This is a genomic window from Pseudonocardia nantongensis (assembly GCF_046546495.1).
Taxonomy (GTDB): Bacteria; Actinomycetota; Actinomycetes; order Mycobacteriales; family Pseudonocardiaceae; genus Pseudonocardia; species Pseudonocardia nantongensis.
The window spans coordinates 56,875-112,960 of sequence record NZ_JBKGXT010000015.1 but is presented as its reverse complement, the minus strand read 5'-3'; the positions used below and the strand labels follow the sequence as shown (position 1 = coordinate 112,960).

The 56,086-nt window shown below is 74.2% G+C and carries 56 protein-coding genes and 1 pseudogene (2 of these 57 running past the window's edge); 33 read left to right on the top strand and 24 right to left on the bottom strand.

Features of this window, described 5'->3' with window-relative positions; genetic code table 11:
- The 12 genes and pseudogenes from ACLFMI_RS17455 to ACLFMI_RS17400 form a co-directional block, all read left to right on the top strand.
- Positions 1-29: the final stretch of an ABC-F family ATP-binding cassette domain-containing protein gene (locus ACLFMI_RS17455; RefSeq protein ID WP_410948938.1), read on the top strand. 1,612 nt of this gene lie to the left of the window's left edge; only the last 29 of its 1,641 coding nucleotides appear in the window; its start codon lies off the left edge, out of view; its stop codon occupies positions 27-29.
- Entirely contained in the window at positions 26-424 is a 399-nt protein-coding gene (locus ACLFMI_RS17450) for a YciI family protein (protein ID WP_410948937.1), read from the top strand. Before ACLFMI_RS17455 ends, ACLFMI_RS17450 begins: the two co-directional genes overlap by 4 nt.
- Positions 421-675, top strand: a complete 255-nt coding sequence (locus tag ACLFMI_RS17445) for a hypothetical protein (RefSeq protein WP_410948936.1) — start codon at positions 421-423, stop codon at positions 673-675. Before ACLFMI_RS17450 ends, ACLFMI_RS17445 begins: the two co-directional genes overlap by 4 nt.
- A pseudogene (locus tag ACLFMI_RS17440) lies at positions 624-1,115 on the top strand (DUF6596 domain-containing protein); the annotation flags it as partial. The gene ACLFMI_RS17445 and the pseudogene ACLFMI_RS17440, both read left to right, overlap by 52 nt.
- Positions 1,116-2,021: 906 nt before the next feature.
- On the top strand, positions 2,022-2,774 hold the full coding sequence (locus tag ACLFMI_RS17435; protein WP_410948979.1) for a sulfite exporter TauE/SafE family protein: 753 nt from the start codon (positions 2,022-2,024) through the stop codon (positions 2,772-2,774).
- Between the two features lie 8 nt (positions 2,775-2,782).
- Positions 2,783-3,091, top strand: a complete 309-nt coding sequence (locus ACLFMI_RS17430) for a hypothetical protein (protein ID WP_410948935.1) — start codon at positions 2,783-2,785, stop codon at positions 3,089-3,091.
- Between the two features lie 192 nt (positions 3,092-3,283).
- Complete coding sequence (locus tag ACLFMI_RS17425; protein WP_410948934.1) at positions 3,284-4,291, top strand: Lrp/AsnC family transcriptional regulator; 1,008 nt, start codon at positions 3,284-3,286, stop codon at positions 4,289-4,291.
- Complete coding sequence (locus tag ACLFMI_RS17420) at positions 4,288-5,187, top strand: polysaccharide deacetylase family protein (protein ID WP_410948933.1); 900 nt, start codon at positions 4,288-4,290, stop codon at positions 5,185-5,187. The genes ACLFMI_RS17425 and ACLFMI_RS17420 overlap by 4 nt, the downstream gene beginning before the upstream one ends.
- A complete protein-coding gene (locus ACLFMI_RS17415; RefSeq protein ID WP_410948932.1) occupies positions 5,184-6,473 on the top strand; it encodes an MFS transporter in 1,290 nt (429 codons plus the stop codon). Before ACLFMI_RS17420 ends, ACLFMI_RS17415 begins: the two co-directional genes overlap by 4 nt.
- On the top strand, positions 6,470-7,267 hold the full coding sequence (locus tag ACLFMI_RS17410) for an SDR family NAD(P)-dependent oxidoreductase (protein WP_410948931.1): 798 nt from the start codon (positions 6,470-6,472) through the stop codon (positions 7,265-7,267). The genes ACLFMI_RS17415 and ACLFMI_RS17410 overlap by 4 nt, the downstream gene beginning before the upstream one ends.
- Entirely contained in the window at positions 7,264-8,277 is a 1,014-nt protein-coding gene (locus ACLFMI_RS17405) for a ketopantoate reductase family protein (protein WP_410948930.1), read from the top strand. The genes ACLFMI_RS17410 and ACLFMI_RS17405 overlap by 4 nt, the downstream gene beginning before the upstream one ends.
- On the top strand, positions 8,274-9,422 hold the full coding sequence (locus tag ACLFMI_RS17400; RefSeq protein ID WP_410948929.1) for a M20 family metallopeptidase: 1,149 nt from the start codon (positions 8,274-8,276) through the stop codon (positions 9,420-9,422). The genes ACLFMI_RS17405 and ACLFMI_RS17400 overlap by 4 nt, the downstream gene beginning before the upstream one ends.
- 27 nt (positions 9,423-9,449) lie before the next feature.
- Here ACLFMI_RS17400 and ACLFMI_RS17395 read toward each other — a convergent pair whose 3' ends face one another.
- From ACLFMI_RS17395 to ACLFMI_RS17360, 8 genes are all read right to left on the bottom strand, one after another.
- Positions 9,450-10,694, bottom strand: a complete 1,245-nt coding sequence (locus ACLFMI_RS17395; RefSeq protein ID WP_410948928.1) for a four-carbon acid sugar kinase family protein — start codon at positions 10,692-10,694, stop codon at positions 9,450-9,452.
- Complete coding sequence (locus ACLFMI_RS17390; RefSeq protein ID WP_410948927.1) at positions 10,691-12,073, bottom strand: MFS transporter; 1,383 nt, start codon at positions 12,071-12,073, stop codon at positions 10,691-10,693. Before ACLFMI_RS17390 ends, ACLFMI_RS17395 begins: the two co-directional genes overlap by 4 nt.
- 104 nt (positions 12,074-12,177) lie before the next feature.
- Entirely contained in the window at positions 12,178-12,948 is a 771-nt protein-coding gene (locus tag ACLFMI_RS17385; protein ID WP_410948926.1) for an SDR family NAD(P)-dependent oxidoreductase, read from the bottom strand.
- Positions 12,945-13,931, bottom strand: a complete 987-nt coding sequence (locus tag ACLFMI_RS17380) for a 3-hydroxyacyl-CoA dehydrogenase family protein (RefSeq protein ID WP_410948925.1) — start codon at positions 13,929-13,931, stop codon at positions 12,945-12,947. The genes ACLFMI_RS17385 and ACLFMI_RS17380 overlap by 4 nt, the downstream gene beginning before the upstream one ends.
- 19 nt (positions 13,932-13,950) lie before the next feature.
- Entirely contained in the window at positions 13,951-14,886 is a 936-nt protein-coding gene (locus ACLFMI_RS17375) for a sugar phosphate isomerase/epimerase family protein (RefSeq protein WP_410948924.1), read from the bottom strand.
- 123 nt (positions 14,887-15,009) lie between these two features.
- Positions 15,010-15,720 carry a GntR family transcriptional regulator gene (locus tag ACLFMI_RS17370; protein WP_410948923.1) on the bottom strand — a complete coding sequence of 237 codons (711 nt, stop codon included), beginning with the start codon at positions 15,718-15,720 and terminating at the stop codon, positions 15,010-15,012.
- Positions 15,717-16,472, bottom strand: coding sequence for a triose-phosphate isomerase family protein (locus tag ACLFMI_RS17365; protein WP_410948922.1), 756 nt, complete (start codon positions 16,470-16,472; stop codon positions 15,717-15,719). The genes ACLFMI_RS17370 and ACLFMI_RS17365 overlap by 4 nt, the downstream gene beginning before the upstream one ends.
- Complete coding sequence (locus ACLFMI_RS17360) at positions 16,466-18,229, bottom strand: dihydroxyacetone kinase family protein (RefSeq protein ID WP_410948921.1); 1,764 nt, start codon at positions 18,227-18,229, stop codon at positions 16,466-16,468. The genes ACLFMI_RS17365 and ACLFMI_RS17360 overlap by 7 nt, the downstream gene beginning before the upstream one ends.
- 125 nt (positions 18,230-18,354) lie before the next feature.
- On the opposite strand from ACLFMI_RS17360, the gene ACLFMI_RS17355 reads away from it, so the two are divergent.
- From ACLFMI_RS17355 to ACLFMI_RS17330, 6 genes are all read left to right on the top strand, one after another.
- A complete protein-coding gene (locus ACLFMI_RS17355; protein WP_410948920.1) occupies positions 18,355-19,482 on the top strand; it encodes an AAA family ATPase in 1,128 nt (375 codons plus the stop codon).
- A gap of 68 nt (positions 19,483-19,550) precedes the next feature.
- Positions 19,551-20,450, top strand: a complete 900-nt coding sequence (locus ACLFMI_RS17350) for a DUF58 domain-containing protein (RefSeq protein WP_410948978.1) — start codon at positions 19,551-19,553, stop codon at positions 20,448-20,450.
- Entirely contained in the window at positions 20,447-21,436 is a 990-nt protein-coding gene (locus ACLFMI_RS17345) for a VWA domain-containing protein (RefSeq protein ID WP_410948919.1), read from the top strand. Before ACLFMI_RS17350 ends, ACLFMI_RS17345 begins: the two co-directional genes overlap by 4 nt.
- 25 nt (positions 21,437-21,461) lie before the next feature.
- Entirely contained in the window at positions 21,462-22,172 is a 711-nt protein-coding gene (gene fabG, locus ACLFMI_RS17340) for a 3-oxoacyl-ACP reductase FabG (protein ID WP_410948918.1), read from the top strand.
- 31 nt (positions 22,173-22,203) lie between these two features.
- Positions 22,204-22,980 (top strand): enoyl-ACP reductase FabI, encoded by a 777-nt coding sequence (gene fabI / locus ACLFMI_RS17335; RefSeq protein ID WP_410948917.1) that lies wholly within the window; start codon positions 22,204-22,206, stop codon positions 22,978-22,980.
- Positions 22,981-23,002: 22 nt separating this feature from the next.
- Positions 23,003-24,064: a ferrochelatase gene (locus tag ACLFMI_RS17330; protein WP_410948916.1), complete on the top strand. Its 1,062-nt coding sequence runs from the start codon at positions 23,003-23,005 to the stop codon at positions 24,062-24,064.
- 26 nt (positions 24,065-24,090) lie between these two features.
- Here the strand turns inward: ACLFMI_RS17330 and ACLFMI_RS17325 are convergent, their stop codons facing one another.
- Positions 24,091-24,729, bottom strand: a complete 639-nt coding sequence (locus tag ACLFMI_RS17325) for a class I SAM-dependent methyltransferase (RefSeq protein ID WP_410948915.1) — start codon at positions 24,727-24,729, stop codon at positions 24,091-24,093.
- 117 nt (positions 24,730-24,846) lie between these two features.
- Here ACLFMI_RS17325 and ACLFMI_RS17320 point away from each other — a divergent pair, with 117 nt between their 5' ends.
- Positions 24,847-26,469, top strand: coding sequence for an alanine/glycine:cation symporter family protein (locus ACLFMI_RS17320; RefSeq protein WP_410948914.1), 1,623 nt, complete (start codon positions 24,847-24,849; stop codon positions 26,467-26,469).
- Positions 26,470-26,496: 27 nt separating this feature from the next.
- Here the strand turns inward: ACLFMI_RS17320 and ACLFMI_RS17315 are convergent, their stop codons facing one another.
- Entirely contained in the window at positions 26,497-27,762 is a 1,266-nt protein-coding gene (locus ACLFMI_RS17315; RefSeq protein WP_410948913.1) for a tyrosine-type recombinase/integrase, read from the bottom strand.
- Positions 27,763-27,891: 129 nt separating this feature from the next.
- Between ACLFMI_RS17315 and ACLFMI_RS17310 the strand changes: the two genes are divergently transcribed.
- Complete coding sequence (locus ACLFMI_RS17310) at positions 27,892-28,935, top strand: ERCC4 domain-containing protein (protein WP_410948912.1); 1,044 nt, start codon at positions 27,892-27,894, stop codon at positions 28,933-28,935.
- A gap of 31 nt (positions 28,936-28,966) precedes the next feature.
- Here the strand turns inward: ACLFMI_RS17310 and ACLFMI_RS17305 are convergent, their stop codons facing one another.
- Positions 28,967-30,019, bottom strand: coding sequence for a zinc-binding dehydrogenase (locus ACLFMI_RS17305; RefSeq protein ID WP_410948911.1), 1,053 nt, complete (start codon positions 30,017-30,019; stop codon positions 28,967-28,969).
- A 90-nt stretch (positions 30,020-30,109) separates the two neighbouring features.
- Here ACLFMI_RS17305 and ACLFMI_RS17300 point away from each other — a divergent pair, with 90 nt between their 5' ends.
- A complete protein-coding gene (locus tag ACLFMI_RS17300; RefSeq protein ID WP_410948910.1) occupies positions 30,110-30,679 on the top strand; it encodes a TetR/AcrR family transcriptional regulator in 570 nt (189 codons plus the stop codon).
- A 16-nt stretch (positions 30,680-30,695) separates the two neighbouring features.
- Here the strand turns inward: ACLFMI_RS17300 and ACLFMI_RS17295 are convergent, their stop codons facing one another.
- The 4 genes from ACLFMI_RS17295 to ACLFMI_RS17280 form a co-directional block, all read right to left on the bottom strand.
- Entirely contained in the window at positions 30,696-31,640 is a 945-nt protein-coding gene (locus tag ACLFMI_RS17295) for an MBL fold metallo-hydrolase (RefSeq protein WP_410948909.1), read from the bottom strand.
- 178 nt (positions 31,641-31,818) lie between these two features.
- Positions 31,819-32,643, bottom strand: a complete 825-nt coding sequence (locus ACLFMI_RS17290; protein ID WP_410948908.1) for an enoyl-CoA hydratase/isomerase family protein — start codon at positions 32,641-32,643, stop codon at positions 31,819-31,821.
- Positions 32,644-33,102: 459 nt separating this feature from the next.
- Positions 33,103-33,993, bottom strand: a complete 891-nt coding sequence (locus tag ACLFMI_RS17285; protein ID WP_410948907.1) for an EamA family transporter — start codon at positions 33,991-33,993, stop codon at positions 33,103-33,105.
- Positions 33,986-34,537, bottom strand: coding sequence for a MarR family winged helix-turn-helix transcriptional regulator (locus ACLFMI_RS17280; RefSeq protein ID WP_410948906.1), 552 nt, complete (start codon positions 34,535-34,537; stop codon positions 33,986-33,988). Before ACLFMI_RS17280 ends, ACLFMI_RS17285 begins: the two co-directional genes overlap by 8 nt.
- Positions 34,538-34,741: 204 nt before the next feature.
- Here ACLFMI_RS17280 and ACLFMI_RS17275 point away from each other — a divergent pair, with 204 nt between their 5' ends.
- Complete coding sequence (locus tag ACLFMI_RS17275) at positions 34,742-34,954, top strand: hypothetical protein (RefSeq protein WP_410948905.1); 213 nt, start codon at positions 34,742-34,744, stop codon at positions 34,952-34,954.
- 496 nt (positions 34,955-35,450) lie between these two features.
- Positions 35,451-36,134: a hypothetical protein gene (locus ACLFMI_RS17270; RefSeq protein WP_410948904.1), complete on the top strand. Its 684-nt coding sequence runs from the start codon at positions 35,451-35,453 to the stop codon at positions 36,132-36,134.
- Between the two features lie 32 nt (positions 36,135-36,166).
- On the opposite strand, the gene ACLFMI_RS17265 is transcribed toward ACLFMI_RS17270, so the two are convergent.
- Together ACLFMI_RS17265 and ACLFMI_RS17260 are read right to left on the bottom strand one after the other, a co-directional pair.
- Positions 36,167-37,069, bottom strand: a complete 903-nt coding sequence (locus tag ACLFMI_RS17265; RefSeq protein ID WP_410948903.1) for a phosphatase PAP2 family protein — start codon at positions 37,067-37,069, stop codon at positions 36,167-36,169.
- A gap of 98 nt (positions 37,070-37,167) precedes the next feature.
- Positions 37,168-37,941 carry an SDR family NAD(P)-dependent oxidoreductase gene (locus tag ACLFMI_RS17260; protein ID WP_410948902.1) on the bottom strand — a complete coding sequence of 258 codons (774 nt, stop codon included), beginning with the start codon at positions 37,939-37,941 and terminating at the stop codon, positions 37,168-37,170.
- Positions 37,942-38,385: 444 nt separating this feature from the next.
- On the opposite strand from ACLFMI_RS17260, the gene ACLFMI_RS17255 reads away from it, so the two are divergent.
- Positions 38,386-39,393, top strand: a complete 1,008-nt coding sequence (locus ACLFMI_RS17255) for a coiled-coil domain-containing protein (RefSeq protein WP_410948901.1) — start codon at positions 38,386-38,388, stop codon at positions 39,391-39,393.
- 452 nt (positions 39,394-39,845) lie between these two features.
- Here the strand turns inward: ACLFMI_RS17255 and ACLFMI_RS17250 are convergent, their stop codons facing one another.
- Positions 39,846-40,643 carry a hypothetical protein gene (locus tag ACLFMI_RS17250; protein ID WP_410948900.1) on the bottom strand — a complete coding sequence of 266 codons (798 nt, stop codon included), beginning with the start codon at positions 40,641-40,643 and terminating at the stop codon, positions 39,846-39,848.
- A gap of 147 nt (positions 40,644-40,790) precedes the next feature.
- Here ACLFMI_RS17250 and ACLFMI_RS17245 point away from each other — a divergent pair, with 147 nt between their 5' ends.
- The 3 genes from ACLFMI_RS17245 to ACLFMI_RS17235 all read left to right on the top strand — a co-directional run bounded on the left by ACLFMI_RS17245 (position 40,791) and on the right by ACLFMI_RS17235 (position 43,452).
- Entirely contained in the window at positions 40,791-41,642 is an 852-nt protein-coding gene (locus ACLFMI_RS17245; protein ID WP_410948899.1) for a DUF3097 domain-containing protein, read from the top strand.
- Positions 41,643-41,714: 72 nt separating this feature from the next.
- The gene (locus ACLFMI_RS17240; RefSeq protein WP_410948898.1) at positions 41,715-42,164 is read left to right on the top strand and encodes an NfeD family protein; all 450 of its coding nucleotides are present in this window, start codon (positions 41,715-41,717) and stop codon (positions 42,162-42,164) included.
- An 85-nt stretch (positions 42,165-42,249) separates the two neighbouring features.
- The gene (locus ACLFMI_RS17235; protein ID WP_410948897.1) at positions 42,250-43,452 is read left to right on the top strand and encodes an SPFH domain-containing protein; all 1,203 of its coding nucleotides are present in this window, start codon (positions 42,250-42,252) and stop codon (positions 43,450-43,452) included.
- A 69-nt stretch (positions 43,453-43,521) separates the two neighbouring features.
- Here ACLFMI_RS17235 and ACLFMI_RS17230 read toward each other — a convergent pair whose 3' ends face one another.
- The 5 genes from ACLFMI_RS17230 to ACLFMI_RS17210 all read right to left on the bottom strand — a co-directional run bounded on the left by ACLFMI_RS17230 (position 43,522) and on the right by ACLFMI_RS17210 (position 47,188).
- Positions 43,522-44,286: an energy-coupling factor ABC transporter ATP-binding protein gene (locus tag ACLFMI_RS17230; protein ID WP_410948896.1), complete on the bottom strand. Its 765-nt coding sequence runs from the start codon at positions 44,284-44,286 to the stop codon at positions 43,522-43,524.
- Complete coding sequence (cbiQ, locus tag ACLFMI_RS17225; protein WP_410948895.1) at positions 44,283-45,065, bottom strand: cobalt ECF transporter T component CbiQ; 783 nt, start codon at positions 45,063-45,065, stop codon at positions 44,283-44,285. Before cbiQ ends, ACLFMI_RS17230 begins: the two co-directional genes overlap by 4 nt.
- A complete protein-coding gene (locus ACLFMI_RS17220) occupies positions 45,065-45,418 on the bottom strand; it encodes a PDGLE domain-containing protein (RefSeq protein WP_410948894.1) in 354 nt (117 codons plus the stop codon). Before ACLFMI_RS17220 ends, cbiQ begins: the two co-directional genes overlap by 1 nt.
- Complete coding sequence (locus ACLFMI_RS17215) at positions 45,415-46,128, bottom strand: energy-coupling factor ABC transporter permease (RefSeq protein ID WP_410948893.1); 714 nt, start codon at positions 46,126-46,128, stop codon at positions 45,415-45,417. Before ACLFMI_RS17215 ends, ACLFMI_RS17220 begins: the two co-directional genes overlap by 4 nt.
- A gap of 169 nt (positions 46,129-46,297) precedes the next feature.
- A complete protein-coding gene (locus tag ACLFMI_RS17210) occupies positions 46,298-47,188 on the bottom strand; it encodes a glycosyltransferase family 2 protein (protein WP_410948892.1) in 891 nt (296 codons plus the stop codon).
- A gap of 450 nt (positions 47,189-47,638) precedes the next feature.
- Between ACLFMI_RS17210 and ACLFMI_RS17205 the strand changes: the two genes are divergently transcribed.
- The 5 genes from ACLFMI_RS17205 (at position 47,639) to ACLFMI_RS17185 (ending at position 53,347) form a co-directional block, all read left to right on the top strand.
- A complete protein-coding gene (locus ACLFMI_RS17205) occupies positions 47,639-48,832 on the top strand; it encodes a glycosyltransferase family 2 protein (protein ID WP_410948891.1) in 1,194 nt (397 codons plus the stop codon).
- Between the two features lie 141 nt (positions 48,833-48,973).
- Complete coding sequence (locus ACLFMI_RS17200; RefSeq protein WP_410948890.1) at positions 48,974-49,351, top strand: hypothetical protein; 378 nt, start codon at positions 48,974-48,976, stop codon at positions 49,349-49,351.
- Positions 49,348-50,988: a lipopolysaccharide biosynthesis protein gene (locus ACLFMI_RS17195; RefSeq protein ID WP_410948889.1), complete on the top strand. Its 1,641-nt coding sequence runs from the start codon at positions 49,348-49,350 to the stop codon at positions 50,986-50,988. Before ACLFMI_RS17200 ends, ACLFMI_RS17195 begins: the two co-directional genes overlap by 4 nt.
- Entirely contained in the window at positions 50,985-53,063 is a 2,079-nt protein-coding gene (locus tag ACLFMI_RS17190) for a hypothetical protein (RefSeq protein WP_410948888.1), read from the top strand. Before ACLFMI_RS17195 ends, ACLFMI_RS17190 begins: the two co-directional genes overlap by 4 nt.
- 20 nt (positions 53,064-53,083) lie before the next feature.
- Positions 53,084-53,347 (top strand): hypothetical protein, encoded by a 264-nt coding sequence (locus ACLFMI_RS17185; RefSeq protein WP_410948887.1) that lies wholly within the window; start codon positions 53,084-53,086, stop codon positions 53,345-53,347.
- Positions 53,348-53,418: 71 nt separating this feature from the next.
- Here the strand turns inward: ACLFMI_RS17185 and ACLFMI_RS17180 are convergent, their stop codons facing one another.
- Positions 53,419-54,891: an NAD-dependent succinate-semialdehyde dehydrogenase gene (locus ACLFMI_RS17180; protein WP_410948886.1), complete on the bottom strand. Its 1,473-nt coding sequence runs from the start codon at positions 54,889-54,891 to the stop codon at positions 53,419-53,421.
- A gap of 72 nt (positions 54,892-54,963) precedes the next feature.
- Between ACLFMI_RS17180 and ACLFMI_RS17175 the strand changes: the two genes are divergently transcribed.
- Positions 54,964-56,086, top strand: partial view of an acyl-CoA dehydrogenase family protein gene (locus ACLFMI_RS17175; protein ID WP_410948885.1) — the 5' portion only. It continues 68 nt past the right edge of the window; 1,123 of the gene's 1,191 nt are visible here — the first part of the coding sequence; it begins with the start codon at positions 54,964-54,966; the stop codon falls past the right edge of the window.

Here is a 56,086-nt window from a genome sequence, read left to right as displayed (position 1 = left end):
CCGGCCCGGCCCGTTCGTCAGGAGTGTGACCGCGCAGATCACACCGGAAGGGATCGCCGCCATGGCCCGCTACGTGTTCCTGATGTACGACTCCGAGGACTGGCACGACACCGTCGACGAGCAGGGCGTCGCCGACGAGTTCCGGCTGCACGAGGAGTTCATGGCCGCGGTGACGGCGGCCGGGGCGAGCGTGGTCGGCGGGGAGGCGCTGGAACGGTCGTCGACCGCGAGCACGGTCCGGCGCGGCGGGGGCACCGGGCCGCTGGTGACCGACGGACCGTTCGCCGACACCAAGGAGGCCCTCGGCGGCTTCTACGTGATCGACGCGCCCGATCTGGACGTGGCGCTGCGCCTCGCCGCGGCCTGCCCGTCCGGCAACGTCGAGGTGCGACCGGTCATGGAGATGCCCGACGACGCCGCATGACGCCGCTGGAGGAGGTGTTCCGCGGTGTGTGGCCGGTACTCGTCGCGTCCACCGCACGGCTGGTCCGGGACCTCGACCTGGCCGAGGACTGCGCGCAGGAGGCCGTCGAGCGGGCCCTGCGGGGCTGGCCGGCCGGAGTCCCGGACAATCCCCGGCCGACGACGACGCGGGGCCGGAGGCGACCGACCCGCTCCGGCTGGTGTTCACCTGCTGCCACCCCGCGCTGGCCCGCGAGTCGCAGGTGGCGCTGACCCTGCGGCTGGTGTGCGGGGTGGACGTCGCCGCGATCGCCGCCGTGCTGCTGACCGGGGAGGCCGGCGTCGCCCGGCGGATCACCCGGGCCAAACGCAAGATCGCTGCCGCGCAGATCCCGTTCCGGGTCCCGGACGACGACGAGCTGCCGGCCCGGCTCGACACCGTGCTGACCGTCGTGCACCTCGTCTACACCGCCGGGCACGTCGGCGCCGGCTCCGGATCGCGGGACGCCGGGCCGGGTCATCCCGGGCAGCGCGCGGCCGGGCCGGCCGACACCGGTCTGACCGGACGGGCGATCGGGCTGGCCCGGATGCTCGTCGCACTGCTACCCGGTGAGCCCGAGCCGCAGGGACTGCTCGGGCTGATGCTGCTGACCGAGGCCCGCGGCGCCGCCCGCACCGGCGGCGACGGCGAGCTCGTCCTGCTGCCCGATCAGGACCGGTCCGGCTGGGACCGCCGGCTCATCCGGGAGGGGCTGGCACTGGTCACTGCGGCGCTGCCCGCCGGGCCGGACGGGCGGTTCGCGCTGCAGGCGGGCATCGCGGGTCTGCACGCCGTCGCGCCGAGCTGGGCGGAGACCGACTGGGCGCAGGTCGTGACCACCTACGACGCGTTGCTACGGGTCTGGCCCTCACCGGTCGTCGCGCTCAACCGGGCGGTGGCGAGCGCCCGGCTGCCCGGCGCGGACCCGGCCGCGGTGCTGGCCGAGGTCGACGAGCTGGCGCCGGCCCTCGACAGCTACCCGTACCTCCCGGCCGCCCGCGCCGACCTGCTGTCCCGGCTCGGACGCGCGCGGGAGGCCGCCGCGGCCTACGACCAGGCCCTGGACCGCACGACCAACCCGGTGGAACGCCGGTTTCTGGCCCGGCGCCGCGCGATCATGGGGCGTCCGCGGCACACCGTTCCTCGGGAGCCCGGCGAGTTCGTCGCGGGCCACGTCGGCGTGAGGCCTGGGCCACCCGGTCGTAGCCGTGCATCAGGTGCAGGACCTCGACCGCGGTGTGCAGCGGCTGCCCGGTGCCCACGACGTGCGCGAGCAACGCCTCCGACCAGGCGCACTCGGCCGGCCCGGCGGTGCGGTCGGCAGCCACTAGCGGGATCGCCAACGGGTGCTCGTCGAGGACATCGCGCAAGCCGGTCGCCCAGATCTCCCAGCCGAGCCGCAACCCGCAGCCGCGCAGCTCCGGCGGGGCCCCAGGGCGGCGGGCGGGCGCCCAGCGGAGATCGGACGTCACGAGATGATCATGCTCCGTGGGTCATAGAGGGGCTTACGCACGGGGCGTGCGGGTTACGCACCGACCGCTCGTCAGCCGTGCAACGGTCGGTTCGTAGTGTGATCGGCATGGAGGTGTGGGAGGTCGCGGTCATCGCCCTGGCCGGGCTCTGGGCCGGACTGATCAACACCGTGGTCGGCTCCGGGACCCTGGTGACCTTCCCCGTGCTCGTCGCGCTCGGGTTCCCGCCGGTGACGGCGACGACGTCGAACGCCATCGGGCTGATCACCGGCTCGATCACCGGCGCGATCGGCTACCGGAAGGAATGGGCCGGGCAGGGCCGCCGGCTGGTGCGCTACGGCGTCGCGTCGTTCCTCGGTGCCATCGGCGGCGCCGCGTTACTGCTCTCGTTGCCACCGGACGCGTTCGAGACGATCGTCCCGGTCCTCGTCGGGATCTCGGTGCTGCTCGTCGCGGTGCAGCCGCTGCTCTCCCGGCTTCTGCGGAACCGGGAGCGGCGGGACCGGACGTCGTCCCCGGTGCTCTACCTGCTGATCTTCCTGGTCGGTGTCTACGGCGGCTACTTCACCGCCGCGCAGGGGATCATGCTGGTCGGGGTGATGGGGCTGCTCGTGGCGGATCCGTTGCAGCGCCTGAACGCGTTCAAGAACGCCCTGTCCTCGGTGGTCAACCTGGTCGCCGGGGTGATCTACGCGTTCGTCGCACCGGTCGACTGGGGCGTCGTCGGGATCCTCGCGGTGAGCTCCATCGTCGGCGGGCTGCTCGGAGCGAGGGTCGGCCGCCGGCTCCCGCCCACGGTGCTGCGCGCGGTGATCGTGGTGATCGGGCTCGCCGCGATCGTCTTCCTGCTCGTGGAGTGACCCTGTCGGTGGCCCGTGCTCTGCTGGGCGCGGCACACCGAGTGGAGGGAACCCTGCAGGTGGACGGCGGCCGGGCGGCCGAGCTCGTCGTCGCGTTCGCGGCGCTGGCCGGCCGGGAGATCGGCGACGCCGAGGCGCGCGCCGCCGTCGTCCGCGCCCGCGCGCTGACGCCGTCGGATCTCAACGCGATCTGGGTGCGGCACCGGCGGGCCCCGGCCACGGTGCCGCTGCGGGACTACCTCGCGATGACCCTGCGGTTCGTGGAGCGGGACCCGCCGGACGACATGGCCTGGCCCTGCCCGCCCCGACCCCGGTAGGCGGGCGGCCCGCCCTCGTGCCCCGCGGATCGGGTAACGCCGCCACGCCGGTGCTCGGTCGACGGCCTCGCGCGTGTTCTCCGAACTCGTGCGCGTCGGCGGGGAAGGGGAGGCGGAGGCGGCCCGGTATGTGAAGGAGTACGTCATAGTCTGCTCTTGATTTGCTGGATTCCGCCGTGGACGCTGCTTCGCATGGCAGGAACGGCTCAGCCGGACGATCTCGACGCGCGGATCGCCGGTGCTCTGCAGCTCGACGGCCGGGCGTCCTGGAGCCTGATCGCCCGCCAGCTCGGGGTGAGCGAGTCGGCGGTGCTCCGGCGGGTCTCGGCGCTGCACGCGGCGAGGCGGCTGCGGGTGATCGGCGTCGTCGACGTCCTGCGCTGCGGGTTCGGCGTGCCGGTGCTGGTGCGGATGCGCTGCCGGCCAGGCACCGCGAACGCGGTCGCCGACGTCGTCGCCGCACATCCGGAGACCCGGTACGTGGCCGTCCTGACCGGCGGTGCCGACGCCGCCGCGGAGATCGTGGTCCCCGGCTACGCCGACCTGGCCCACGTCGTCGACGGCGGTTTCGGCGGTCCCGACGTCACCGCGGTCGAGTCGGCAGCGGTGATCCGCACGTTCGCGTCCAACCACGACTGGGATCCGGGCGTCCTGGGCGGGGAGGCGGCGGCCGCGCTGCGAGCCGGCGCGCCGCCCCGGCCGTTCGAGGAGGGCCACCCGGACGGTCCGCCGGAGCAGCTGGACGCGACGGATCTCGCCGTCGTCGCCGCGCTCGGAGAGGACGGGCGGATGTCCTACACCGAGATCGCGAACCGCACCGGGGTCAGCGAGTCCACCGCGCGGCGCCGGGTCGACTCGCTGGTCCGGCGCGGCTGCCTGCGGTTCCGCACGCTGGCCGAGCCGGAGCTGTTCGGGTCCGGCGTCGAGTTCATGGTGTGGCTCTCGGTCCGCCCCGGCGATCTCGACGAGGCCGCCCGGACCCTCGCCGCACACCGGGCGACCCGCTACCTGTCCGCCACCACCGGCACGTTCGGCCTCGTCGCCCAGGTCGCGCTGGGCCACCACGCCGACCTCTACCGATACCTCACCGAGGTGATCGGGACCCTGCCCGGCGTCGACCGGGCCGAGACCACCCTGCAACTGCGCACGCTCAAGCGGGCCTGGGCACCGACGCCCGCCGCCCGGATGGAGGACGTATGACCGACAACGCCCCCTGGCAGTGGGACGAGGCGACCTGGCGCGGCCACGTCGAGCACGTCCGCGCCGGCCGCTCGCTGGCCCCCGACGCCTGGCCGCAGGGCAAGCGGGTCGCGGTCGCGATCTCGTTCGACTCCGACCACGAGACCCCCGCCCTGCGTGACGCCGAGGTGCTGCCCGGCAAGCTCGCGCAGGGCGAGTACGGCGCCCGCGTCGGCGTCCCTCGGATCCTGGACCTGCTGCGTCGGCACGGTGTGCCGGCGACCTTCTTCGTGCCCGCGGTCTCCGCGCTGCTGCACGACGGCGAGGTCGCCCGCTACGCGGTCGAGGGGCACGAGGTCGCGCTGCACGGTTGGATCCACGAGCGCAACACCGCGCTGGACCGCGACGACGAGCGCGACCTGATGTTGCGCGCCGCCGACGTCCTCGAGCGGCAGGCCGGTACCCGCCCGGTCGGGCTGCGAACGCCGTCCTGGGACTTCTCCGCCGCCACCCTGGACCTGGTCCGGGAGCTGGGGCTGACCTACGACTCGTCGCTGATGGCCGACGACGAGCCCTACGAGCTGCTGTCCCGGGGCGAGCCGACCGGCGTCGTCGAGCTGCCGGTGGAGTGGATCCGCGACGACGCGCCGTACTTCATGATGGAGCGCTTCGGGTCGCTGCGGCCCTACACCCCGCCGCGCGAGGTCGGCCGGATCTGGTGCGACGAGTTCGACGCCGCCCGGGCCGAGGGCGGGCTGTTCCAGCTCACCCTGCACCCGCACATCATCGGGCACCGGTCCCGGATGGTGGTGCTGGCCGAGCTGCTCGAGTACATCGCCGGCACTGGGGACGCCTGGTTCGCCACGCACGCCGACGTCGTCGCGCACGTCCGGGACGCCGCCGGGGTGACAGCGTGACCGCGGCCGTCGCGACCGGGACCCGGCTCGCCCCGCACCAGCGCAAGGCCCTGGTCGCCGGGGCGATCGGCAACACCGTGGAGTGGGTGGACTGGGCCGTCTACGCCACCTTCGCGCCGATCTTCGCAGCGCAGTTCTTCGCTCCGGGCGACCGGACCGCGGCGCTGCTGTATACGTTGGCCGTGTTCGCGGTCGGATTCGTGATGCGTCCGATCGGCGGTGCGGTGCTCGGCGCCTACGCCGACCGGCACGGGCGCAAGAAGGGGCTCACGCTCACGATCGGGCTGATGTCCGGGGCGTCCGCGGTGATCGCGATCGCGCCCACCTACGCCCAGGTCGGCGTGCTCGCGCCGGTGGTCCTGGTGCTGGCCCGCCTGGTCCAGGGCTTCTCCGCGGGCGGCGAGTTCGGCTCGTCCTCGACGTTCATGGTCGAGTCCGCGGCACCGGAGCGGCGCGCGTTCGCCGGATCCTGGCAGCAGGTCTCGGTCGGCGCCGGCACCCTGCTCGCGGCCGGGATGGGCACCGTGCTCACCACGGTGCTCGACGGCCCGGCCCTGGAGACCTGGGGCTGGCGGGTGGCGTTCGGGGTCGGGGCGCTGCTCGGCCTGGTCGGGTTGTGGCTGCGGGTCTCGGTCGCCGAGACCGAGGCCTTCACCCGGGCCGCGCAGGACCCGGCGCCCCGGCGCAACGCGTTCGTGGTGATGGTGCGCGAGCACCCCGGCGCGGCGCTGCGGGTGGTCGGCATCACGATCGCCGGCACGCTGATCTACTACATGTGGGTCTCCTACATGCCGGCCTACGCGCACCTGACCACCGGTATCCCGCTGCGCGACGCCCTGCTGGCCAACACGATCGCCCTGCTGGTCTTCCTGGCTGTGCTGCCGTTCGGCGGCCTGCTGTCGGACCGGATCGGCCGCAAGCCGACGATGATCGCGTTCGCCGGCGGGTTCGTGGTGTTCGCCTGGCCCGCGTTCCACTTCCTCGGCGACAGCTTCTGGGGTCTGCTGGGCATCGAGCTGATCGGGATGCTGCTGATCGTCGGGTACTCGGCGAACTGCGCCGTGGTGATGGCCGAGCAGTTCCCGGCCGAGGTGCGCAGCACCGGGGTCGGGCTGCCGTACGCGCTGGCCGTGGCCCTGTTCGGCGGCACCGCCCCGTACGTGACGACCTGGATGACCTCGTCCGGGCTCGGCGACCTGGTGTGGCTCTACGTCGCGATCGCCGCGCTGATCGGCGTCGTGGTGTACGCGACGATGCCCGAGACGAGGGGACGGCGGCTGCAGTGACCCACGTGCTGGTGACCGGCGCGGCCGGCGGCATCGGGTACGCCGTCGCGGAGCGGTTCGCCGCCGAGCGCGGTGCCCGGATGGTGCTCGCCGATGTCCGGCCGGACGAGCTTTCCGAGCGGGCCGCCGTGCTGCGTGGGGCGTACCCGGGCGCGGAGGTGACGACCCGCGCCTGCGATCTGATCGCCCCGGACGTCGCCGACGGCCTGATCGACCCGGACGACCCGCCGGACGTCGTCGTGAACGCGGCCGGCGCCTACCCGGCCCGGCCGCTGCTGGAGATGACTCCGCAGGCGTGGGACCGCGTGCAGGCGGTGAACGTCCGGGCCCCGATGGCGCTCACCGTCGCCGCCGGCCGGGCGCTGGTCGCGGCCGGCCGGACCGGGGCGGTCGTGAACGTCTCCTCGGGTGCTGCCACCCGGGCCCGTCCCGGCGCCGCGCACTACGCCACCTCGAAGGCGGCGCTGGAGATGCTGACCCGGTCCTGCGCGGTCGAGCTGGGCCCGCACGGGATCCGGGTGAACGCCGTCGCGCCCGGTTTCGTCACCGTCGACAGCCCGGCCAACCCGGTGACCGAGACCTACGCGTCGGCGGTGTCGACCAACCCGCTCGGGCGGCGCGGCGTCCCCACCGACGTCGCCGGGGCCGTGCACTGGCTATGCGGCGCCGATGCCGGCTGGATCACCGGCGCGATCCTGCGGGTGGACGGCGGCTCGACCGCCGGGACGACCGCGCTGCCGCTGCACTGGGACGGCGAGACCGCCGTCCAGACCGGACTGGAGGGAACCTCGTGAGCAGGCCGTACACCGTGGTCGGGGCGGGCGCGATCGGCGGCACGCTGGCCGCGCACCTGTACCGGGCCGGACACCCGGTCCAGGTCGCCGACGCCGACGCCGGGCACGTCGCCGCGATCCGGGACGGCGGGCTACGGCTGCGTCACCCGGATGGCACGACGACCGTGGCCACGCTGCCCGCCGGGACCCCGGACGACCCGCCGGCCGGCGAACTCGGCCCGGTGCTGCTGGCGGTGAAGGCTCAGACCACCGGCGCCGCGCTGGACTGGATCGCGCCCCGGCTGCCATCCGACGGCTGGGTGGTGTCGCTGCAGAACGGCCTCAACGAGGAGCGGATCGCGGCGCGCATCGGCGCGGACCGGACGGTCGGGGCGTTCGTCAATCTGTTCGCCGACGTCGCCGAGCCCGGCGTGATCACCGATGGTGGCCGGGGTGCGCTGGTGATCGGCGAGACCGACGGGCGGCCCAGCGACCGGGTGCAGCGCCTGGTCGCCGACCTGCAGTGCTGGGGCCCGGCCGCGTCCACCACGAACGTGACCGGTCACCTGTGGTCCAAGCTCGCGTTCGGGGCGATGCTCACCGCGACCGCGTTGGCCGACGCCCCGATGGCGGAGCTGATCGACCGGCACCGCGGGGTGATGCACGCGCTGGCGCGAGAGGTGCTGGCAGTGGCCAGCGCGCATGGCGTCCGGCCGGAGCCGTTCGACGCCTGGGACCCGGCGCCGTTCCTGCCCGGCGCCACCGGCGCCGAGGCCGCCACCGACCGGCTCACCGCCTGGCTGGCCGCGATGCCCAAGGACCGCAGCGGGATCTGGCGGGACATCGCCGTGCGCCGGCGCCCGGTGGAGGTGCATGATCACTACGGACCGGTGCTGGCCTGCGCCGGGCGGAACGGGGTGGCGGTGCCGGTGCTGAACGGGGTGCTGGCCCGGCTCGCCGAGGTCGAGTCCGGTCGGGTGCCGATGTCCGAGGAGCACCTGGCGGTGCTCGGCCGGGAGGGAGTGGCATGACGCGGGAACTGCTGGAGGCCGCCGGGGCCGCGCGGCCGGCGATGCTCGAGGACCTGCGCGGCTACGTCGAGCACGAGACCCCGAGCGACGACCGGGCCTCCCTGGACCGTGGTCTGTCCTGGCTGGACGCCCTGGTGACCGAGCGGCTCGGGCCGCCCGCGTCGTCGTCCACGGTGGACGGCGGGGAGCACGGCGACATTCGCGTCCTGGACTGGCCGGGCAGCGCGAGCAGCGCCGAGCCGGTGCTGCTGCTCGCGCACTACGACACCGTCTGGCCGCTGGGCACGCTGGCCGAGCTGCCGTTCGCCGTCGAGGGGGACCGGATCACCGGGCCGGGCGTGTTCGACATGAAGGCCGGGCTGGTCCAGGCGCTGTGGGCGGTCCGGATCGCCCGCGCCGCCGGCCTGGCGCTGCCCCCGCTGCGCCTGGTGCTCAACGGCGACGAGGAGACCGGCTCCCCGGCGTCCCGTCCGGTGATCGAGAAGGCGGCCGTCGGGGCCCGGGCCGGGCTGGTGTTCGAGGCGGCCGGGCCGGGCGGTGCGGTGAAGACCGCCCGCAAGGGGGTCGGCATCTTCTCGGTGCACGCCGAGGGGGTCGAGGCGCACGCCGGACTGGACCCGACGGCCGGGGTCAGCGCGGTCGACGAGATGGCCCGCGCCGTGCTGGCGCTGCACGCCGCGACCGACCTCGACGCCGGGACCAGTGTCAACGTCGGGGTGGTGCACGGCGGGACGCGCAGGAACGTGACCGCGGGCCGCGCGTCCGCCGACGTCGACGTCCGGGTCGCGCACGCCACGGAGACCGCCCGGATCGAGCAGCTCCTCGGCGGGCTCACCGCGCACCACCCGCGGGCCCGGCTGCGCGTGACGGGGGAGTGGAACCGGCCGGTGATGGAGCGGACCCCGGCCACCGCCGCGCTCTACGAGCTGGCCCACGACGCGGCCGCCGCCATGGGCCTCGACCTGGCCGAGACCGCCGTCGGCGGGGCCAGCGACGGGAACTTCGTCTCCGCGCTCGGGCTCGGGGTGCTCGACGGGCTGGGTGCGGTCGGCGACGGCGCGCACGCCCGGCACGAGCACGCCACCGTGTCCGGCCTGGTCGAGCGCACCGCGCTGGCCGCGGCGGTGCTGCACGCGCTGGCCTGACCGTGAGGGTGGACCCGACCCGGCTGATCACGCCCCGACCGCGATCAGCGCGAGGTCCAGCGCGTCGTCGTCGCCGACGTTGCCGGGCACCACGACCTGCACCACGGAGCGCCCGTCGGCGGTGTCCAGGTCCCATACCGACACCCCGGACAGCACCTGGCCGCGGACCCGGGCCGAGACCGCGCCGAGCCCGTCCCGGGCGACCTGGGCGCCGGTGATCCCGCCCTTGGTGACGACGACGTCGAGCCGGTCCCGCAGCCCGGCGACGGCCCCGACCAGTACCCGCATCACCGACTCGCCGTGTGCCAGCGTGCCGTGCGCGGCGCGGCGCTCCCGCTCGCTGGCCAGCGCCGCGAACCCGCCGCCGTCGAGCGCGGCGGCGCAGGCCGCGCGCACCCGCCCCGTCTCGGCGTCCGGGTCGGCCAGCGCGGCGTCGGTCCCGACGACGGCCGGCGCCGCACGGTCCCGGGCGGCGGCCACCAGCTGCCGGGTCGCCGCCCCGGTGTGCGAGCCGCAGACCAGCAGCGTCCGGCCCGGCCCTGCCACCGGCGCGGCCAGCAGCCCGCTGCTGGTCACCCCGGACACCGCCGCGGCCAGCGGCGCGCCGCCGCGGGCGACCAGGGTCCGGTGCGGCCAGGCCGCGCGCAGCGCCTCGGCGATCCGGACGACGTCGGCGTCGTCGTGCACGTCGGGCAGCACCACCTCGCCGTCGGCCGCGGCGGTCAGCACCCCGGCCAGGCCGCCGGACCGGACGACCTCCACCGGCACTCCGGCCGGTGTCCGACCCGACTTCTCCCGGACGTAGTCAGGCAGGTGCCCGGTGCGGTAGCCGAACACCGGGTCGGCGGCGAACTCGGTCTCGTGCGCGGGCACGATCTCGGTGCCGACCCGCACCAGGTGGGTGCCGTCCACAGTGGTCCGTCCGCCACCGGGGAAGGCGGGCACGAACAGCACCGGGGCGTCCGGGTCGATCGCGGCGCACTCGGCGAACACGTGCCCGCGCAGAGTCGAGTCGCCCCGCAGCACCAGCCGGACGTCGGCGCCCAGCCGTTCCGCGGCCGAGGTGGCCTCGTCCCGGACCCGGGAGACCAGCGCGACCGCCTCGGCCTCGTCCAGGGCCCGGGTGTTGGTCAGCAGGTACACCGCGTCCGCCCGGGTCAGGGCTTCGGTGAGCGCGTCGGCGTCCCAGGACAGCAGCACCTCGACGCCGGTCGCGGACTGGGTGCCGGTCGGGTCGTCGTCGCAGACGACGACCTTCACCGGCCCGCTCACGGCGCACTCCCGGACCGGGCGGGCGTGTCGCCGAGCAGCTCGTCGGCGCGGGCGCTGAAGAACCGGGTCGCCCACATCATGGCGGCGGCCAGGAACGCCAGTACACCCAGCGACACGACGCCCCAGGCGCCGGACTCGGTGGGGACGACCTCGTTGATCGCGGTCCGCATCACCGGCGCGACGAAGCCCCCCAGGTTCCCGAGCGAGTTGATCAGCCCGATCCCGGTCGCGGCGGCCGCGCCGGCCAGGAACGCGGTCGGGAACGCCCAGCTGATCGGCCCGGCGCAGAGGAACGCCGACACCGCGACCGTGATCGCCACGATCCCCAGCAGCGCGAACCCGTTCGCGCCGGCCCAGGCCGAGACGAGGATCGCGATGCCGGTCAGCAGGAACGCGACGGTGCCCCAGTTGCGCCGGCGCCGGACGGTGTCGGCGTGCTTGCCGACGTAGTAGCAGAAGAACAGGCCGATCGCCCACGGCACCGCGGTGACCAGGCCGACCTCCCAGCCCACGTCGCGCCCGATCAGCCCGGAGACCTGCTGCGGCAGGTAGAACGTGGTGCCGTAGACCGCGACCTGCAGGCAGAAGTAGATCGCGGTGAAGTACCAGACCTTCCCGTTGACCAGGGCCGCCCGGACCCCGCGCGGGCCGTCGGCGTCCTTCACCGCGTTCTCCTGTTCCATGACCTGGCGCATCGCGGTCTTCTCGGCGTCGGTGAGGAACCGGGCCTTCTGCGGGGAGTCGGTGAGCAGGAAGTACGCCGCGATCCCGGCGACGACGGCCAGCACGCCCTCGGCGAAGAACATCACCTGCCAGCCCAGGCACGGCGTGAACCGGTCGCCGAAGCTGATCAGGCTGCCGGACAGCGGGGCGCCCAGCATCTGGCTGAACGGCTGGGCCAGGTAGAAGATCGCGAACAGCTGCACGCGCTTGCGGTTCGGGAACCACTGCGCCAGGAACATGATCACGCCGGGGAACAGCCCGGCCTCGGTGACACCGAGCAGGAACCGCAGGATCACGAACATCGTGTCGTTCGTGGTGAACGCGAACGCCGACGCGACGATGCCCCAGCTGATCGCGATGCGGGCCAGCCAGAACCGGGCGCCGAAGCGGTCGAGCAGCAGGTTGCTGGGGATCTCGAAGATCGCGTAGCCGATGAAGAAGATGCCCGCGCCCAGCGCGAAAGCGCCCGCGCTGACCCCGCGGTCGATCTGCAGGCCCTCCTCGGCGAACCCGACGTTCGTCCGGTCCAGGAAGGCGACGAAGTACAGGACGACCAGCATCGGCATCAGCCGGGTGGTCGCCTTCTTGATCCCGGACGCCAGCTGGGGGCTGTCGAGCAGCTCCTGCGGTGCGCCCGTGTGCGGCGTCGTTGCCACTTACGACTCCTAGAAGATCATGACGAGCCCGGCGACCACGAGCACGATCCCGATCGCCAGGAACGCGATGCGGGACCAGCTCCAGCCGGGCAGCGGGCCGGGCATCAGTGCATGTAGAGGCCGCCGTCGACGTTCAGGGTCTGGCCCGTCACGAAGCCGGCGTCCTCGCTGATCAGGTAGGCGGCGGCGGCCGCGACGTCGCGCGGGGTGCCGATCCGGGTGAGCACGCCGTCGGCGGCCATCGCCGCCTTGCGCTCGTCGGACAGCGTGCCGCCCATGATGTCGGTGTCGATCGGGCCCGGGGAGATCGCGTTCGCGGTGACCCCGTGCGGGCCCAGCTCGCGGGCCACCGACCGGACCAGGCCGACGATGCCGGCCTTGGCCGCGGAGTACGGCGTCTTCGAGTAGGTGCCGCCGCCGCGCTGCGCGGACACCGACGAGACCCCGACGATCCGGCCCACCCCGTGCGCGACCATGGACCGGGCGGCCCGCTGGGCGACCCAGTGCGTGCCCTCCAGGTTCACCGACACGACGCGGTGCCACTCGTCGGCGTCGACGTCCAGGTAGGGGACCGGGGAGGCGACACCGGCGAACGCGACCAGCGCGACCAGCTGGGGCAGCTGCTGCTCGAGCGTGTCGACGGCGGCCACCGCGGCCGTGCGGTCCGCCACGTCGGCGCCGACGCCGGCGGCCCGGACGCCGTGGCGCTCGGCGACCTCGGCGGCGGTCTCGGCAGCCGCGGCGCCGTCGACGTCGAGGAGGCCGACGCTCCAGCCGGCCTCGGCCAGGTGGAACGCCGTCGCGCGGCCGATCCCGCGCGGGGACCCGGCCCCGGTCAGGATCGCGGTGCGCTCGGCCGGGAACGGGGTGCTCACGGGGTCTCCTCCTGCTGGATCGGGGGCGGGCCCAGCTCGTCGAGCAGCTGCTGCATCCGCACGTAGGCCCGGTTGCGGTAGGCGACGAGCTCGGGCACCCGCTCGGCGGGCACGTCCAGGAACCCGCCGCCGGACTTGGTGCCCAGCCGGCCGGCGTCGACGTGCTCGGCGAGCGCGCGCGGGGTGGCGAAGCGCTCCGGCCAGCGGTCCTGCAGCGACTCGAAGCAGAACCGGTACACGTCCAGCCCGGCCATGTCGGCGATCGCGAACGGGCCGAAGAACGGCAGCCGGAACCCGAACGTGGTCCGGACGATCGTGTCGACGTCCTCCGCGCTCGCGACGCCCTCGTCGACCAGCTGGGAGGCCTCGGAGAACAACGCGTACTGCAGCCGGTTGAGGACGAAGCCGTCGGCATCGGAGATCCGGGCGGGGTGCTTGCCGGTGGCCCGGACGATCTCCTCGACGCCGGGCAGGATCGCCGGGTCGGTGCCGGCGTGCGCGATCACCTCGACGCCGGGGATGAACGGCGCCGGGTTGGAGAAGTGCACGCCCAGGAACCGCTCCGGGCGCTCGACGGCCTCGGCGATCCGTCCGATCAGGATGGTCGAGGTGTTGGAGCCGATCACCGCGTCCGGCGCGGCGGCCGCGGAGACCCGGCGCAGCACGTCGTGCTTGATGTCGAGCTTCTCCGGAACCGCCTCCTCGACGAAGTCCGCGCCGTCCACGGCGGCCTCGTAGGACGCGGCGGCGGTGACCCGTCCGGCGATCGTGTCCGGGGCGTGCGCGGGGAACAGGTCGTCGGCGGCGAACTGCGTCGCCTCGGTGATCAGCCGCTCGCGGTTGGCCGCGGTGACCTCCGGGTCGACGTCGGCGATCCGGACGTGCGCGCCGGCCAGCGCGAGGACCTGGGCGATCCCGCCGCCCATGTAGCCGCTGCCGATCACCGCGAACGTGCGGCCGGCGAGTGACCCCGTCGATGTCATGCTGTGGTCTCCTTCGACGTCACGGGCGGGGCAGCAGGGTGCGCAGGTAGTCGCGGTTGGTGGCGCAGACGCCGAGCGAGTCGCCGCCGTACTGCTCCATCAGGAACGGGCCGCGGAAGCCGAGCTCGACGGCGTCCCGGACGACCTGGCGGTAGTTGATGAGCCCGAGCTCCAGCGACGTCGGGGTCGAGCTGAACCAGGAGCCGTCGCCCGCCTCGTCGCGGGCGTAGTTCTTCACGTGCCAGTAGTTGGCATACGGCAGCGTCTTGGCGTGCATCTCGCGCCAGTCCTCGATCGGCCGGTGCAGCCGGACCAGGTTGCCGATGTCCGGGTTGAGCCCGACGTTGTCCAGGCCGATCTCCTGGATCAGCTGCACCGCCGAGTCCGCGGTGCCGAGGTAGGTGTCCTCGTACATCTCCAGCGCCATCGGCAGCCCGGAGCCGGCGGCGTGCCGGCCCAGCTCGTGCAGCCGGGCGACGGCGAACGCGCGGGTATCGGCGTCGTCGGGGTCGCGCCAGCCGGGGGCGGTCCAGAACCACAGCGCGCTGCGCTGCGCCTCGGAGAACGGGTGGTGCAGGCCGGTGGAGAACACCCGCATGCCCATCTCGGCGGCCGCGTCGATGGTGCGGTGCGCGTAGTCGAGGTTGCGGTCCTCGTGGCCCGGCTGCAGCACGCTCTGGCGCTGCACGTGCACCGAGATGATCTCGACGCCGTGCTGTTTCGCGACCGCCAGCAGCTCGGCCCGCCGGCTCGGCTCCAGATCGGCCGGGCGGATGTGCGAGTCGGCCAGCTCCAGCTCGGTGAAGCCGAGCGCGGCCACCTCGGCGAACACCGCGTCCCAGCGTTCGGCCGGCGCGTCGTGCAGGGCGACGCCGTCCCGGTCGACCGGCGGGAACCCGTGCATGCACACGGCGATCGGCCAGGTCTCGGCGGTCAGGTCGGGGGTGGGCGGCATGGCTCTCCCTGAGGTACGCGACGGTGCGAGGCTCTTTCAGAGATCCTATAGGATTAGTGGGCGTGGTCAACCGTCCCGGACGTGGAGCTTGTTCTCGTCGCCGAGGCATGACCGGGTGGCCTGCTACCCGCCGGTCTCCTCGCGCAGCGAGCGCTCCCGGACGTTCTGCAGGTGCCGGTGCATCGCCGCGACCGGCGCCTCGACCTCCCCGGTCGCGAACGCCTCCACCACGGCCGCGTGCTCGGCGACGGCCTCCTCGACGTCCGGGACGCCGCGCAGCGCGGTCTGGCGCATCCGGTGCACCTGGGCGCCGAGGGTCTCCGACATCTGCTCCAGGTACCGGTTGCGGCAGTGGTGCAGCACCACGGCGTGGAACGCGGTGTCGGCGGCGAAGTACTCGGTGGTCAACGCCAGATCGGCCCGGCCGGCCCCGAGCGCGGTGACGATCCGCTCGCCGGCCCGGGCGTGCCGACCCTGCGCCTCGCGCAGGTCGTCGAGCAGGTCGGCGCCGGCCGGGGCGGCCATCCGGGTCGCGGTCGTCTCCAGCATCAGCCGCGCGTCGAACAGCTCGGCCAGCTGCTCGGCGCCCAGCGGCGGCGCCACCCGGTAGCCCTTGAGCGCCTCCCGGGTGACCAGGCCGGTGCGTTCCAGCTGCACCATCGCCTCGCGCACCGGGGTGGGGGAGACGGCCAGGTCGCGGGCGATGGTGTCGATGCCCAGCCGGGTGCCGGGTTCCAGCCCGCCGGAGAGCAGGAGCTCCAGGATCCGCTCGTAGACCTCGTCGCGCAGGCCGCGGCGGGCGATGCCGCCGCGCAGGCCGGGGGTCGGGTTCATCGGGCACCCACCACCGCGGCGGCCTCGTCCAGGACGGTCGGCAGCGCCGCGGGATCGTGGGCGAACCGGCCGAGGAACATCCCGTCGATGCTGTCGGCGATCTCCGGGAGCAGGCCGGGACCCGCGCTGCCGCCGTAGATCACCGCCGCGTCCGGCAGGTCGGCGACGTGCGCGTGCAGCGCCGCGCCGACCGCGCGGACGTGCGCGGCCGGCGCGGGCTCGGGGGCGCCGATCGCCCACACCGGTTCGTAGGCCACCACCAGCGGACCCTCCCGGCCCTCGGCGCGGGCCGGGGCGAGCGCGCTGTCCACCTGCGCCCGGACGGCGTCGGCCGCCCGGGCGGGCGACGCGCGCTCGGGCTCGCCGACGCACAGCACCGGGGTGAGCCCGTTGCGCAGTGCGGCGAGGGTCTTGGCGGCGACCACGTCGTCGGTCTCGCCGAAGTGCGCTCGCCGCTCCGCGTGCCCGACCACGGCCATCGTGGCACCGACCTCGGCCAGCACGGCACCGGAGACCTCGCCCGTCCACGGGCCGTCGTCGTGCACGGCGAGGTCCTGGGCGCCGACCGCGATCCCGGCCGGGGCCGCGATGTCCACCGCGGCCGGGATCGTCGGGAACTGCGGCATCGCGAACAGCCGCACCCGCCCGGAGACGACGGCCGGGTGCCTGCGCGCTGTCGCGGCCGCCGCGCGCAGCCAGTCGCAGGTACGGGCGTGCGAGAACCAGGTCTTGAAGCTGATGCCGATCAGCACGACGGTGCCCCCGGTTCCCCCGGACCCGGCCCCCACAGCCGGTCCCCGGCCGTCCGGACGACCAGGGCGAGCGAGACCGCGCCGGGATCGGGCGTGCCGATGCTGCGGTCGCCGTGCGCGCGGGCCCGGCCCAGCCGGGCGGCGAGCTCCCGGGTGCCCTCCGCCGCGTCGTCGGCCGCGTCGGCGGCGGCCGCCCAGGCGGTGGACAGGTCGTCGCCGGCGGAGACCCGCCCGTCCAGCGTCGCGGCGAACGGCACGAGCGCGTCCACCATCGTCTTGTCCCCGACGGCGGCCCCGCCGGCCCGCTCGACGGCCCGCTGCGCGGCGCGGACGGCATCGGCGACGGCTCGCGCGTCCGGTGCGGTCTCGTCGCCGAGGGCCCGGCCGAGCTCGTCGAGCAGGGCGGCCCAGATCGCGCCGGAGGTGCCGCCCGCCCGGTCGCCCCAGGCGTCGGCGGCCCGGACCAGCACCGTCCCGGCGCCCGCGCCGCGCCCGGCGGCGTCGGCCGCGGCGCCCCGGGCGGCACGCGCCCCGCGGTCCATCCCGATGCCGTGGTCCCCGTCGCCGGCGACCCGGTCCAGCCGGCCGAGCTCGTCGGCGTGCGCGTACAGCTCGGTGGCCACCGCGGCGACGGCGGCCGCGACCCGGGCGCCGCAGGCCCGTGACTCCGGGCCCGCGTCGGCGATCGGGTCGCCGGCCGCGGGCTGCGGAGCGGCGGCGACCTGCGGTCCGGTGCCGGGGGAGACCCGGCCGCGCCGGAACGCCGGGGTGTCGCAGGGTGCGGTCCAGAGCCGTTCGAGCTCGCCGTCGTCGGTGTCGAGCCAGAGCAGGGTCAGCGAGGCACCGGCCATGTCGAAGCTGGTGCAGAACTCGCCCACCTCCGGATCGACGACCTCGATCCCGGCCTCGGCGAGCAGCCGGTGCACGGTGCCGTAGACGACGAACAGCTCCTCGTACTTCACCGAGCCGAGCCCGTTGAGGATCGGGACCACCCGGGCGCCGGAGGCCGACAGGCCGTCCGGCACCTCCGCCAGCAGCGACGTGACCAGGAGCTCGGCCAGCCCGGCGGCGCTCGGCACCGCGGTCTCGTCGATCCCCGGCTCGCCGTGGATGCCCAGCCCGACCGCCATCTGCCCGTCGGGCACGGTGAACAGCGGGCCGTCGGCGCCGGGCAGCGTGCAGCCGTCGAAGGCGACGCCGAGCGAGCGCGTCCGGTCGCCCGCCAGCCGGGCGACCCGCTCGACGCCGGCCAGGTCGTATCCGGCCGCGCACGCCGCCCCGGCCACCTTGAACACCGCCAGGTCGCCGGCGATCCCGCGGCGTCGGGCCCGCTCGTGCGGGCCGGCGCTCCACACGTCGTCGGTGACGACGACGGTGCGGCAGTCCACCCCCTCCGCGCGCAGCCGGTCCTGCGCGGCGTCGAAGTTGAGGACGTCACCGGCGTAGTTGCCGTAGGACAGCAGCACCCCCCGCCCCCGGTCGGCGGCCGCGGCGACCGCGTGCACCTGCCGGGCCGAGGGGGAGGCGAAGATGTCGCCCATCGCCGCGCCGTGCGCCAGGCCCGGCCCGACCAGCCCGGCGAAGGCGGGGTAGTGCCCGGAACCGCCGCCGATCACGAGCGACACCGTCGGCTCGGCGTCGGTGGTGCTGCGCACGACACCGCCCGGCACGGCCCGCACCCAGCGGCCCGACGCGGCGGCGAAGCCGGCCACCATCTCGGTGCCGAAGTCGTCGGGCTCGTTGAGCAGGCGGGTCATCGTGGGGTCCCCTCGTCGGCGGGCATCGACCGGCGATCCTATAGGAAGTCGGGATGCTGGTCATCGCTCCGCCGGGCGACCCGCCTTTCACGTCCTTCACACGGCCCGCACGGTGTGATGGCACCGTGAGCACGTCTGCCGCGAGCACGCCCGAGCCGCCTGCTTCCGAGTCGCCTGCCGCCCAGTCGCATGCCTCCGAGCCGACCCCGGCCCGCGACGCCGAACGGCTCGAGCGGGCCGTGCTCGAGGTCAAGCGCGTCATCGTCGGCCAGGACCGGCTCGTCGAGCGGATGCTGGTCGGCCTGCTGGCGAAGGGGCACCTGCTGCTGGAGGGCGTGCCCGGCGTCGCGAAGACCCTCGCCGTCGAGACGTTCGCGACGGTCGTCGGGGGGTCGTTCTCCCGGCTGCAGTTCACCCCGGACCTGGTGCCGGCCGACATCCTCGGCACCCGGATCTACCGCCAGGGCCGCGAGGAGTTCGACATCGAGCTCGGCCCGGTCGTCGCGAACTTCGTACTCGCCGACGAGATCAACCGCGCCCCGGCCAAGGTGCAGTCGGCGATGCTCGAGGTGATGGCCGAGCGCAAGCTCTCGCTCGGCGGCCGCGACCACCCGATGCCGGACCCGTTCCTGGTGCTCGCCACCCAGAACCCGATCGAGAACGAGGGCGTCTACCCGCTGCCCGAGGCCCAGCGGGACCGGTTCCTGTTCAAGCTGCTCATCGAGTACCCGGGCGTCGAGGAGGAGCGGGAGATCATCTACCGGATGGGGTCCGTCCCGCCGGAGCCCACCCAGGTGCTGTCCCCTGACGAGCTGGTCCGGCTGCAGCGCACCGCCGCCGAGGTGTTCGTGCACCACGCCCTGGTCGACTACGTCGTCCGGCTCGTGGTCGCCACCCGGCTGCCGGCCGAGCACGGGCTCGGCGACGTCGCGTCCTGGATCGCCTACGGCGCCTCGCCGCGCGCCTCGCTGGGCATCGTCGCGGCGGCCCGGGCGCTGGCCCTGGTCCGCGGCCGCGACTACGTGCTCCCGCAGGACGTGCTCGAGGTCGCCCCCGACGTGCTGCGGCACCGCCTGGTGCTGTCCTACGACGCCGTCGCCGACCAGGTCCCGGTCGACCACATCGTGTCCCGGGTGCTGCAGACCGTGCCGTTGCCCCAGGTCAGCGCCCGGCCGGGGAGCGGCGCGCCGGCGACGGCGGGTGCGCCAGGGCAGTACCCGGGCACGTCCGGTCCGGCAGGTGGCCCGGCGTGACGGCGCCCGGCCCGGCGGACGGGGCCGGGGCCGGGAGCGCGACCGGTGGGGGCTCCGACGCGTCCCGGCTGGAGGCGGGCCTGCGCAGCCTGGAGCTCACCGTCCGGCGCCGGCTGGACGGGCTGCTGCAGGGCAACCACGTCGGCCTGCTCCCCGGGCCCGGCAGCGAACCGGGGGAGGCCCGGCCGTACCAGCCCGGTGACGACGTCCGCCGGATGGACTGGTCGGTCACCGCCCGCACCACCGCTCCGCACGTCCGGGAGACGGTGGCGGACCGGGAGCTCGAGACCTGGGTGGCGGTGGACGTGTCCCGCAGCCTGGACTTCGGTACCGCCGACACCGACAAGCGGCACCTCGCGCTGGCCGGGCTGACCGCCGTCACCCAGCTGACGGTCGGCGGTGGGAACCGGATCGGCGCCGTCGCCACCAACGGGGCCGAGACGCTGCGGCTGCCCGCCCGCGGCGGCCTGGTGCACGCCCGCGGGCTGGTCCGGCGGGTGGCGACGATGCCGTCCGCTCCCGAGGGGGTGCGCGGGGACCTCGCCGCCGCGCTGGACCAGCTGCGTCGCCCGCCGCGCCGGCGCGGGCTGGTCGCGGTGGTCTCGGACTTCCTGGGCGAGCCGGAGTGGGAGCGGTCGCTGCGCGCGCTGTCCGGACGGCACGACCTGCTGGCGATCGAGGTCGTCGACCCGCGCGAGCTGGAGCTGCCCGACATCGGCACGGTCGTGCTCGCCGACCCGGAGACCGGCCGCCAGCGCGAGGTGGAGACGACGCCGCTGCTGCGCCGCGAGTTCGCCGCCGCCGCTTCCGCGCACCGGGACCGGGTGGCGGCCGCACTGCGCCGCTGCGGGGCGGCGCAGCTGACCTTGCGCACCGACAGCGACTGGGTGGCCGACATCGTGCGGTTCGTGGTCGCACGCAAGCACGCCTGGTCCGGCGGGGGCGCGGGACGGGGGAGGCCGGCATGAAGTTCGCGAGTCCATGGTGGCTGCTCGGCCTGCTCGTGGTCGCCGCGCTGGCCGGCGGGTACGTGTGGCTGCTGCGCCGGCGCCGGCGCGACGTCGTCCGGTTCACCAACCTGGAGCTGCTCGAGACCGTCGTCCCGAAGCGGCCCGGCCGGCGTCGGCACCTGCCGGCGGTCGCGCTGATCGCCGCGCTGGCGGTGCTGACCGTGGCGCTGGCCGGTCCGCAGGCGATGGCCAAGGTCCCGCGGAACCGGGCCACGGTGATGCTGGTGATCGACGTGTCGCTGTCGATGAAGGCCACCGACGTCGCCCCGAGCCGGCTGGCCGCCGCGCAGGCGGCCGCGAAGCAGTTCGCCGACCAGCTGACCCCGGGCGTCAACCTGGGGCTGGTCTCGTTCGCCGGGACGGCCGCGGTGCTGGTCTCGCCGAGCACCGACCGGAACTCGGTCAAGGCGGCCACGGAGGGGCTGCAGCTGGCCGAGTCCACCGCGACCGGTGAGGCGATCTTCACGGCGATGCAGTCGATCGACTCGTTCTCCCGCACGCTCTCCGGCGGGCCGGACGAGACCGGCCGCCCGCCGCCCGCCCGGATCGTGCTGCTCTCCGACGGCACCCAGACAGTGCCCGGCCCGGACGGAGAGAACGAGCCCCGCGGGTCGTTCACCGCCGCGAGCGAGGCGCAGGCGCGCGGCATCCCGGTCTCGACGATCTCGTTCGGTACCGACTACGGCTCGATCGAGCTGGACGGTGGCCGCACCCCGGTCGCGGTGGACGACGCGTCGATGGAGCGGATCGCCCAGCTGTCCGGCGGCCGGTTCTTCACCGCCGCCACCGAGTCCGAGCTGCGTGGCGTCTACTCCGACCTGTCCGAGGAGCTCGGCTACGAGGAACGCGAGGTCGACGCCAGCCGGCCCTGGATGGTCGGCGGGTTCCTGCTGCTGATCGGCGGGCTCGGCGCCGGGATCCTGCTCGGCCGCCGCCTCCCGTGAACGCCGGTGCGTTAGGTTCTCCCGCGTGGGACGCAGCGTGCTCGTGACCGGAGGCAACCGCGGCATCGGACTGGCGATCGCGACGGCGTTCGCCGCCCAGGGTGATCGGGTGGCGGTGACCTACCGCTCCGGGAAGGACGGCGTGGGCGACGACCTGCTGCCGGTGCACTGCGACGTGACCGACGCCGCCTCGGTGGACGCGGCGTTCACCGAGGTCGAGGCCGCGCACGGCCCGGTCGAGGTGATCGTCTCGAACGCCGGGATGAACGACGACGGCCTGCTCATGCGGATGAACGAGGACTCGTTCACCGGCGTCGTCGACGCCAACCTGACCGCGGCCTACCGGGTCGCCAAGCGCGCGTCGCGCGGGATGCTCAAGGCCAAGGCCGGTCGGATGATCTTCATCTCGTCGGTGGTCGGGCTCTCCGGTTCGGCCGGGCAGGTCAACTACGCGGCCTCGAAGTCGGGCCTGGTCGGGTTGGCCCGCTCGGTGGCCCGCGAGCTCGGCAGCCGGGGCATCACGGCGAACGTCGTCGCCCCCGGCTTCGTCGACACCGACATGACGCGCGCGCTCGGTGAGAAGCGCCGCGAGGAGATCCTCGGCACCATCCCGCTGGCCCGCTACGCGGACCCGGACGAGGTCGCCTCGGTCGTCACGTTCCTGGCCTCGCCGGGGGCCGGCTACGTCACCGGGGCGGTCGTCCCGGTGGACGGCGGCCTCGGCATGGGGCACTAGAAGCTTCTGCACGCACCCGCGAAAGGACACCATGGGACTGCTCGACGGCAAGCGACTGCTGATCACCGGCGTGATCACCGATGCCTCGCTCGCCTTCCACGCCGCGAAGATCGCCCAGGAGCAGGGCGCCGAGGTGGTGCTCACCGGGTACGGCCGGATGCGCCTGGTCGAGCGGATCGCGCAGCGGCTGCCCAGGCCCGCCCCGGTCGTCGAGCTGGACGTGCAGGACCAGTCGCAGCTGGACTCGCTCGCCGACCGCGTCCGGCCGCACCTGGGCGACGACCCGCGGCTGGACGGGGTGCTGCACTCGATCGCATTCGCCCCGGGCGGTGCCCTCGGCGAGGGCGCGTTCCTCTCCGCACAGTGGGCGGACGTGTCGACCGCCATCGAGGTCAGCGCCTTCTCGCTGAAGTCGCTGGCGATGGCGTGCAAGCCGCTGATGGGCCCGGGAGCCTCGGTCGTCGGGATGGACTTCGACAACCGGCAGGCCTGGCCGGCCTACGACTGGATGGGCGTGGCGAAGTCGGCGCTGGAGTCGGTCACCCGCTACCTGGCCCGCGACCTGGGCAAGGACGGGATCCGGGTCAACCTGGTCGCGGCCGGTCCGGTGAAGACGATGGCGGCGAAGTCGATCCCCGGGTTCGGCGCGTTCGAGGACGTGTGGGACCAGCGTGCCCCGCTGGGCTGGGACATGGGCGACCCGGTGCCGGTGGCGAAGACCGTCTGCGCGGTGCTGTCGGACTGGCTGCCGGCCACGACCGGCTCGATGGTGATGGCCGACGGCGGTGTCCACGCCGTGGGTGTGTAATCGGGGGGTGCCCGAACAACCGGTGTCCCGACAACCACTGCCCGAACCGTTCGACGCCATCCTGGTGCTGTCCTTCGGCGGCCCCGAGGCGCCCGAGGAGGTCCGTCCCTTCCTGGAGAACGTGACCCGCGGCCGCGGGGTGCCGCCGGAGCGCCTCGATGCCGTCGAGGAGCACTACCAGCACTTCGGCGGCGTCTCGCCGATCAACGACCGGAACCGGGAGCTGGTCGCCGCGATCGCGGCCCGCACCGAGCTGCCGGTGTGGTTCGGCAACCGGAACTGGCACCCGTTCGCCGAGGACGCCGTTCGGGAGATGGCCGAGGCCGGGGTGCGCCGCGCGCTGGTGTTCGCGACCAGCGCCTACGGCGGCTACTCGGCCTGCCGGCAGTACCACGAGGACATCGACCGGGCCCGGGCCGCGGTCGGGGAGTCGGCGCCGGAACTGGTGAAGCTGCGCCACTTCCACGACCACCCGGACTTCGTGCGCGCCAACGCCGACGCGGTCCGCGCGGCGCTGGGCGCGCTGCCCGAGGACCAGCGCGAACACGCCCGGCTGGTGTTCACCGCGCACTCGATCCCGAACTCGGCCGACGCCGCCGCCGGCCTGCCAGAGGAGGGCGGGCACCGTTACTCCCGCCAGGTCGGCGAGGCGGCCACCCTGGTCGCGGCGGAGCTGGGTGTGGACGACTTCGACGTCGTCTGGCAGTCGCGTTCCGGGCCGCCGCAGGTGCCGTGGCTGGAGCCGGACGTGCTCGACCACCTCGACGACGTGGCTGCCAAGGGCGAGCCCGCGGTCGTGGTGGCGCCGGTCGGGTTCGTCTCCGACCACGTCGAGGTGATCTGGGACCTGGACAACGAGGCCGCTGAGCGGGCCGCTGAGCACGGCATGGGCTTCGCCCGTGCGACGACCGCCGGCCCGGACCCGCGGTTCGCCGACATGGTGATCGAGCTCGTCCGGGAGCACACCGACGACGCCCCGGCACGCCGGCTGGGCACCGTGCCCGCAGCCGGGTGCAGCCGCAACGGTGCCCCCTGCGCCGTCGACTGCTGCCTCCCGCAGCGCCGCCCCGCCCGCTCGACCTGAGGGGCCCCGGGGGTGGCCCCTCGGGGTCAGGTTCGGGTGATCCGGGCCAGGTGGGCGGGGACCTCGACGCGGGTGCCGGCGGGCTCCCCGTAGGACTCGGCGAGGTCGGCGGTGACGATGCCGCGGTAGGTCGCGACCCCGATCCCGGCGACCGCCCAGTCCGGCCCGGCGAACGCGTCGGTGATCGCCGACTCCTCGATCACCGGGCCGAACTCGCGGCCGCCGGTGACGGCCAGGGCCAGCACGTGCACCGTGCCGCCGGGCACGACCAGCCCGGCCAGGGCATGCGCGTAGCGGGCCTGGTCGCGGGCGTCGAACAGGTGGAACAGGGCGCTGTCGAGCACGGTGTCGAACACGCCGAGATCGTCGTCCGGGCGTAGCGCATCGGCGACGGCGAACCGGGCCGCGACGCCGAGCGAGTCGGCCCGCGCCCGGGCACGCTCGATCGCGGTGGGGGAGGCGTCGGTACCCAGCACGTCCAGCCCGAGCCGGGTGAGGTGCACGGTGTGCTCGCCGGTCCCGCAGCCCGGCTCGAGGATCCGGCCGGTGAGCTCCCCGCGGTCGGCCAGGGCGACGACGGCGGGCTGTGGCTCGCCGATCACCCAGGGCGGGTCGCCCTCGATGTAGGCGCGGTCGAAGAAGTCGGGCTGCGGTGTGGTCTCCATGCCGACAGCCTGCAACCTCGATCGCGGTTCAGCTCAAGCCGGCGGCGAGCCTACGATTCGGTAACCGTTTCGGGTGAACCTTGCCTCCTGTCCGATTGTCCGCTGAGGTTCCGGTTCATGTCAGCCGTCACATCCGCGGCCGCGGTCTCGACCCCGCCGCCGCTCACCGACGTTCTCGCGCAGGAGTCCTCGCAACCCGGGGTGCTCGGTGCCATCGAGAACGCGATCAACAGCGCCTTCACCCCGATCTCCGACGCGGTCTCGACCTTCGTGTTCGACGTGGGCTTCCCGGTCGCCGGCACCACGTTCCCCTGGATCGTCGCGTGGCTGGTCCTCGCGGCGGTCGTGTTCACCGGCTACTTCGGGTTCGTCCAGGCGCGCAGCTTCGGGCTGGCGCTGAAGATCGTCCGCGGCAAGTACACGCGCAAGGACGAGCAGGGCGAGATCACCCATTTCCAGGCCCTGTCGTCCGCGCTGTCCGGGACGGTCGGGCTCGGCAACATCGCCGGTGTCGGCGTCGCGATGACGATCGGCGGCCCGGGCGCGACGTTCTGGATGGTTCTGGTCGGCCTGTTCAGCATGTGCACCAAGTTCGTCGAGTGCACCCTCGGCGTCCGGTACCGCGAGATCCACGAGGACGGCACCGTCTCCGGCGGGCCGATGCACTACCTGCGCAAGGGCGTCGCCGAGCAGATCCCGAACCGCTTCGGCGCGATCCTGGGCAAGACCCTCGCCGTGCTCGCCGCGATCTTCCTGCTGTGCTTCGGCATCGGCGGCGGCAACATGTTCCAGGCCAACCAGACGTTCGCCCTGCTGCAGGACGTCACCGGCGGCGAGGAGGGTCTGCTCGGCGGCGCCGGCGCGGCCACGATCTTCGGCGTCATCCTCGCGGCCGTGGTCGGCGCCGTGATCTTCGGCGGGATCAAGGTGATCGGCAAGGTCACCAGCCGGCTCGTGCCCGCGATGGGCATCATCTACGTGCTCGGCTGCCTGACCGTCATCGTGGTCAACATCGACCAGGTTCCCGCGGCGATCGGAGCGATCTTCGCGGGTGCCTTCGCCGCCGAGGGCGTCGTCGGCGGGATCGTCGGGGCCATGATCGTCGGGTTCACCCGGGCCGCGTTCTCCAACGAGGCCGGTCTCGGTTCCGCCCCGATCGCGCACTCCGCGGTGCGCACCGACAACCCGGTCACCGAGGGCTACGTCGCGCTGCTCGAGCCGTTCGTCGACACCGTCGTCGTCTGCACCATGACCGCGCTGACAATCATCATCGCCGGCTCGGCGTTCTGGAACGAGGCCCAGGCGACCTACCTGGCGACGGAGGAGGAGCCCGACGGTGTCGTGGTCACCTCGAGCGCGTTCGAGACCGTCGTGCCCTGGTTCCCGTACGTGCTGGTGGTGGCGGTCGCGCTGTTCGCGATCTCCACGATGATCACCTGGGGGTACTACGGGCAGAAGGCCTGGACGTACCTGTTCGGCAAGAGCCTGATGGCCGAACGGATCTACCAGGCCGTGTTCTGCTTCTTCATCGTCGTCGGCTCGGTGCTGACGCTGAGCAGCGTGCTGAACTTCGCCGACGCGGTGCTGTTCCTGCTGGCGCTGTTCAACATCCTCGGCCTCTACATCCTGGCACCGGTGGTCAAGCAGGAGATGCGGGCGTTCCGGCGCAAGATGGACAGCGGCGAGGTGAAGGAAGTGGACCGGGAGGAGCCGGAAGGCAAGGTCGGGAGCGGCCACTGACCGGCACGTCGAGCAGGATGACGGCGGTCACCGGCGGCGGGGACCGCCGTCGTCCTGATGGTCGCGGTCCTCGCCCCCGTCGGCGGAGCCGGTGACCAGCCCGGTCACCAGGTCCGCCGCGCTGGCGTCGCGGTTGCGCAACGAGCGGTCGTAGTGCCGGGTGGTGGCGATCGAGGCGTGCCCGACATCGACCTGCACGTGCTGGATCGGGGCGCCGGCCTCCAGCGCCAGGGTGACGTAGGCGTGCCGCAACGCGTGCGGGTGCACCCGGTCGGCGACCTCGGCCAGCTCCGGCCCGGCCTGCGTGGCGATCCGGCGCAGCAGCACGTACAGGTCGTGCCGCGAGCAGCGCCCGCCGGCCCGGGTGACGAGCATCGGGGAGGGGCGTGCGCCGGCTCGGCGGGCGGGAGCGGTGTCGCCGTACTCCCGGTCGCGCAGCAGCAGGTAGCCGGTGAGGGCGTCGACGCAGGCGTCGCCGGGAAAGACCTCGCGCACCGTGCCGCCCTTGCCGCGCACCCGCAGCACCCGCTCGCCGCCGGTGACCACCAGGTCGTCCCGGTCCAGGCCGGTGACCTCGGAGATCCGCAGCCCGAGCGTGAGCAGCGCGACCATGGCGACGGCGCGGCGGGCGTAGAGCTCGCGGTGCCGGGTCGGGTTGGGCAGCCGGGAGGCGGCCGCCCACAGCGCGCGCACCTGGGCGGCGGTGAGCCGGATCGTCGGCGACGGGTCACGTGCGGTGCCGGCCAGGCCGAGCCGTCCGCGGTGCACCGAGGCCGGGTTGCCGGCGACGACGCCGGTCTCGACCAGGTGCGCGTAGAACGCCGAGACCGTCGACAGCATCCGGGCCCGGGTGCGCTTGCCGGCCCCACCGGCGTCGAGTGCGTGCAGCCAGGCGGTGACGTGCGTGCCGGTGACCACTCGCGGGTCGAGCTCGCGGGCCGCGCACCAGCGGAGGAACGCGAGGTGGTGCAGCCGGCCGCGGCGGGCCGGCGGCGGCCGGTTCCCGGAGATCGTCGGGTCCGGGCCGCCGGCCGCCGAGCCGGGGGCGCCGGTGACGGCGTCGGCCCACTCCGGCGGCAGGCCCAGGGCATAGGCGTAGGTGCGCCGGGTCTGCGCCCGGCCGTACCCGGCGAGCCAGCGCGCGACCAGCGCCCGCAACGCGTCCGGGTCGGCGACGCCCGGCCAGTCCACACCGGACTCGTCGGGCACGGGGAGCGCGGGGGTCGCCGGGCGGGGGAGCGCGGCCAGCACGGTGCGGGCCGCTCCCGCACGGTCGGCGCGGTCGGAGGTCATCGGCACCGATCGTGCCTCAGCCCGCCGTGCCGACCGGTGACGGCGCGCCGGTCCCGGTCGTCGTGCCACTACGCTCGTCGTGGTGATCGTGCTGCGGAGCGCTTCCCGCCGGTTGTCGGAGGTGACGGGGTGGACCTGCTGATCGCGCGCAATCCCGATCCGGACAGCTCGCTGCCGTACCTGCTGCGGGTCCCGCTCGACGAGGGCGTCCTGGTCTTCCGCACCAAGGGGACCTGGCCGCGGACCGGCGCGTTGTACTGCCATCCCGTCCCGGAGGACGAGTGGCCGACCGGTCCGGAGATCGTCGAGCGGGTCGCGCTGCGGTCCTGCCGGCGGCGGGGCGCGGCCATCGACGTGATCGCCGACCGTGGCCGCGAGCAGCGTTCACAGATCGTGTTCACCCGGGCCCGCGGGCGCGAGACGGTGTTCTGGCAGTCCCCGCGGACCCGCAAGCAGGCCCGCCCGAACGTCCGGACCCCGACCGCCCGGGCCGCCGGCGTCACCGAGCTGGAGATCGTCGTCGACGCCCACGAGCGCTACCCCTACACGTTCTCCGGGCAGCAGGTGACCACCCGGCGGCAGGGCCTGCGCTGCGGGGACTACGCGATCACCGACCCGCAGGACGGGCGGGTCGTCGCCGCGGTCGAGCGCAAGTCGCTGGCGGACCTGGTGAACAGCCTGCAGGCCGGGCGGCTGCGGTACGCCGTCGCCGAGCTCGCGGCGCTGCCCCGGGCCGCGGTGGTCGTCGAGGACCGCTTCTCGCAGCTGTTCGCGCTCGAGCACGCCCGCCCCGCGGCCGTGGCCGACGACCTGGCGGCGCTGCAGATCGCCTACCCGGCGGTGCCGCTGGTGTTCTGCGAGACCCGCAAGCTCGCCCAGGAGTGGACCTACCGCTACCTGGCCGCCGCCCACCAGTGGGCGGGTACCGACAGCGCGGCCCGGGACCGGGCCGGCCTGTCCGCGCCGGACGACATGAGGGCACCCGGCGCGGCCGTCCCGACCGGTTCCGGCGCGGCCGATACCGGCGGCGAGCCGGCCGCGACCGGCGAGACGCCGGAGGCCTCGTCCGCGCAGATCCGGGAATGGGCCCGCGCCCGGGGCCTGGAGGTGTCGGATCGCGGACGGTTGCGGGCCGACGTCCTGCGGGCATGGAGACGAGCGCACTCCGGTTGACGCGGCCGCGCCCGGCGCTACGTCCGACGGGTCACGGCTCCAGCACGATCTTCCCGACGTGCTCGCCGCGCAGGAACTCCGCCTGCGCCGCGTCCAGCTCGGCGAGCGGGTACCGGGCGGCGATCCGGGGCCGGACGGCGCCGGAGCGCGCGTCGGCCAGCAGCCGGTCGAAGTGCGCCGGGGTGTGCATCGACGACCCGATCAGCGACACGTTGTGCAGGTAGAGCCGGCGCAGGTCGAGCGCCACGACCGGCCCGGCCACCGCACCGGCGATCACCCAGCGGCCGCCGTCGCGGATCGACGGCAACAGTGCGGGGAGCAGGTCGCCGCCGGCGACGTCGGCGACGGCGTCGATGCCGTACGGCGCGGCCGCGGCCACGGCCGTCGTCACGGCACGGGGCCCGTCCCCGCGGTCGACGACGTGCTCCGCGCCGGCGTCCCGGACCGCGCCCGCCTTCGCCGCGGACGTCACCGTGACGACGTGCGCGCCGCGCGCAGCGGCGAGCTGCACCAGAGCGAGACCGACCCCGCCGGACGCCCCGGTGACCAGCACGGTCTCCCCGGGCCCGATCGCCGCGCGCTCCAGCATCCCCATGGCGGTGCCGTACGCGACCGGCAGCGCGGCCAGCTCCCCGTCGGTCAGCGGTGCGCCCCCGACGTCTTGCACCCGGCGGGCGTCGACGAGGACGTGCCCGCTGAACGTGCCGTCGGCCTCGCTGCCGAGCAGACCGACCGGGGTCGCGTCGGTGCCGTCGCCGTCGTAGAGCGCGGGATCGACCAGCACCCGTCGCCCGGCCAGGCCGGAGTCCACTCCGGACCCCACCTGTTCGACGACGCCGGCGGCGTCGCCACCCTGGATCCGCGGGAACGCGATCGGTCCGCGCCAGCCTGCCCGGGCGTCCGGCGCGCCGGGCAGGCCGTAGGCGCCGGTGCGGGTCCAGACGTCGGTGTTGTTGAGCGCGGCCGCGGTCACCCGAACCAGCACCTCACCGGGACCGGGTTCCGGGATCGGGACCTCGCGTCGCTGCAGCATCTCCGGCCCGCCGTGCCCGGTGAGCGTCCACGCCTGTGTCGTCCCTGCCATGTCGTCCTCCTCGGAAGAACTTCACTGATCTGTGAAGTTTCGTGGTCGTGCATACTACACAGACCTGTGAACTTCGGTGAAGGAGGGCCTGTGCCCCGGACGCTGACACCCGGCGCCCGTCGGATCCTCGACGTGGCCGCCGACCTGTTCTACGAGCGCGGGATCCACGCGGTCGGGGTCGATCTGATCGCGGCCGAGTCCGGCGTCACCAAGCGCACGCTCTATGACCGCTTCGGGTCGAAGGACGCGCTGGTCGCGGCCTACCTGGAGGAACGCGACGAACGCTGGCGGGGCTCCGTGCGGGCCCGGCTGGCCGAGCTCGACGACGCGGCGCGGCGGGTGCTGGCGCCGTTCGACGTGCTGGTGCCGTGGGTCGCCGGGAACGCCCGGGGCTGCGCGTTCGTGAACGCGTTCGCCGAGCTCCCAGACGCCGGGCACCCGGCCCGCGAGGTGATCGCGGCCGAGAAGCGGTGGCTGCGGGAGCTGTTCCGGGACGAGCTGGCCGCCGCCGGTGCGGCCGACCCGGACGGCGTCGCGCTGGTCCTGCTGCTGCTGCACGACGGCGCGCTGGCCACGACCGGCGCCGCCGGGATGCCCGAGGCCACCGCGGCCGCGCACCGGGCCGCCGAGGAGGCCCGCGACCGGGCACTCGCCGGCTGACGGCGCGTCCCGGTGTTCAGGCCAGGCAGGTGAGCGGGCGTCCGCCGTTGTACTCGACCATCTCCGACAGCGCGGTCATGACGTCGACCGGCGCGCCCCGCTCGGCCCCGTCGAGCTCGGCGTAGGCCCGGTGCAGGTTGCCGACGATCCGCTCGGCGTCCGGCCAGTCGGCGAACGGGCCGAGATCGGTGTCCCGGGCGGCGTCCAGCGGCCGGACGCCGGCATCCCGGGCCCGCTCGGCCAGGTCGAGGACGAACCGCAGGTAGTCCAGGGTGTCGCGGACCGGGCCGTCGCCGTGGAAGACCGGGCCGTGCCCGGGGACGGTGGTCTCGGCGCCGAGCGGGAGCAGCACCCGTTCCAGGACGTCGATCGCCCCGGTCACCGACCCCATCAACAGGAACGGCGTGCCGCCGTTGAACACCAGGTCGCCGCAGAACAGCACCGACCGGTCCGGGACGTGGACCAGCACGTCGTTCGTGGTGTGCGCGGGCGTCCCGACGTGGACGACGTCGGCCCGCAGGTCGCCGAGGTGCAGCGCGATCCGCCCGGTGAAGGTCAGGAACGGCGGCTCCAGCGGCAGCGAGCCCCAGTCCGGGTGGTCCCAGAACGGCAGCTCGCGCGGCGGTCCGAACGCGATCATCTCCTCGCGGGCGCGTTCGTGGGCGACGATCGCCGCGCCGCCGAACAACGCGTTGCCCCAGGTGTGATCGCCGTGATGGTGGGTGTTGACGACGGTCCGGACCGGGCGTTCGGTGACGTCCGCGATCGCCGTGGCGAAGGCGCGGGTGCGGCGTTCGGTGGAGCACGAGTCGATCGCGACGACGCCCTGCGGGCCGACGGCGAATCCGGTGTTGTTGATCCACCAGGTCCCGTCCGGCTGGACGTAGGCGAAGATGCCGTCCGAGACCTCCTCGGTCCGGGGCCGGCCGGGGACGGTGATGTCGTGCGGGTGCGCGCTCATGCCCGCCGATTCTGGCGCACCGCGGGCTCGGTGGTGGGGTGGTGATGACCGCCCGGAACCGATCCGCACGGGTTCGCCCCGTCCACACGGGATCGGACCTCGTGTGAACGACGGAACCCCGTGCGGATCGGGGCGTGCGTCCCAACGCGCACCTGCTCGCGCTCGAGCCGGACGGTTCTCAGCGTCCCCGGTAGGTGGCTCGGCCCGGACCGTCGGCCAGGAACGAACCGACGGCTGCCCGCAGGTCCTCGGTGGCGAACAGGGCCCCGGACAGCCGCGGCGTGATCGCGTCGGCCGCACGCACGCCCTCCCGGACGGCGGTGCCGACGATCTGCTTGGTCGTCGCGTGCGCCGTCGTCGGGCCCGCGGCCAGTGTCCTGGCGAACGTCCGGGCGGCGTCGGCGAACCCGTCGTCGGGGAGCACCCGGTTGACCACGCCCCACTCGCGGAGCGCCTCGGCCGGGAACCGCTCGCCGGTGAGGACGAGTTCCTTGGCCCGGGCCGGTCCGGCGCGCTCGGCGAGCCGCTGCGGACCGCCCATCGAAGGGGTGAGGCCGACGACGATCTCGACCAGCCCGAACGAGGCGCTCTCCGTGGCGAGCAGCAGATCGCAGGCCAGGGACAGCTCGAACGCGGCGGTGAGGGTGAGGCCGTGCGCGGCGGAGACCGTCGGGACCGGGAGGTCCTCGATGCCCTGGGCCAGGCGCATCAACCGGCTCCACAGTGCGGTGCCCTGCCCGACCGGGTCCGGTCCCTCGGCGATCTCGTGGAACGCGTGGACGTCCACCCCACCCGAGACGACCCGGCCGTGTGCCTCGAACAGGACCGCCCGGGCCCGGTCCGGGTTGCCGGGTGCGGTGATCCGGGTGAGTTCGGCGACCGCGTGCTCGAAGCCGGCGAAGACCGACTCGTCGAAGAGGTTGAGCGGGGGGTGATCGAGCACGACGACGGCCAGGTCGCCGTCCCGCTCGACGCGGACCGGGGTGGTGGGGTCGTCACTCATCGGCCGGACGCTACCGGTGATCCACACCTCGTGGCCCGCGGCGCGGCATCGCCGCGGGCGAGTTACCGAGGTGACCGTGCGCGCCGTTGCAGGTTGCGGCCCCTGCTCGCGCGACGGCTCCACGCATCCGGGGGAGCGAGCCCCGTGCCGCTCGTCGGCCGCCTCAGCGGCTCGCCGGATGTGGCGAGTGTGGCGGGACGACGAGGCCATCGCGAACGACGGCGGGCAGCCCGATCGAGGTCGGGCCACGGCCGCACCGCGGGCAGACGGGCCGACTACCGCGCCGCGCAGCGGGCTCGCCGGTGCCGATGCAGCGGCTCAGGGGCTGGGGGACGGGTGCGGGCACGGTGCCCCCTCACTCGGCCGAGCCGGCCGGTCTGTCCGCGACACCGCCCCCTCGACGACGCCGTCGGGCTGCTGGTCGAAGGGTACTACCGAAGGGACGAGGCATGATCCGGTTCAGGTCAGCGCGATCAGCCCGATCGCGGTCGCGGTGGTGAGCAGTCCGGCCACCTGGGCGCGGGTGGGTCGCTCCCCGAGCACGGCGATGGCGAGGAGCACGGGGACGGCCGGGTAGAGGGCGGCCAGCACGGTGGCCACCGCGAGAAGCTGCGCGCGGGTGGCGGCGAGGTAGAGCACGATCGCCACCGAGCCCAGCGCACCGACCAGGGCCGCGGGCGCGACCAGTCGTCGCGGGATCCGCAGGTCGGCACCCGCGGCGCGGGCCATCGGCCAGATGGTCACCGCGGCGGCGAGGCGGGCGAGCAGGATCGGCCAGAGCCCGGCCGCCGGGTCGATCCGGGAGATGGCCAGGAACTGCACGGCGAAGCCGACCCCGGCCAGGAGCCCGTAGCGGGTCCCGGAGGCGGTCCGTCCGGCGCCCGGGGCGCCCGGGGTGCTGCCGCCGGTCGCCGGGTGGCGCGAGACCAGCCACAACGCGGGGGCGGCGAGGGCGATGCCGAGCCAGGCCGCCAGGCCGGGCCGGTCGCCCAGCAGTGCCACTCCGAACAGGACCGGCAGCGCGACCGCGGCGACGTCGCTGAGCGGGACGACCACGCTTATCTGCCCGGTAGCGAGGCCGCGGTAGAGGTAGGCGACCCCGATCCCCGTCCCGACACCGGACAGTGCGCCCCAGCCCAGCGCCACCGCGCTGACATGCGGTGCCGCTGCGAGGGGCAGCTGCCCGTCGAAGGGAGTCCCGGCAAGCGCGACGACGGCGACCAGCACGGTCCCGCCGATCTGGCCGGTCGCGGCGACGCCGTAGCTGTCGGCGCGGCGGGCGAGCAGGCCGGACAGGAAGTGCACCAGCCCGAACGCCAGTGCGGCGGCGAGTGCGAGAAGCTCAGGCATCGAGGCGCGCGTCACCCCTCCGCTCGGCTGGGCGGCCGCGAGCCGCCCAGCCGACCGGGCACCGGGTCTCGGCCTCGGTGCAGCCGTGCCGGTCACAGAGCCGGCACACCAGGTCCCCGTCGCCGATCTGGTCGTGGACAACAGGCAGCAGCCGGTCCAGCAGTCCACCCAGGACCTGTCGCTCGTCGTGCGTCAGGGGTTCGAGCAGGGGAGTGAGCCGGTCCGCGCGCTCGGCGAGCACCTGTCCGGCGGCCCGGCTGCCGTCCGGCGTGAGGTGCACGGTGGTCCGGCGTCCGGACTCGCGGTGGCGCCGAACGAGCCCGCGTGCTTCGAGCGAGTCGACCATGCGCGCGGCCGCCGGCTGGCTGAGCCCGACGTGCCGGCCCAGTTCGCTCACACCCTGCCCGCCGGCCTGCAGCAGGACCGCAAGCGCCGCGGCGCCACTCGTGCTGGTTCCCGACGTGGCCGCCGCGCGGCCGGTCATCATGTCGGCGACCGACAACGCCAGCGCTCCGAGCGTGTTGAGGACATGACGTTCATGCATGAGTCATGCATGCCCGCTGGCAGCTGCAGCCAAACCCACCCGGGTGGCGGCGACGCGGTGCGATGTCGCGGCCGGGGCCCGGTCACCGGCCGGCGCGGGGCACCCGGACTGCGGGCGCCGCCGTGCACCCGGCTGCGGCCGACCCCGAGTCATATCCGGGGCGACCCCGAGGTGGCGGCGCCGGAGGCGGGGCATCGTGGGGCCATGAGAATCGCATTGTTGGTGTTGGCTGGAATCGGCGCGATCGTGGTGCTCACCGGCGTGGTGCTGCCGGTCCTGGGCTGGCTGATCGGGTCACTGGCCTGGCTGGCCGCGGGCGCGCTGCTGATCGGCGGTGGCATCTGGGCCTACCGGCGGTTGTCCGGCTCCCGGTCGCCGTCGCTCGGATCCGGGACGAACGGCGGTCAGCTGCCCTGACACCGATGCCATGAGGCCGGACGTCACCACGTGCACGAGGGGGTGCGTGGTGGCGGGGCACCGCTACGGCGCCGCGGCCGGAACATCCGTCCTGCGGCCCGGGCGTAACCCGGAACGATGCGCCGGTCCGTTCCGCGGAACGCGGGTTGGTGCGTTCCGTGGCCCCAGTCGCGGGCCGGGCTCGGCGACCCGTTGCTGACCCTGGTGATCACGGATCGGGAAACAAGGCGGCCACATCTGGCCGCTCCGCTTCCGGCTCCATGATCTTCCGGCCGGGGGTATGGCCCCGCGGTGCCCATGGTGCGCGTGGGCCACCGTCTGGTCTTCGACTCTGGCGCAGAACGGTGACCGCAGGCAGCCCGGCACGACGTCACGTCGCCGGGGTCGCTCCGACCCGTGACCCCGGCGGGCCCGGCTCGTTGATCAGGTCACCGCGGTGACGGAGCCGGGGAGAGAGGGAGACACGATGCGCGGTCGTCGTAGGCGGGTTCTCGCGGTGGCCGCAGCGGCCCTCGCCGCCACCGTCCTGTACCCGGCGTTGGCCTTCGCCGCGCCGGGCGGCCTCTTCGGTCCCTCCGGCACGACCGTCGTGACGCCGGAAGCGGCGAACCGGTTCGCCGGGACCTTCGACACCGGCCAGGGCGGCCGGGAGTTCACCGAGCGGCTCGGTGCTCCGGCCGACGGCGGAACGGGTGCCCTGGAACTGCGCACCCCCGGTGACGACGACAAGGTCCAGTTCATCACCGACGAGCTCGCCGGCTCGCTGGAGCGGTTCCGGGAAAGCAGTTACCAGTCCCTGCGCGACCCGGCATCCGAGGCGGGCGCGTTCCCGTCGTTCCAGATCGCGATCGATGCCAACGGCGGCGAGCTGGAACCGCGCGACCTGTACCTGCTGACCTTCGTCCCGCCGGCGGGACCGGCCGGCGTCTGGACCCGCTTCGACCTCGGCTCCGCCGGATGGTGCACGACCCACCAGATCGGACGGGTCGACGCCTACCGCGAGTGCCGCGACGGGGGTGCGCGCCGCTCCCTCGACGAGATCATGGACGCCTTCCCGGACGTCTCCGTCTACGCGGCTGGGGTCAACCAGGGCGCTGGCAACGCCGGTCTGGTCGGCGCGGTCGACCTGATCCGGGTCGGGAACCTGACCTACGACTTCGAGCCGTCCGCTGCGCCCTGACCGGTGGCCGCCGCGCCGGCGGCTGGACGGCGTCACGAGCGGACGGCGACCACGGTGCACTGGGCATGGACGACGCAGTTCCGGCCGACCGGACCGATGACCCGGCTCGCGACCTCGCCATGTCCCCGGTGCCCCACCAGCAGGAGGGCCGCGCCCCGGGAGAGCCCTTCCAACACCGATGACGCCGGTCCGGAGGGTATCTCCACCTCGACCGGCGGCATCGGGTCCTCGCGGCCCGTGTGATCGGGTTGTCCCGCTCCTGTCCCCGCAGGCGGGTGAACCAGCTCAACTGGGAGTCCTGCCCCGGTCGGCTCCATGGCCCGCTCTGGTGACCGATCCCGCCCAGCGCCTGGAGGACCTCGGCCGGGCAACCGGGGCGCGAGCAGGTCCGTCGCCACGAGTGACACGAGGGCCACGATGCCACCGAGCACGGCGCCGACCGCGACGTCGTGCGGGAAGTGCGCGCCGGCCAGGACCGGGGAGACCGCCGCGCACGACCCGGCGACCAGCGCGATCATGAGCAGGCCAGGTCGGCGCTGCCGACATGCGGCCAGCGTGACACCGACGGTCAGCGCACCGGCGACCGCGGCGTGGTTGCTGGGCAACGACCAGTCGCCCGGCGCCGCACAGTCCGCCCACCCGGGGAAGGACGGCAGCAGCGGCAGGGCCGGTCGGCCTGCCGCACCTGCTTGGCGGCCTCGGCGGCTCCGCAGACGAGCACCGCCCCGGCCGGCACGGTGACGAGCCTCGTCCGCAGACGTCCCCCGGCGTCGCGCGCGAGGAGAGGCAGCCGCAGCCACGCGGCGAGCATCGCGAGGAGTAGAAGCTCCCCGGCGAGCTGCATCACCGGCCCACACCGGCAGTGGACCGAGCCAGGTAAGCGGGTCGACGAGCAGCTGCGCGCTCGCGTCGGGCACATCCGGAAGCGACACCATGACGGTGAGCGTCCTCAGCGGCGGGGTCGGCCGGATCCGACGATCGGCAGGAACCACCCCGACGATCGGGAACTCGAGTGGCGAGGGCGCAGACCGTGCTATGTCGACTCGGGATCCTGGCCGCGGGCTGAACGTGCTCCGTCCACCGGGAGCACGGCCCCGCTGATAAAGCCGGCCGCGTCGGAGAGGAGGTAGGCGACGGTGTTGGCGACCTCGGCGGGCTGCCCGATCCGGCCGAGTGGGTGGATCTCGGCGATCTCTGCGCGGGTGCGCCGGGCGATGTCGGCGTCCTGCTCGGCGAGGAGCGTCTCGTGGCGGTCGGTTGTGATCGATCCCAGCGCGACGGCGTTCACCCGGATCCCGTCCGGTCCGTGGTCGACCGCTGCGGCGCGGGTCAGCCCCTCGATGGCTGCTTTGGCTGTGGAGTAGGGGAGGGCGCCGCGGACGGCGCGCTGCGCCTGGTGGCTCGAGATGTTCACGATGGCGCCCGCGGTCCGCTCGGCCCGGAATCGACGGACCGCGACGCCCGAGCCCACGAGGACGGGTGCGAGGTTGGCGTTGATCAGCGCGGCGGTCTCGTCGGGTGGGTGGGTGTGCAGGGCCGCGTCACGAAAGATCGCGGCGTTGTTGACCCAGCCGACGAGCCGCCCCATCTCCTCGGCGGTGTCAGCTGCCCGTTCGACCGTGGCCTGGTCGTCGGCCCAACCGGTGACCACTGCGACCCGGGAACCGGCCCCGTGGCCGGTCACCCATGTCGTCGCGGCCGCGTCCTGTTCGAGGACCACGACGGCGTCGCCGTCGGAGAGGAGCTTCTCGGCGATGGCGCGTCCGATCCCGCGGCCTGCGCCGGTGACCACGTGCGCCCGGATCATGCGCTCCATCATGCCGAGTGGCAGTCACCGACACGATGCGGTGGTCCCGTGGCCGGTGGTGGGCACCACCTGGACGTGATCTCGGCACGCGTGTCACTTCAGTGACGCAGGAGCCCGGGCCATGAAGCGTGGGGCAGTCCTGCGGCTCTCGGGTCACCTCCGCTGAGACCGCACCTGGCACCGGGGGCGCGCTGGGTCCGACTCTCGTCACACCAACCAACGAAACGAAGATTCTGTTGGGCGGTGGATAGGTTTAAGAAACCATGAACTGGTTCAGTAGTTAGATATTACTGAACTGGTAGCCTGTTCGTCGTGATGGATACCGCTGTGCGCTGCGGATACAGCCGCTGCCGTGCCGAACTACCGCCTCCCGGACCGCAGGGTGGGCGTCCCCGGTCGTTCTGCCGGGACACCCGCTGGGAGGGCGGTCGGAGCTGCGCGCAGATGGCGCGGGCCGAGCGCGACGCACTCGGGACGCTCGGACTGGACGGTGGAGCCGGCGGGTTCGCACTGGACGCCGACCGGCTCCGCGAGCAGGTCGAGTCCGTCGCCGGCCCGGTCGCCGAGCTGGCCACGGCCCTCGACGCCGTGCAGCGCCGCCTCGACGAGGTGCAGTCCGAGGCCCTGGCCGCGACCGAACAGGCCCGTACCCGCGCGGCGGAGTCCGACCGCGCCCGGCAGGAGGCCGAGGCGGCGCGGGACGCCGCCGTCCGCCGGACCCGGGACGCCGAGTCCACCGCGGCCGACGCGCGCCGCGAGCGTGCCGAGGCCGTCACCCGGGCCGAGGAGGCCGCGGTCTCTGCGCTGGAGGCGACCGAGGCGCTCGGTGCGGCGCGTCAGCAGGCCGCGGACGCCGTCACCGCCCGGGACCGGGCTCTCGACGATGCCCGCGTTGCCCGGGACGAGGCCGCGGCCGCGCACCGGGACCGCGAGCAGGCGCAGCGCGTGGCCGCGCGGGCGGAGCAGGACCGGGACAGCGCCGACGAGCGCGCTGTGGCCCGGGAACGCGAACGCGACGAGGCTCGTACCGAGGCCGCCGGGCTCCGCGACGCCGTCGCCGCCGCTCGCGCCGACGCGGGCACCCAGCGGGACGCGGTCGCGGCCGCCCGGACCGAGTGCGACGAGGTGCGCGCGGCACGGGACGCCCTCGCGGGGGAGCGCGACTCGCTGGGGAAGGAACGGGACACGCTCACGGCCGAGCGCGACTCCCTGCGAACCGAACAGGACACTGCGCGCTCGGAGTGCGAGGTGCTCGCGGCGGAGCGGGACGAGCTGGCCGGCGAACGGGACCGGCTGACGGCCGCGGCCGACGAGGCCGGCCGGTTCCGCGGGGATCTGGAGGCCGCACGGGAGCGGATCCGCGAGCTCGAGACCGCCACCACGACCGATCCCGGCCGGCGCCTGCACCCGGACGACGTCGCCACCCTGGTCGCGGCGCTGCGGGCGGACTGATAGCCGCAGGCTGCGGGCGAACCGGCACCCGCAGCTCTGATCCGCACGGGTTCCCGTCGTTCGCACGAGGTCCGATCCCGTGCGAACGACGGAAACCCGTGCAGCCGCGGCTCCGCCGGCCCTTCAGAGGGGCCACGGCACGGAAGTCCCGGCGCAGCACGTGCGAGTGGTTGCTGGGGACCTTCCGCCGACGACGATCCGCCGCCGCGGCTCCGGGAGCGCGACCGGCTCCGGCGATCAGCCGCGGACGGGGCCGAACCGGAAGGCCGGGTTCGAGCCCGCCGGCGTCGACCGGCCCGCGACGCCGTCGAGGAGGTATGGCGGTGCCGCTCGACCCCGAGGTGCGGACCACGCTCTACCTGGTGTGGCGCTGCGGCGGACCGGCCGGCCCGGCCGCCCGGGCGTTGCTGGACCGGCTGCGGCCCGGGCCCTGACCGCGATACTGACCGCGATCAGGTGCGCGGGACCGACACCAGCACCCGCACCGCCTCGGCGACGGCGGCCCGCCGGGCCACCCGGACCGCGGCGGCGATCGGGCGCAACGCGTCCGAGCGGGCGATCGCCGCCGACGCCGAGAGCGCGCCGCCCGGCTCGTCCCCGGCCGCGGCGACCAGGATCGCGTCCACCTCGTCGGCCTGCTGCAGCACCCGCAACGCCTGCGGCGGCATCCCGTCCGGCCACAACGCCCGCGGCCGTCCGCGCAGTGCTGCCGCGATCTCCTCCCGCACGCCCGGCCGGTGCCGGGCCACGTCCATCTCGGTCAGCGCCGCGGCGGCGGCCCGGACCTGGCTGCGCAGGTCGCGCTCGGCCTCGTTGAGCCCGACGTGCTCGGGCACCGGCCCCGGGTCGGGCACCGCGTACACGCTCCAGCGCAGCACGCCGTCGGCGACCGGGGCCGGGACGACGCCGAACCCGGCGTCGGCGAACAGCACGCCCTCGCCGGTCGTCGTCGCCTCCCGGGAGAACCGTCCCGGCCCGGGCAGCCCGCGGACGTCGCCGGGGGCGGGCAGTACCAGCCGGGCCTGCCCGCGCGGGGCGATCCGGCGGACGGCGGCGAGCAGCATCGTGGTCGAGCTGGGCGGCGCACCGGGACCGGGCAGCCCGGTCAGCTCGGCGGCCTCGGGGTCGGCGGCCGCGACGTCGTGCGCGTCGGACCACGGCGCGAGCGCGTCGAGGACGTCGTCGGGGGCAGCCGCCCCGGCCAGCCAGGCCGAGGCCCACACGGCCAGGGTCGCAGAGGCACAGGACACGCCGGCCAGGCTAACGACGGAGCGCGCCGCACACACCGCCGCCAGGCGAGTGACTCCGCGTACATCTCTCGTCGGCGCTGGGTGATCGCGCCCGGGGGCGCGTGTCGCGTCCCGGTCCGGTCGCGCCGCGCGCCGATACTGGGGGCCATGAGCCGATCCCACGACTACCGCGGAGCCTTCGACGCCGGCGGCACCCGCACCGCGCGGCGCCGGCAGGTGCCCGAGGTCGCGGCGGAGCCCGGCCTGGTCGTCGAGGACCCGGCCAGCGGGTTCTGCGGGGCGGTCGTCGCGATCACCGGCAGCGAGGTCACGCTGGAGGACCGGCACGGCGGACGGCGGATCTTCCCGCTGCGCCCGGCCGCGTTCCTGCACGAGGGCGCGCCGGCCACCCTGGTCCGGCCGGTCGCGGCGCCGGCGGGGCGCACGCTGTCCGCGTCCGGCTCGGTGCACGTGGCGGGCCTGACGGCGCGCACCGCCCGGGCCGCCCGGATCTGGGTCGAAGGCCTGCACGACGCCGCGCTGCTCGAACGCGTCTGGGGGCACGACCTGCGCGTCGAGGGTGTGGTCGTCGAGCCGCTGCACGGCGTGGACGACCTGGCCGCCGCGGTCCGGGACTTCGACCCCGGCCCGCACCGCAGGCTCGGGATCCTGGTCGACCACCTGGTCGACGGCACCAAGGAGGCCCGGCAGGCCCGCGAGGCGTACCGGGCGACCACCGCGGCGCAGCAGCACGTGCTGGTCACCGGGCATCCCTACGTCGATGTCTGGCAGGCGGTGAAGCCCTCGGTGGTCGGGATCCGGGAGTGGCCGACGGTCCCGCGGGGCACCGACTGGAAGACCGGGATCTGCGACCGGCTCGGGTGGGGCGAGCCCGCCGACGGGGCGCGCCGGGTACTCGGCGCGGTCCGCAGCTACCGCGACCTGGAGTCGCCGATGATCGGCGCGGTGGAGCGTCTGATCGACTTCGTGACCGCCGCCGGGGATGCGCCGCAGGGATAACGATCGGCCAACCTTCCGGGTGTCGGTGCCGGCTCGCCGCTGGCCGATGTCCGTTTCTGGCACTCTGTAGCCATGACACCGGCACTGATCTGGCTGCTCGTAGGGGTGGTACTGATCGGCGCCGAATTCGTGTCCGGTGAGCTCTTCCTGGTGATGCTCGGCGGGGGCGCGCTCGCCGCCGCGGGCGGGGCCGCGCTCGGCCTGGAGGTGGTCGGGAGCGCGGGAGTGTTCGCGGTCGTGTCGGTGCTGTTGCTGCTGGCCGCACGGCCGGCCGCGAAACGGAAGCTGCAGGAGCGGATGGGGCCGCTGGAGCGGTACCAGGACCGGTTCGTCGGGTCCGCCGCCGAGGTCGTCCAGCGGGTCGACGGCGGCGGCGGGCAGGTGCGGATCGCCGGGGAGCTGTGGTCGGCCCGCTCGCTCGACGGTGCCGAGGTGCTCGAGGAGGGCGCCACGGCGACCGTGCTGCAGGTGACCGGCGCGGCCGTGCTCGTGACCGGGCGGGGGGAACTGCCGGAGTCCTGAGCTGCAGGACCGCCGGCGATCAGCCCCGGGCATTCCGGGGCGGACGTGAGCGCCGGTACTCCGGCGCGGTTGGAGGGGAGACCGGATGGATGCCGGTGTGATCATCGCGATCGTCCTGCTCGTGCTGGTGGTGACGATCGTCGCGAAGTCGATCGTGATCGTGCCGCAGGAGTGGGCGTACATCATCGAGCGGCTGGGCCGTTTCCACAGTGTCCGGGAGGGCGGCCCGGCGATCCTGGTGCCGTTCGTGGACCGCACCCGGGAGCGGGTGGACCTGCGCGAGCAGGTCGTGTCGTTCCCGCCGCAGCCGGTCATCACCCAGGACAACCTGACCGTCAACATCGACACGGTCGTCTACTTCAAGGTCAACGACGCGAAGGCCGCGGTGTACGAGATCGCGAACTTCGTCGCCGGTGTCGAGCAGATCACCACCACGACGCTGCGGAACGTGGTCGGCGGCATGACCCTGGAGCAGACGCTGACCTCGCGGGACCGGATCAACACCGCGCTGCGCGGCGAGCTGGACGAAGCGACCGAGCGCTGGGGCATCCGGGTCGCCCGGGTCGAGATCAAGGCGATCGACCCGCCGCCGTCCATCCAGAACTCGATGGAACAGCAGATGAAGGCCGACCGCGAGAAGCGGGCCATGATCCTCACCGCGGAGGGTCAGCGGGAGTCGGCCATCCGCAGCGCCGAGGGCCAGAAGCAGTCGCAGATCCTCACCGCGGAGGGCTCCAAGCAGGCGGCCATCCTGGGCGCCGAGGCGGAGCGCCAGGGCGAGATCCTGCGCGCGCAGGGTCGCCGGGCCGCCCAGTACCTCGAGGCGCAGGGTGAGGCGAAGGCGATCGAGAAGAAGTTCGCCGCGATCAAGGCCGGCAAGCCCACCCCGGAGCTGCTGGCCTACCAGTACCTGCAGACGCTGCCGGAGATGGCGCAGGGCGAGGCGAACAAGGTCTGGATGGTGCCCTCGGACTTCGGCAAGGCCCTGGAGGGCTTCACCCGGATGCTCGGGGCGCCCGGCGAGGACGGCGTGTTCCGCTTCGCCCCGAGCGCCGACGACGGGCCGGCCTCGAAGCCCGCCGAGGACGAGGAGGCGGTCAAGGACTGGTTCGACGTCTCCACTGACCCGGAGATCGCCCGGCAGGTGGCCGAGGCGACCGCGGCCGCACAGGCGGAGGTCCCGCAGGTGGGCGAGCGTTCCGGCGCGGCCGGCCGCGCCGGTAACGGCGGACCCGCCTCGCAGATCGAGGCGTCCCCCGACGCGGCCGCCCGGGACTCGCGCGGCTGAGGCGGGCACCCCGGGTACTCGTGGGGCCGCGGTGCTCCGGCCACGGCACCGGGGCTCCACGAGCGCCCATCAGGCCAGGACGAAGCCGTAAGGGAGCTCCAGGCGGTGCCTGGCCAGCAGGTCGGCGTCGGCCAGCAGGTCGCGGGTCGTGCCGTCCGCGACGACCGTGCCGCCGTCGAGCACCACGCCGCGCGGACACAGCTGCAGCGCGTAGGGCAGGTCGTGGGTGACCATCAGCATCGTCCGGTCCAGCCCCAGCAGCACCTCGGCGAGCTCCCGGCGGGCCACCGGGTCCAGGTTCGACGACGGCTCGTCGAGCACCAGGATCTCCGGGTCGCAGGCCAGCACGGTGGCCAGCGCGACCCGTCGGCGCTGCCCGCCGGACAGGTGCAGCGGGGAGCGGTGGAGGAGCTCGGCCATCCCGACCGCGTGCAGGGCCTGCTGCACCCGCTCGCGCAGCTGCGCACCGCGCAGCCCGAAGTTGGCCGGGCCGAACGCGACGTCCTCGCCGACGGTCGGCATGAACAGCTGGTCGTCCGGGTCCTGGAAGACGATCCCGACCCGGCGCCGGATCTCCTGCAGGTGCGGCTTCGCGACGGGCAGGCCGCCCACCTCGACCGAGCCCTCGGACCCGTACGCGGCGCCGTTGCCCGGCCCTCCGGCGCCGAGGATGCCGTTCAGGTGCAGCACCAGGGTGGTCTTGCCCGCGCCGTTCGGGCCGAGCAGCGCGACCCGCTCGCCGGGTGCGATCGCCAGGTCGATCCCGTAGAGCGCCTGGTGCCCGTCCGGGTAGGCGTAGGCCAGGTCGGTGATCCGCAGCGCGGGAGCGCTCACCCGAGCACCCACCCCGAGCCCGCCAGCAGCACCGCGACGGCGGCAGCGGACAGGCCGGTGACCCACTGCCGCGCCGTCGTCGGGGTGTCGCCGGTGGGCGGCATCGTCCCGGTCCAGCCGCGGGACAGCATCGCCAGGTGCACCCGCTCGCCGCGTTCGTAGGCCCGCACGAACAGCGCGCCGACCCCGCGGGCGGTGGCCGCCGCCTGCCAGAGGAACCGCGGGTCGTGCCCGCGGGAGATCCGGGACAGCCGCATCCGCCGGGCCTCGGCGGCGATCACCCCGGCGTATCGCAGCATCAGCGTCGCGATCGTGGTGACGATCCCCGGGGCGTGCAGCCGCTGCAGCCCGACGAGCAGGTCGCGCATCGGCGTCGTCGCGGCGAGGGTGAGCGAGGTCAGGACGCCGAGGGTGCCCTTGACCAGGATGTTCCACGCCCCGAGCAGCCCCGGTTCGGACAGCGTGAGCCCGAGCCAGGCCACGGTCGGCTCGGGCCCGGTGAACGGCAGCAGCACCGCCAGCATGACGAACGGTAGCTCGATCACCGACCGGCGCAGGATCCAGCCGGGCCGGATCCCGGCCACCACCCACACCGCGGCGAGCAGCAGCGCGAATCCGCCGAACACGGCGAACGCCTCCCGCGGGGTGGCGACCACGGCGGCCACGACCAGGAATGCCGAGACGACCTTGACCTCGGGGGGCAGCCGGTGCACGGGGGAGTCGTGGTCCAGATGCAGCGCCTGCTCCGCACCCGCACCGTGGTGGTGCCCCGCGCCCACTACTCCCTCCGCCTGCCCAGCAGCAGGAACACCCCGCCGGCCACGGCCAGGGTCACCGCGACGCCGATCACCCCGGCGACGCCGCCGGTGCCGTCCGTGTCACCGAGCGCGTAGTCGGCCAGCGGGCTCGCCCCGAGCGCGTGCTCGCCCTCGTTCTGCGCGATGCAGGTCCCCTGCAGATCCTCCTCGCCCCGCGCGTTCTCGACGACCGTGCAGCCGTCCAGCGCGACCGTGTCCAGCCCGTCCGGGTCGCCGGAGGCGAGGTAGGAGATCAGGCCGGCGATCAGCAGGCTGACCACACCGAACCCGACGAAGAACAGCAACGGGCGTCGCCCGGCGCGGGTGGCGCTCATCGGGTGGCCTCCGGGGCGTCGGTGCGGCGGGCGAGCGGGATCGCGGTGCCGCGCAGCAGGTGGACCAGGTCCGGACGGGTCGCGGCGACCGCACCGACGGTCGCCGCGGTGATCACGCCCTCGCCGATCCCGATCAGTACGTGCAGGCCGACCATCAACGCGAACACCGTACCGAGCGCGGCGCCACCGGCTCCGCCGACCGCGTACTGCAGGACGAAGCCGAGAGACGCGACCACGGTGTTGACCAGCGCCGCGACGAACGCGACGCCGACCAGGCCGGCGCGCGAGCGGACCGCGAGCCGGCGCAGCGACCGGGCCACCGCCCAGCCGACCAGCACGCCGATCACCGCCATGTTGGTGATGTTGGTGCCGAGCGCGGTGATCCCGCCGTCGGCGAACAGCAGGCTCTGGACGACGAGCACGATCGCGATGCTGATCATGCCGACCCACGGCCCGACCAGGATCGCCACCAGGGCGCCGCCGAGCAGGTGGCCGCTGGCACCGGGCAGGATCGGGAAGTTGATCATTTGCACGGCGAACACGAACGCCGTCACCAGGCCGGCCATCGGGGCGGTCCGGTCGTCTAGGTCGGCGCGGGCGCGCAGCACCGCCACCGCGAGCGCGGCCACCGCCGCCGCACCGAACAACAGCGCCGTCGGGCCGTTCACCAGTCCGTCGCTCATGTGCATGGCGACCGCATCCGTGTGCATGGGCACCCCCCGCGACATCGTCGGGCCGGGCCACCCGCCCGGGTGCGGACAGTCAACGCCACTTCGAGGCTCTCGCCAAGTGCTGGCAGGAGATGCGGAGCCCGACTGTCCGGAAAGTCCCGTTCGGGCCCGTCCGTTCGGATGGTCGTGCCCGGCCGGGGCCGCCGGGTCAGGAGGAGGCCGCCTCCTGCTCCTCGGCCAGCGCCTTGTCGTCGCGCCGGGCGGCCAGCCGGGAGACCTTGAACAGCGCCTTGCGCCGGGCCCGGCCCAGCGGCAGCGTCATCCGGCCGATCCGCACGTCGAGCGAGCGCACGTCGAACACGCCGGACCCGCCGAGCTCGTCGAACAGCAGCTGCTGCTCGTCCGAGAGCTGCTGCTCGTACTGCGAGGAGACCGTGCCCCGGGCGATCCGGAAGGCCGCGAGGGTCTCCGGGATGCCGAGGAAGTCGCCGTAATGCAGCAGCCGCATCCAGGCGTCGAGGTCCATGATGAACCGGCGGTCGGAACGCCAGCCGCCGGCGGCCACGAACTGCTCCAGCCGGAACAGCACGTTGCCCGGCTCGCCGATCGGGTTGGCGCCGTTGCGGATCACCCGGCGGGCGACCTCGCTGCCGGAGTGCAGGCCGACCAGGTTGCCGCCGAGACCACGCCGGGGCACGATCACCCGGCTCTGCTCGTCGATCATGTGCCGGCGGGAGGCGACCAGGGCCAGCGAGGGGTCGTCGCGCATCGGCGGGACCTGCAGCTCGAGGCAGCGCGGGTGCAGCAGGTCGTCGGCGCAGACCAGCTTCACCAGCGGCGCCCGGCACAGCTGCACGGCCCGGTTCCAGTTCTCGCCCTGCGGCAGCGTCTCCCGGTTGCGCTCCACCCGGATCCGCGGGTCCCGGAACGACGTGGCGATCTCCCAGCTGGCGTCCGAGCTGTTGTTCTCGAGGAGCACCAGCTCGAAGTCGCGCCAGGTCTGGTCCAGGATGCTGCGGATCGTCTCGGCCAGGAACGTCTCGCCGTTGTAGACCGGGATGCAGACGGACACGCTGGGGAGGAAGCCGCCGGGCCTCATCAGCCACCTCGTCGGGGTCGGGGACAGGGTGCGGGTGGCGAGCAACGCTACCCCTGTCGGCCGCCCGGTCCGCCGCCGGAGGTGCGCCGACCGGCCTTCGGTCGGCGGGAGGCCGACGATGGTCGATCGACGGCCGTCCGGTCGTCGGCGATCGCCGTCCGGGCGGTCCCGGAAGCCGCCGAACGCCGCATCGTCCGTAGGATGCGGGGCTGTGGCAACGGGTCCGGTGCGCCGTCCAGCAGGTTCGGCTGCGCCGATGCTCCACCGTCCGGGTGACGCGCGTTGCGGTGCGGGTCACGTAACGCGAGCGACGTCGGCGGAGATAAGCCCTATGCCCCCTACTGCGGGGCAGGACCATCCGGTGGCGGCGCCGTCGCCCGTGTCGCCGGACGACACGGAACGCCCGCCATCCGCGTGCGCCCAGAACCGATCGATTCGGGGGAGAGACCGGTGAACCAGCGCCCAGACCACGGACCGCACCGTCCGCGCGAACCGCGCGTGTCGGTGATCGTGCCGACCCGCAACGAAGCCAGGAACCTCGAGGTGGTGCTGCCGGCGATCGCCGCGGTGCGACCCGCCGTGCACGAGGTCCTGGTGGTGGACGGGAACTCCAAGGACGGGACGATCGAGACCGCCCAGCGCGTGCTTCCGGACGTCCGGATCGTCCGCCAGACCCGCAAGGGCAAGGGCAACGCGATGGCCTGCGGGTTCGCCGCGGCCTCCGGCGACGTCCTGGTGATGTTCGACGCCGACGGGTCGGCCGACCCGCAGGAGATCCCGCGGTTCGTCCGGGCGCTGGTCGAGGGGGCCGACTTCGCGAAGGGCAGCCGGTTCACCAGGGGCGGCGGCAGTGACGACATCACGTTCCTGCGCAAGGGGGGTAACGCCGGCCTCAACCTGGTCGCGAACACGCTGTTCGGCACCCGCTACACCGACCTCTGCTACGGCTACAACGCGTTCTGGGTGGACATCCTGCCGGACCTGGAGCTGCCGCCCGTCGACCTGCCGCGGCACCCGGACGACGGGATGTACTGGGGCGACGGGTTCGAGATCGAGACCGTGCTGAACTGCCGGGTGGCCGCCGCCGGTCTGACGATCACCGAGGTGCCCTCGGTGGAGAAGCAGCGGATGTTCGGTGAGACCAACCTGCGGACCTTCGCCGACGGCAGCCGGGTGCTGCGCACGCTGGCCGCCGAGCGCCGGCGGGTCGGGCGGGACGAGCGCGGCTCGCTCGCCCCGGAGATGCCCGCCGCGGTGGTCCCGCCGGCCGGGCACCCCGCCCCACCGCCGGTCGCGGCCGGGCGCGCCAACGGGTACGGCTCGAACGGGCAGCCGGTGAACGGACATTCCGGGAACGGGCACCCCGCCCCCGGCGTCCCCGCGGTGCCGTCCGGCTCAGCCGGTGGCCCGTCCGCCGCAGCGACCGGGCGACCGGCGCCGGGTACGTCCGGTTCCGGCGCTCCGATGCCGGCCGCACAGCGCCCGCACGCGCCGTCGCCGACGCCGCGTGCGGGCCGGGACCGCGAGGTCCGGGCACCGGGCGACGAGCGCGCCGCCCGGACCCCGGCCGCGTCCGGCCAGGACGGGGCCCCGCGCGCCGACCAGGTGGGCGTGCGGTACGCATGGGGTGAAGAGGCGTCCTGACCGGCGACGCCGGATCTGCGACCCGTGCGGCCGCGCACCGATCCGCCGGTCACGAGGCCGGCGGGTCGACCATGAGCGACGACCGCCGGCGCCGTCCCGGCTCGGGGCGGTGCCGGTGACCGGAGGAAGGGGAGTGCCGCGGTGAGCGTGCCGTCCGCAGCCGAGCTGACCCGCGCTCGTACCGCGCGTCGCTACGTGGCGATCCTGCTGGTGGCCGCGGGCGTCATCGCGTGTCTGCTGAACGTGCTGGGCGTCAACGGCGGCCCGCTCGGCGAGTTCCGGCTGCTGGTGACGATCGGCTTCCTGCTGCTCGGGCCCGGCTGGGCCGCGGCCGGCTTCCTGCGCCGTGCCCCCGCCGCGCACGTCTGGCTGCTCACCCTGGGTGTCGGCACCGCCGTGACACTGATCGGTGGGCAGCTCATGGTCAGCCTCGGGCTCTGGTACCCGAGCGTGGCGTTGTTCCTGGTGACCCTGCTCAGCGTGCCCTTCCTGTTGCGTCACGCGGTGGTCGCGCAGTGAGGCCGGTCGGGCCGGAGCGCACCCGCGCAGCGGGCGCCCCCGGACCCGGCCCGGCCAACGGCGGCCGGGACACGTCCGGGCCACAGCATCCGGAGGGCCCGCACCGCCCCGTCGCCCCACCGTCCCGGAGCAGCCCCGCCGCGTTCCCGCGGGCCGCTGCCGGGTCCGGCACGCCCGGGTCCGAGCCGGCCGGCGAGCAGCCGACCGAGCGGCTCCGCCCCGCGCACGACCGGATCCGCCGCAACACGATCGCCGAGCAGCGCACCGAGTACCTGCCCGCCGTCGGGCTGCGCGGGCCGGGGGAGCAACCGCCCCCGCCGCCGCATCGCCCGGGCGACACCGACGGTGATGACGACGACGGCGGCAACCACGGCAACGGCGGCATCGGCGACGGGCTGGCCCTCTCGCTGTGCTCGGCGTTCGGCTCGGTCGCCGGCCTGCTGGTCGTGCTGATCTCGACCCGGATCATGCCGCAGGAGGAGGTCGGCAAGGCCTCCGAGTTCGTCTCGGCGATGCAGCTGATCGGCGGTGCCGCCCAGCTCAACCTGGGTATCGGGCTCATGCGCTGGCTTCCCGGGGCCGGCCGGCGTTCGGTGCGGCTGGTGTTCGGGTCGCTGTTGCTGATCATGCCGCTGTCCGGCCTGCTCGGGCTGGTCTACGCCGTGATCGTCCCGAGCATCGCCGACACCGCGGGTGGCGGCTCGTTCGGCTGGGGGCTGCTGCTGTTCGTCCTGGCCTGCGCGGGCTGGGGCGTGTTCGTCGTGCACGACTTCGTCATGGTCGCCATCGGGCGGCCGTGGGTGGCGGTCTGGCGCAACGGCACCTTCGCCGTGGTCCGGATCGGGCTGCTGTTCGTGCTCGGCTCGGCGTTCGCCGCCCAGGGGCTGATCCTGTCCTGGGCCGTCCCGGTCGTGCTGTGGGTCGCGGTGGGCACCGTGATGCTCTGGTTCATGACCCGGCGGTTCGCCGCGACCGGGGGGCCGGGCGTGCTGCCCGCGCGGTCGACGATGGTGGCGTTCCTGGCGCCGACCGCGCTGGCCCAGATGGGCAACGCCGCGCTCTACAACCAGGTGCCGCTGCTGGCGAACCTGCAGATGGGCAACGAGATCGGCGCGGTCTTCTTCATCATCTGGCAGGCGGTGACGGTCGTCGACATGGCGGCGACGTTCTTCACCAACTCGCTGGCCGTGCAGACCGCCCGCGAGCCGCACCGCGCCGAGGAGCTCGCCCGGCTGGCGCGCCGCCGGATGCTGCTGCTGTTCGTCCCGGTGCTCGCCCTGGGTGCCGCGCTGGGCTACCCCGTGCTGTCGGTCCTCGGCGCGGGCTACACCGCGGGCGCGCCGGCCCTGGCGGTGCTCATGGTCGGCCTGCTGTTCCGGCTGATCGTGGTGTTCGAGCTGGCCCGGCGGCAGGCCGACGGCGACGGCATGGGCTACGCCAAGCTGCAGCTCCTCAACACCGGGCTGGTCGTCGGCTTCGCCTTCGTGGTGCCGCTGCCGGATCCGGCGACCACGCCGATGAGCCTGGTGATGCTGCCGTTCGTGCTCGGCTACCTGGGCGCGCAGGTGCTCTGCGCGCTCGGTCTCAAGTTCCTTCCGGCGTGGCAACGTCGGTCCCCCTCGGAGGTGAAGTCGTGACGCCGGAGACCCGCAGGGCGGGTGCCCCCGACCCGTCGGCCCGGAGCCGGGAACCGGCGGTGGGGGCGGCGACCCACGCGTCCGCACCGGTGGAGGCAAGCCCGAGCGAGCGGACCCGGTACCTGACACCGCCCGGACCGGACTCGCCGACCTCGGCGGTCCGGGCCCCGGGCCCGCGCCCGTCCGGGGACGGGCCGGGCGGGTTCCAGAACCCGCCGCCACCGGGCCCACCGGAGCCGCTGTCGCCGCTGTGGATCTGGGCGGCGCCGGTGCTCGCCGTGCTGGCCGTGCTGATGCTGCCGCTGGCCGCGGCCACCACCGATCTCGGCTCGCTCGGCGGCTGGGGTCTGGCCGGGGTGCTCAGCCCGTTCGGCTGGGCCGCGCTGGCGCTGGCCGTCCTCTGCTGCGTGGTGGAGCTGCGCTCCCCGCGGCCGCGGATCCCGATGCTCGGTGCCGCCACGGCGGTGCTCATCCTCTGCTCGACCGGGCTGCCCTCGGCGGTCCAGCCGAAGGCCCGGTTCACCACCGCGTGGCTGATCTCCGGGTTCGTCGACGCGATGACCGGCGACGGGATCCCGCCCACCGGCGTGGACGCCCGGTTCTACTGGCCGGGGTTCTTCGCCCAGTGGGCCTGGTTCCGGGACGCCGCCGGCGCCGACCAGCTCGACACCGTGCTGCGCTGGTACCCGGTCGCGATCGTCGCGGTGTGGGTGATCGGCGTGTACGCGCTGGCCCGCTCGATGCTGGGCAGCACCCGCGCCCCGTGGGTGGCCGCCTGGCTGTTCGTCGGGCTGAACTGGATCGAGCAGGACTACTTCTCGCCGCAGGCCACCGCGATCGTGCTGCTGCTGACGGTGCTGACCTTCGCGCTGGGCCCGCTGGCCACCCGCCGGGTGGACAACGGCGGCGTCCCGGGCTGGCCACGGTCGCACCGGGGCAGTCCCCGGTTGCCCCGCTGGCGACGCTGGCTGGTCAGCGCGATGACCCCGCCGAACACCCCGACGCTGCCAGCCCGGCAGCTGCTGTTGATCTACTTCTGCGCCTCGCTGTGCGTGATCGCGCTGGCACCGACCCACCAGCTCACCCCGTTCGCGCTGATCGGGCAGCTGGCGGTGCTGGCGATCGTCGGCCGGTTCCGCGGCCGCGGGCTGGTGTTCATCGCGACGCTCGCGGTCGGCGTCTACATCCTGATCGCGGCCCGGGACTTCTGGCTCAACCAGATCAGCATGATCGTCGGCAGCGGCGACGAGGGCGGCGCGCTCGAGGCCGGCGTCGCGGACCGGCTGGAGGGAGACCTCGGGCAGGTCGCGGTCAAGGGCATGCGGCTGGTGATGACCGGGCTGACCTACCTGATCGGCTTCGCCGGTGCCTGGGTCTACTGGAAGCGGCGCCGGGACCTGGTGCCGATCCTGCTCGCCGTGATCCCGATGGGGATGGCCGCGGTGCAGAGCTACGGCGGCGAGCTGCTGCTGCGAGTGGTGCTCTACGGGCTGCCGATCCTGACCATCCTCGCGGTGGACGCGCTCCGGGCGTTCGTGCGGGTGAACCGCAGCCGGGAGATCGGGCTCGCCGTCGGCATGCTGGCGTTGCTGGTGGTGATGGTGACGATCCGCGGCGGCAACGACGCCTACCAGGACGTCACCACCGAGGACGTGCAGATGACCCGGCTGGCCTACGACCAGACCCCGCCGGGCGCGACGGTCCAGCCACTGGCCACGGTCGGCCCGTACGCCCTGGAAGGCGTGGGCACGACCAACAACATGGCCTCCGGCGGCCAGGGCTGCGGCATCCTGGCGTCCGACCCGTTCCGCTGCATCGACCTGGTGCAGCCGGACACGCTGCTGTTCTACCCGTCGATCGAGAAGCAGGGCGTCGTGCTGAACGGCGAGGAGCCCGGCTGGACGCTGGCGATCCGCGAGCAGCTGATCGCCTCCGGCCAGTACCGGGCAATTTACGAGAACGAGTTCAACGCCGTGCTCGTCCGCAACGAGCCGGCGGCCGGCGGTGCCCCCGCGCCCGGTGCCCCCGCGCCCGGAGCTCCGGCGCCGGCTCCGACAGAGGGGACGGGCCAGTGATCGGGCTCACGCTCACCTGGGTGGCATTCGCCCTGGTCCTCGCCGCGTTCGCGGCGCGGGCCTGGGTGGTGGAGACCAACCGCGGCCGGCTCACCACCGCGGGGTCCGCGCAGCGCGGGCTCACCGCGGCGGTCGTCGGGTCGGTGGCGCTGCTGCTGGTGATGATGGTGTTCAACGGCGGCACGACGCTGGCCGACCTGCTGATCAACGGTGACCCGTCCGCGGTGCAGGAGGCCCAAGACCAGGTGCAGGGCCCGGTGGGGCCGACCGGCGAGGGTGGCTGACCCGCCCGCCGCACGCACGACGACAGCGGGCCCGGTGCCGACGGCACCGGGCCCGCTGTCGTGCGTCCGGCCTATCCGGAGAAGCCGATCGCGACGTACTTGGTCTCCAGGAACTCGTCGATCCCGACCATGCCGCCCTCGCGGCCCAGCCCGGACTCCTTGACCCCGCCGAACGGTGCCGCCGGGTTCGACACCAGCCCGGTGTTGAGCCCGATCATCCCGCTCTGCAGGTTCTCGGCGATCCGCAGCGCCTGGTTCAGGTCTCGGGTGTAGACGTAGTTGACCAGGCCGAACTCGGTGGCGTTCGCCGCGGCGAGGGCCTGGTCCGCGGAGTCCACGACGGTGATCGGCGCGACCGGTCCGAAGATCTCCTCGTGGTTGAGCCGCGAGTTCTCCGGGACGTCGGTCAGCACGGTCGGCGGGTAGAAGTAGCCCGGCCCGTCCTGCGGTTCGCCACCGAGCGCGACGCCCGCTCCGTTCGCGACGGCGTCGGCGACCAGGTCGACGACCTTGTCGCGGCCCTTCGCGTCGATCAGCGGGCCGACGTTGACGCCCTCCTCGGTGCCCCGGCCGACCTTGAGCGCACCCATCCGGTCGGCGAGCTTGCGGGCGAACTCGTCGGCGACGCCGCGCTGCACGTAGAAGCGGTTGGCCGCGGTGCAGGCCTCGCCCATGTTGCGCATCTTGGCGATCATCGCGCCCTCGATGGCGGCGTCGACATCGGCGTCGTCGAGCACGATGAACGACGCGTTCCCGCCCAGCTCCAGCGAGGACCGCAGCACCTTGTCCGCGGCCTGGGCGAGCAGCTTCTTGCCGACCGGGGTGGAGCCGGTGAAGGAGATCTTGCGGGCCCGGCCGTCCCGGATGATCGGCTCCATGACCCCGCCCGCGTCGGTCGCGGTGATCACGTTCAGCGCGCCGTCCGGCAGCCCGGCGTCGGCCAGGACCTGGGCGAACGCCAGCATCGTCAGCGGCGTCTGCGGGGCCGGCTTGATGATCGAGGCGCAGCCGGCGGCGATCGCCGGGGCGATCTTGCGGGTGCCCATCGCGAGCGGGAAGTTCCACGGCGTCACGAACACGCAGACACCGACCGGTTCGCGGATGGTCAGGAACCGGGTCTGACCGTTCGGCGCGACCTGGTAGCCGCCGTCGATCCGGACGGCCTCCTCGGCGAACCAGCGCAGGAACTCGCTCGCGTAGACGACCTCGCCGCGCGCCTCGGCGAGCGGCTTGCCCATCTCCAGGGTCATGAGCATGGCCAGGTCGTCGGCCCGCTCGTGCAGCAGCCGGTAGGCCCGGTAGAGGATCTCGCTACGTTCCCGCGGGGGCATCGCGGCGATCACCGGCTGCGCCGCCTGGGCGGCGTCGAGCGCGTCCATCCCGTCCGCGGGGGAGGCGTCGGCGACCTCGGCGAGCACCTCGCCGGTGGCCGGGTCCTCCACCTTCGTGGTGGCCCCGTTCTGGGCCGATCGCCACGCCCCGCGGATGAACAGCCCGGTCGGGGCGGCCTCGGTGACCCTGCGCTCGTCAGCTGTCGTGGTCATGGCCGCAACGTACCCCGGTGAGACGGCCCATAGACACCGGCACGTCGGCCGCCGGTGGGCGATGATGTCCGTGTGGCAGGAGCATCGACGACGCTGACCCGGCTTCCCGAGCTCGTCCCCGAGCCGGTCGAGCTGCCCGGACATCTCGCGGAACTGCGGGCCGAGGTCCGATCCTTCCTGGACGCCGAACGTGCGGCCGGGGCCTGGACGCCCCGCGCCGACGTGTGGCTGTCCGGCTGGGACGAGGGCTTCTCCCGGCGGCTCGGCGAGCGGGGCTGGCTGGGCATGACCATCCCGACCGAGTACGGCGGGCACGGCCGGTCCGCGCTGGACCGCTACGTGGTGACCGAGGAGCTGCTCGCCGCCGGGGCGCCGGTGGCCGCGCACTGGGTCGCGGACCGCCAGATCGGGCCGTCGCTGCTGCGGCACGGCACCGAGGAGCAGCGCCGGGCCTTCCTGCCCGGGATCGCCCGGGGCGAGGTCTTCTTCGGCATCGGGATGTCCGAACCGGACTCCGGGTCGGACCTGGCGTCGGTGCGCACCCGCGCCGACCGGGTGGACGGCGGCTGGGAACTGTCCGGCACGAAGGTCTGGACGTCCGGGGCGCACCACGCGCACGCGTTCTTCGCGCTGGTGCGCACCGCGCCGAAGGACGAGAAGAACCGGCACGCGGGGCTGTCCCAGTTCCTGGTCGAGCTGGACCGGCCCGGCGTCGAGATCCGGCCGATCCCGCTGCTCACCGGCGCGCACCACTTCAACGAGGTCGTCTTCGACAGGGTCTTCATCCCGGACGAGCGGGTGTTCGGCGAGCTCGGCAACGGCTGGGCCCAGGTCACCGGGGAGCTGGCGTTCGAGCGGTCCGGCCCGGAACGGTTCCTGTCCACCTACCCGCTGCTGTCCGCGCTGGTGGGAGAGCTGGTCGCGGCGGGCGACGTGGACGCCGGCACGCGGCGGCGGATCGGCTCGCTGGTATCGCGGGTGTGGACGCTGCGCCGGATGTCGCTGGCGATCGCCGGTGCGCTGGAGTCCGGGCAGGCCCCGGAGCTGGCCGCGGCGCTGGTGAAGGACCTGGGCACCCGGTTCGAGAACGAGATCGTCGACGCCGCCCGGCTGCTCTGCGACACGCCCCCGGACCCGGCCGCCGAGGGCGGCTTCGCCCGGCTGCTGGCCGACGCCGTGCTGCACGCGCCCGGGT

Bases quoted from the DNA above. Each gene is read 5' to 3' on its own strand.
- ACLFMI_RS17445 (WP_410948936.1), top strand. From the start codon at position 421: ATGACGCCGCTGGAGGAGGTGTTCCGCGGTGTGTGGCCGGTACTCGTC.
- ACLFMI_RS17435 (WP_410948979.1), top strand. From the start codon at position 2,022: ATGGAGGTGTGGGAGGTCGCGGTCATCGCCCTGGCCGGGCTCTGGGCC.
- ACLFMI_RS17425 (WP_410948934.1), top strand. From the start codon at position 3,284: ATGGCAGGAACGGCTCAGCCGGACGATCTCGACGCGCGGATCGCCGGT.
- ACLFMI_RS17420 (WP_410948933.1), top strand. From the start codon at position 4,288: ATGACCGACAACGCCCCCTGGCAGTGGGACGAGGCGACCTGGCGCGGC.
- ACLFMI_RS17400 (WP_410948929.1), top strand. From the start codon at position 8,274: ATGACGCGGGAACTGCTGGAGGCCGCCGGGGCCGCGCGGCCGGCGATG.
- ACLFMI_RS17380 (WP_410948925.1), bottom strand. From the start codon at position 13,931: ATGACATCGACGGGGTCACTCGCCGGCCGCACGTTCGCGGTGATCGGC.
- ACLFMI_RS17375 (WP_410948924.1), bottom strand. From the start codon at position 14,886: ATGCCGCCCACCCCCGACCTGACCGCCGAGACCTGGCCGATCGCCGTG.
- ACLFMI_RS17370 (WP_410948923.1), bottom strand. From the start codon at position 15,720: ATGAACCCGACCCCCGGCCTGCGCGGCGGCATCGCCCGCCGCGGCCTG.
- ACLFMI_RS17360 (WP_410948921.1), bottom strand. From the start codon at position 18,229: ATGACCCGCCTGCTCAACGAGCCCGACGACTTCGGCACCGAGATGGTG.
- ACLFMI_RS17345 (WP_410948919.1), top strand. From the start codon at position 20,447: ATGAAGTTCGCGAGTCCATGGTGGCTGCTCGGCCTGCTCGTGGTCGCC.
- fabI (WP_410948917.1), top strand. From the start codon at position 22,204: ATGGGACTGCTCGACGGCAAGCGACTGCTGATCACCGGCGTGATCACC.
- ACLFMI_RS17325 (WP_410948915.1), bottom strand. From the start codon at position 24,729: ATGGAGACCACACCGCAGCCCGACTTCTTCGACCGCGCCTACATCGAG.
- ACLFMI_RS17320 (WP_410948914.1), top strand. From the start codon at position 24,847: ATGTCAGCCGTCACATCCGCGGCCGCGGTCTCGACCCCGCCGCCGCTC.
- ACLFMI_RS17315 (WP_410948913.1), bottom strand. From the start codon at position 27,762: ATGACCTCCGACCGCGCCGACCGTGCGGGAGCGGCCCGCACCGTGCTG.
- ACLFMI_RS17305 (WP_410948911.1), bottom strand. From the start codon at position 30,019: ATGGCAGGGACGACACAGGCGTGGACGCTCACCGGGCACGGCGGGCCG.
- ACLFMI_RS17295 (WP_410948909.1), bottom strand. From the start codon at position 31,640: ATGAGCGCGCACCCGCACGACATCACCGTCCCCGGCCGGCCCCGGACC.
- ACLFMI_RS17290 (WP_410948908.1), bottom strand. From the start codon at position 32,643: ATGAGTGACGACCCCACCACCCCGGTCCGCGTCGAGCGGGACGGCGAC.
- ACLFMI_RS17285 (WP_410948907.1), bottom strand. From the start codon at position 33,993: ATGCCTGAGCTTCTCGCACTCGCCGCCGCACTGGCGTTCGGGCTGGTG.
- ACLFMI_RS17280 (WP_410948906.1), bottom strand. From the start codon at position 34,537: ATGCATGAACGTCATGTCCTCAACACGCTCGGAGCGCTGGCGTTGTCG.
- ACLFMI_RS17275 (WP_410948905.1), top strand. From the start codon at position 34,742: ATGAGAATCGCATTGTTGGTGTTGGCTGGAATCGGCGCGATCGTGGTG.
- ACLFMI_RS17265 (WP_410948903.1), bottom strand. From the start codon at position 37,069: ATGGTGTCGCTTCCGGATGTGCCCGACGCGAGCGCGCAGCTGCTCGTC.
- ACLFMI_RS17260 (WP_410948902.1), bottom strand. From the start codon at position 37,941: ATGATCCGGGCGCACGTGGTCACCGGCGCAGGCCGCGGGATCGGACGC.
- ACLFMI_RS17255 (WP_410948901.1), top strand. From the start codon at position 38,386: ATGGCGCGGGCCGAGCGCGACGCACTCGGGACGCTCGGACTGGACGGT.
- ACLFMI_RS17245 (WP_410948899.1), top strand. From the start codon at position 40,791: ATGAGCCGATCCCACGACTACCGCGGAGCCTTCGACGCCGGCGGCACC.
- ACLFMI_RS17240 (WP_410948898.1), top strand. From the start codon at position 41,715: ATGACACCGGCACTGATCTGGCTGCTCGTAGGGGTGGTACTGATCGGC.
- ACLFMI_RS17235 (WP_410948897.1), top strand. From the start codon at position 42,250: ATGGATGCCGGTGTGATCATCGCGATCGTCCTGCTCGTGCTGGTGGTG.
- ACLFMI_RS17220 (WP_410948894.1), bottom strand. From the start codon at position 45,418: ATGAGCGCCACCCGCGCCGGGCGACGCCCGTTGCTGTTCTTCGTCGGG.
- ACLFMI_RS17215 (WP_410948893.1), bottom strand. From the start codon at position 46,128: ATGCACACGGATGCGGTCGCCATGCACATGAGCGACGGACTGGTGAAC.
- ACLFMI_RS17210 (WP_410948892.1), bottom strand. From the start codon at position 47,188: ATGAGGCCCGGCGGCTTCCTCCCCAGCGTGTCCGTCTGCATCCCGGTC.
- ACLFMI_RS17180 (WP_410948886.1), bottom strand. From the start codon at position 54,891: ATGACCACGACAGCTGACGAGCGCAGGGTCACCGAGGCCGCCCCGACC.